The sequence below is a fragment of the Candidatus Hydrogenedens sp. genome (assembly GCA_035378955.1).
GTDB lineage: Bacteria > Hydrogenedentota > Hydrogenedentia > Hydrogenedentales > Hydrogenedentaceae > Hydrogenedens.
Genome location: DAOSUS010000018.1, coordinates 1 through 55,801, shown reverse-complemented (window position 1 = coordinate 55,801; position 55,801 = coordinate 1). Strand labels below are relative to the sequence as shown.

Annotated in this window: 45 protein-coding genes and 1 other RNA gene; 23 read left to right on the top strand and 23 right to left on the bottom strand. The window is 37.3% G+C overall.

The window, feature by feature from the left end:
* Window positions 1-205: 205 nt before the first annotated feature.
* The 4 genes from PLA12_05795 to PLA12_05780 form a co-directional block, all read right to left on the bottom strand.
* A complete protein-coding gene (locus tag PLA12_05795) occupies window positions 206-304 on the bottom strand; it encodes a 30S ribosomal protein THX (protein HOQ32008.1) in 99 nt (32 codons plus the stop codon).
* A gap of 104 nt (window positions 305-408) precedes the next feature.
* Window positions 409-2,097, bottom strand: a complete 1,689-nt coding sequence (locus PLA12_05790; protein ID HOQ32007.1) for a 50S ribosome-binding GTPase — start codon at window positions 2,095-2,097, stop codon at window positions 409-411.
* 18 nt (window positions 2,098-2,115) lie between these two features.
* Complete coding sequence (locus PLA12_05785) at window positions 2,116-3,948, bottom strand: dynamin family protein (GenBank protein ID HOQ32006.1); 1,833 nt, start codon at window positions 3,946-3,948, stop codon at window positions 2,116-2,118.
* A 60-nt stretch (window positions 3,949-4,008) separates the two neighbouring features.
* Entirely contained in the window at window positions 4,009-4,659 is a 651-nt protein-coding gene (locus PLA12_05780) for a PilZ domain-containing protein (protein ID HOQ32005.1), read from the bottom strand.
* Window positions 4,660-4,796: 137 nt separating this feature from the next.
* Here PLA12_05780 and PLA12_05775 point away from each other — a divergent pair, with 137 nt between their 5' ends.
* Window positions 4,797-7,397, top strand: coding sequence for a PEP/pyruvate-binding domain-containing protein (locus tag PLA12_05775; GenBank protein ID HOQ32004.1), 2,601 nt, complete (start codon window positions 4,797-4,799; stop codon window positions 7,395-7,397).
* Window positions 7,398-7,423: 26 nt separating this feature from the next.
* Here the strand turns inward: PLA12_05775 and PLA12_05770 are convergent, their stop codons facing one another.
* The 8 genes from PLA12_05770 to PLA12_05735 form a co-directional block, all read right to left on the bottom strand.
* A complete protein-coding gene (locus PLA12_05770) occupies window positions 7,424-8,173 on the bottom strand; it encodes a hypothetical protein (GenBank protein ID HOQ32003.1) in 750 nt (249 codons plus the stop codon).
* Window positions 8,148-10,130, bottom strand: a complete 1,983-nt coding sequence (locus tag PLA12_05765) for an ABC transporter ATP-binding protein (GenBank protein HOQ32002.1) — start codon at window positions 10,128-10,130, stop codon at window positions 8,148-8,150. The genes PLA12_05770 and PLA12_05765 overlap by 26 nt, the downstream gene beginning before the upstream one ends.
* Before the next feature lie 30 nt (window positions 10,131-10,160).
* A complete protein-coding gene (locus tag PLA12_05760) occupies window positions 10,161-11,147 on the bottom strand; it encodes a nitronate monooxygenase (protein ID HOQ32001.1) in 987 nt (328 codons plus the stop codon).
* 45 nt (window positions 11,148-11,192) lie between these two features.
* Window positions 11,193-13,046, bottom strand: coding sequence for a DNA polymerase III subunit gamma/tau (dnaX, locus tag PLA12_05755; protein ID HOQ32000.1), 1,854 nt, complete (start codon window positions 13,044-13,046; stop codon window positions 11,193-11,195).
* Window positions 13,047-13,080: 34 nt separating this feature from the next.
* Window positions 13,081-13,349, bottom strand: an RNA gene (gene ffs, locus PLA12_05750) — signal recognition particle sRNA large type.
* Between the two features lie 51 nt (window positions 13,350-13,400).
* Window positions 13,401-13,775 carry a hypothetical protein gene (locus PLA12_05745; protein ID HOQ31999.1) on the bottom strand — a complete coding sequence of 125 codons (375 nt, stop codon included), beginning with the start codon at window positions 13,773-13,775 and terminating at the stop codon, window positions 13,401-13,403.
* A gap of 54 nt (window positions 13,776-13,829) precedes the next feature.
* Window positions 13,830-14,390 carry a DUF1559 domain-containing protein gene (locus PLA12_05740; protein HOQ31998.1) on the bottom strand — a complete coding sequence of 187 codons (561 nt, stop codon included), beginning with the start codon at window positions 14,388-14,390 and terminating at the stop codon, window positions 13,830-13,832.
* Window positions 14,391-14,556: 166 nt separating this feature from the next.
* Window positions 14,557-16,116, bottom strand: coding sequence for a radical SAM protein (locus PLA12_05735; GenBank protein HOQ31997.1), 1,560 nt, complete (start codon window positions 16,114-16,116; stop codon window positions 14,557-14,559).
* Between the two features lie 183 nt (window positions 16,117-16,299).
* On the opposite strand from PLA12_05735, the gene PLA12_05730 reads away from it, so the two are divergent.
* Genes PLA12_05730 through ccsA form a run of 3 tightly spaced genes read left to right on the top strand, consistent with a single transcriptional unit; the run spans window position 16,300 to window position 20,185 of the window.
* Window positions 16,300-17,064 (top strand): hypothetical protein, encoded by a 765-nt coding sequence (locus tag PLA12_05730; protein ID HOQ31996.1) that lies wholly within the window; start codon window positions 16,300-16,302, stop codon window positions 17,062-17,064.
* Window positions 17,065-17,087: 23 nt separating this feature from the next.
* A complete protein-coding gene (locus tag PLA12_05725; protein HOQ31995.1) occupies window positions 17,088-18,230 on the top strand; it encodes a cytochrome c biogenesis protein ResB in 1,143 nt (380 codons plus the stop codon).
* Between the two features lie 8 nt (window positions 18,231-18,238).
* Window positions 18,239-20,185, top strand: coding sequence for a cytochrome c biogenesis protein CcsA (ccsA, locus tag PLA12_05720; GenBank protein HOQ31994.1), 1,947 nt, complete (start codon window positions 18,239-18,241; stop codon window positions 20,183-20,185).
* Window positions 20,186-20,471: 286 nt separating this feature from the next.
* Here ccsA and PLA12_05715 read toward each other — a convergent pair whose 3' ends face one another.
* From PLA12_05715 to PLA12_05705, 3 genes are read right to left on the bottom strand one after another with little or no spacing between them, the layout of a single operon-like run.
* Window positions 20,472-21,908, bottom strand: coding sequence for a transglutaminase-like domain-containing protein (locus tag PLA12_05715; GenBank protein HOQ31993.1), 1,437 nt, complete (start codon window positions 21,906-21,908; stop codon window positions 20,472-20,474).
* A gap of 27 nt (window positions 21,909-21,935) precedes the next feature.
* Window positions 21,936-23,408, bottom strand: coding sequence for an oligosaccharide flippase family protein (locus PLA12_05710; GenBank protein HOQ31992.1), 1,473 nt, complete (start codon window positions 23,406-23,408; stop codon window positions 21,936-21,938).
* 50 nt (window positions 23,409-23,458) lie between these two features.
* The gene (locus PLA12_05705) at window positions 23,459-24,655 is read right to left on the bottom strand and encodes a hypothetical protein (GenBank protein ID HOQ31991.1); all 1,197 of its coding nucleotides are present in this window, start codon (window positions 24,653-24,655) and stop codon (window positions 23,459-23,461) included.
* Window positions 24,656-25,026: 371 nt separating this feature from the next.
* Here PLA12_05705 and PLA12_05700 point away from each other — a divergent pair, with 371 nt between their 5' ends.
* The 5 genes from PLA12_05700 (at window position 25,027) to PLA12_05680 (ending at window position 30,110) form a co-directional block, all read left to right on the top strand.
* Window positions 25,027-25,206 (top strand): hypothetical protein, encoded by a 180-nt coding sequence (locus tag PLA12_05700; GenBank protein HOQ31990.1) that lies wholly within the window; start codon window positions 25,027-25,029, stop codon window positions 25,204-25,206.
* 217 nt (window positions 25,207-25,423) lie between these two features.
* Window positions 25,424-25,927, top strand: coding sequence for a hypothetical protein (locus tag PLA12_05695; GenBank protein ID HOQ31989.1), 504 nt, complete (start codon window positions 25,424-25,426; stop codon window positions 25,925-25,927).
* Window positions 25,928-26,040: 113 nt separating this feature from the next.
* Window positions 26,041-26,535 carry a hypothetical protein gene (locus PLA12_05690; protein HOQ31988.1) on the top strand — a complete coding sequence of 165 codons (495 nt, stop codon included), beginning with the start codon at window positions 26,041-26,043 and terminating at the stop codon, window positions 26,533-26,535.
* 184 nt (window positions 26,536-26,719) lie between these two features.
* Window positions 26,720-29,134, top strand: coding sequence for a type I DNA topoisomerase (topA, locus tag PLA12_05685; GenBank protein ID HOQ31987.1), 2,415 nt, complete (start codon window positions 26,720-26,722; stop codon window positions 29,132-29,134).
* Window positions 29,135-29,168: 34 nt separating this feature from the next.
* Entirely contained in the window at window positions 29,169-30,110 is a 942-nt protein-coding gene (locus PLA12_05680; GenBank protein ID HOQ31986.1) for a tyrosine recombinase XerC, read from the top strand.
* Between the two features lie 29 nt (window positions 30,111-30,139).
* Here PLA12_05680 and PLA12_05675 read toward each other — a convergent pair whose 3' ends face one another.
* Genes PLA12_05675 through PLA12_05665 form a run of 3 tightly spaced genes read right to left on the bottom strand, consistent with a single transcriptional unit; the run spans window position 30,140 to window position 33,051 of the window.
* Window positions 30,140-30,733 (bottom strand): TlpA disulfide reductase family protein, encoded by a 594-nt coding sequence (locus tag PLA12_05675; GenBank protein HOQ31985.1) that lies wholly within the window; start codon window positions 30,731-30,733, stop codon window positions 30,140-30,142.
* Window positions 30,726-32,075 (bottom strand): replication-associated recombination protein A, encoded by a 1,350-nt coding sequence (locus PLA12_05670; protein ID HOQ31984.1) that lies wholly within the window; start codon window positions 32,073-32,075, stop codon window positions 30,726-30,728. Before PLA12_05670 ends, PLA12_05675 begins: the two co-directional genes overlap by 8 nt.
* Window positions 32,076-32,097: 22 nt before the next feature.
* A complete protein-coding gene (locus tag PLA12_05665; GenBank protein ID HOQ31983.1) occupies window positions 32,098-33,051 on the bottom strand; it encodes an aldolase catalytic domain-containing protein in 954 nt (317 codons plus the stop codon).
* A gap of 159 nt (window positions 33,052-33,210) precedes the next feature.
* On the opposite strand from PLA12_05665, the gene PLA12_05660 reads away from it, so the two are divergent.
* Window positions 33,211-33,843, top strand: a complete 633-nt coding sequence (locus PLA12_05660; protein HOQ31982.1) for a hypothetical protein — start codon at window positions 33,211-33,213, stop codon at window positions 33,841-33,843.
* A gap of 49 nt (window positions 33,844-33,892) precedes the next feature.
* On the opposite strand, the gene PLA12_05655 is transcribed toward PLA12_05660, so the two are convergent.
* Genes PLA12_05655 through PLA12_05645 form a run of 3 tightly spaced genes read right to left on the bottom strand, consistent with a single transcriptional unit; the run spans window position 33,893 to window position 39,441 of the window.
* Window positions 33,893-34,681 carry a hypothetical protein gene (locus tag PLA12_05655; protein HOQ31981.1) on the bottom strand — a complete coding sequence of 263 codons (789 nt, stop codon included), beginning with the start codon at window positions 34,679-34,681 and terminating at the stop codon, window positions 33,893-33,895.
* 15 nt (window positions 34,682-34,696) lie between these two features.
* On the bottom strand, window positions 34,697-37,687 hold the full coding sequence (locus PLA12_05650) for a tetratricopeptide repeat protein (protein ID HOQ31980.1): 2,991 nt from the start codon (window positions 37,685-37,687) through the stop codon (window positions 34,697-34,699).
* The gene (locus PLA12_05645) at window positions 37,645-39,441 is read right to left on the bottom strand and encodes a heparinase II/III family protein (protein HOQ31979.1); all 1,797 of its coding nucleotides are present in this window, start codon (window positions 39,439-39,441) and stop codon (window positions 37,645-37,647) included. Before PLA12_05645 ends, PLA12_05650 begins: the two co-directional genes overlap by 43 nt.
* Window positions 39,442-39,738: 297 nt before the next feature.
* On the opposite strand from PLA12_05645, the gene wecB reads away from it, so the two are divergent.
* From wecB to argH, 3 genes are read left to right on the top strand one after another with little or no spacing between them, the layout of a single operon-like run.
* Complete coding sequence (wecB, locus tag PLA12_05640; GenBank protein HOQ31978.1) at window positions 39,739-40,851, top strand: UDP-N-acetylglucosamine 2-epimerase (non-hydrolyzing); 1,113 nt, start codon at window positions 39,739-39,741, stop codon at window positions 40,849-40,851.
* Between the two features lie 9 nt (window positions 40,852-40,860).
* A complete protein-coding gene (gene wecC / locus PLA12_05635) occupies window positions 40,861-42,123 on the top strand; it encodes a UDP-N-acetyl-D-mannosamine dehydrogenase (GenBank protein ID HOQ31977.1) in 1,263 nt (420 codons plus the stop codon).
* Between the two features lie 13 nt (window positions 42,124-42,136).
* On the top strand, window positions 42,137-43,510 hold the full coding sequence (gene argH / locus PLA12_05630) for an argininosuccinate lyase (protein ID HOQ31976.1): 1,374 nt from the start codon (window positions 42,137-42,139) through the stop codon (window positions 43,508-43,510).
* 22 nt (window positions 43,511-43,532) lie between these two features.
* Here the strand turns inward: argH and msrB are convergent, their stop codons facing one another.
* On the bottom strand, window positions 43,533-43,913 hold the full coding sequence (msrB, locus tag PLA12_05625) for a peptide-methionine (R)-S-oxide reductase MsrB (GenBank protein HOQ31975.1): 381 nt from the start codon (window positions 43,911-43,913) through the stop codon (window positions 43,533-43,535).
* A 397-nt stretch (window positions 43,914-44,310) separates the two neighbouring features.
* On the opposite strand from msrB, the gene PLA12_05620 reads away from it, so the two are divergent.
* The 10 genes from PLA12_05620 to PLA12_05575 all read left to right on the top strand — a co-directional run bounded on the left by PLA12_05620 (window position 44,311) and on the right by PLA12_05575 (window position 55,089).
* Window positions 44,311-44,592 (top strand): transposase, encoded by a 282-nt coding sequence (locus tag PLA12_05620; protein ID HOQ31974.1) that lies wholly within the window; start codon window positions 44,311-44,313, stop codon window positions 44,590-44,592.
* A gap of 26 nt (window positions 44,593-44,618) precedes the next feature.
* Window positions 44,619-45,422, top strand: coding sequence for a type II restriction endonuclease (locus PLA12_05615; GenBank protein HOQ31973.1), 804 nt, complete (start codon window positions 44,619-44,621; stop codon window positions 45,420-45,422).
* Between the two features lie 11 nt (window positions 45,423-45,433).
* A complete protein-coding gene (locus PLA12_05610) occupies window positions 45,434-46,501 on the top strand; it encodes a DNA adenine methylase (GenBank protein ID HOQ31972.1) in 1,068 nt (355 codons plus the stop codon).
* 328 nt (window positions 46,502-46,829) lie between these two features.
* Window positions 46,830-48,062, top strand: coding sequence for a cofactor-independent phosphoglycerate mutase (locus PLA12_05605; GenBank protein HOQ31971.1), 1,233 nt, complete (start codon window positions 46,830-46,832; stop codon window positions 48,060-48,062).
* Window positions 48,063-48,146: 84 nt separating this feature from the next.
* Window positions 48,147-49,772 carry a citramalate synthase gene (gene cimA / locus PLA12_05600; protein HOQ31970.1) on the top strand — a complete coding sequence of 542 codons (1,626 nt, stop codon included), beginning with the start codon at window positions 48,147-48,149 and terminating at the stop codon, window positions 49,770-49,772.
* A 23-nt stretch (window positions 49,773-49,795) separates the two neighbouring features.
* Complete coding sequence (locus PLA12_05595; GenBank protein ID HOQ31969.1) at window positions 49,796-50,383, top strand: hypothetical protein; 588 nt, start codon at window positions 49,796-49,798, stop codon at window positions 50,381-50,383.
* Window positions 50,384-50,385: 2 nt separating this feature from the next.
* Window positions 50,386-51,489, top strand: a complete 1,104-nt coding sequence (locus tag PLA12_05590) for a hypothetical protein (protein ID HOQ31968.1) — start codon at window positions 50,386-50,388, stop codon at window positions 51,487-51,489.
* A 265-nt stretch (window positions 51,490-51,754) separates the two neighbouring features.
* Complete coding sequence (locus tag PLA12_05585; GenBank protein ID HOQ31967.1) at window positions 51,755-53,566, top strand: AlwI family type II restriction endonuclease; 1,812 nt, start codon at window positions 51,755-51,757, stop codon at window positions 53,564-53,566.
* The gene (locus PLA12_05580) at window positions 53,556-54,356 is read left to right on the top strand and encodes a site-specific DNA-methyltransferase (GenBank protein ID HOQ31966.1); all 801 of its coding nucleotides are present in this window, start codon (window positions 53,556-53,558) and stop codon (window positions 54,354-54,356) included. Before PLA12_05585 ends, PLA12_05580 begins: the two co-directional genes overlap by 11 nt.
* Window positions 54,349-55,089 carry a DNA methyltransferase gene (locus tag PLA12_05575; GenBank protein HOQ31965.1) on the top strand — a complete coding sequence of 247 codons (741 nt, stop codon included), beginning with the start codon at window positions 54,349-54,351 and terminating at the stop codon, window positions 55,087-55,089. Before PLA12_05580 ends, PLA12_05575 begins: the two co-directional genes overlap by 8 nt.
* A gap of 352 nt (window positions 55,090-55,441) precedes the next feature.
* Here PLA12_05575 and PLA12_05570 read toward each other — a convergent pair.
* Window positions 55,442-55,801: IS1595 family transposase (locus tag PLA12_05570; protein HOQ31964.1), on the bottom strand; the 360-nt coding region annotated here is incomplete at its 5' end.

Genomic DNA, 55,801 nt, shown 5'->3' with positions numbered 1-55,801 from the left:
CTTGCGGACAGGCTTTCAATGCCGGGGCTTTTGTCCGATTGGGTCTCGGTTTACGAGCACCTTTTAATAATTGTCCTATCGTTGGCAAGGATAATCCTCCTGTTCACTAAAACAGAATTATTCATTTATTGTTTTATGGATAATTGATTTTTTTGTTGTGGGCAAAATAGTATATCAAAAACAAAAATACGATTTCAACTTCGTATTATTTGTCTGTCTTTTTACTCACTTTCTTTGGACGCGTCTTTCCATAAGAGCCACGCCAAATCTTACCGCGTTTCGTTCTACGGTCACCTTTACCCATAAATATCTATTTAATCCTTTATTATATCAGGTAAAAATTATTCTTCAGGGATAAAATCAAAAAGAGGTATTATTATATACAATATTCAACTCAATTGTCAAATATTATCTCAAAGATTCAAAATCATTTTTTAAATTTTTAATTTTGCGAATCTGCTCTCTCACCTCATCAATGAGTTTTTCATATTCTACAAAGGGATTCATAATATCGGGTAGATATACTACAAACTGCTTCATTATTTTCTTCCGCATATTTCTTGCACTGAGATACACGGCTTTATCATACAACCAAAAACCGACCCCTACACTGATTACAAGCACAAGGCAGGAATGAACAAGAAAATCCTTTCCTTGATAATAACCTAAGAAATAGCCCGGTATAATACGCCAGAAAAAATATACCAACACAATATACATAGGCACATAAAATAATTCCAACAGAAAATAATTTGACAGGCATTTAGCCTTCTGTGTGATATGAGCATCCATCTTCTCTTTCAAAAAGTCAACTCCATTATGAAAAAAATTCACCATAAAATTTTCGGATATTGATGGTGCCGCATCTTTGCGAATCTTTGCTTTATCAAGGGCAAAGGCAAGTTTATATTGGGTCTTTTCTAATTCGGGTTTGCATTTATTTGAAATCTGGGTTACTATCTCATTAACAATCTCATTAATTTTTTTCTCAAAATAAGTGGCCTCTTCTTTGTCCGATGTAACAATCGCCTTCATCATTTTCCATGGACGAATTACTTTAGAGAGAGTTGTTAAAATACCTGAAAACCGATGGCGTATCTGGGCAAGTAATAAAAAAATTCCATGCAACTCCGGTGCTATTTCATCCTTCAATAGATGGTAAAAAGTCCCCGACTCCTTTGCAAATTCTGTTTTAATAATTCGTTCATGTTGTGCCGCTAACTCTACTTTCTTTTTATCTAAAGTTTCCTTCATTTCATTGATAGCAGGCTCTGTTTCTTGCAAAAATTTATCTATTCGTTCCATCATTTTTTCTATCAAGCCATGAACATTTGCCGTTTTTATCTGGCGGATTTTTGCATCGGTAAGTTGTTGATAAAGGAAATTCTCTAACTTGGAAAAATCAATTTCATCTGTTTCTGTATCTTCTGATTTCGTTCCTAACTTTCTATTTAACGCCCGAAGTGCATTCACACGAAAATAAGTCAGAGGCTCTATTCCCTCCGATTTTAATCTTTTCAACCAGTCATCCATAATAGAAGGGCTTTGAGAAGTCATTTTAGTTTCTACCAGAACAAAACCCCGTTCCCTATTCACTTCACGGATAATGCTCCATGTCGCTTCTTCAAGGTATTTATCTCCATTACCGCAAAGTAATATAAGGTCGCATTTCTCAACTATCTTTTTTGTAAAATTGCGATGTTCCTTAACCACCGTATCTGTATCCGGCGTGTCAATAAGGACAATATTATCAAGGGCAGAGCGGGCATATAATTCACACTCTCCCTTTAATTCAGAATCAGGCTCCCATTCCGGAGGATAATAAATGATGGGTCTATTCGTGCAGGGTCTCATTTCTGAGGTCTTAGCGATTTTATCACCGGCGATAGCATTAATTAATGTTGACTTGCCAACCCCTGACCCTCCTACAATTGCAACAATTAATAAAGATTCAATCTTACTGCTTCTTTCCTCTATCTCTTTAATAGCACCCCTTAACTTTTCCGCTATAGGTATAAAACCTTCCCAATCTCCTTTATAATCGGCTATCTCTTTTAACTGATGTATTATTCTTTCCAAATTTGCTTTCGGTAACATCTTTCTCCCATCCTATAATTATTGTTTTTCCATAATGGCTTTATTTTGCGAGTTATCATTCGCTTCAATTTGTGCTTGCTCTGTGTTTTCTATTTGCAAAGGAAACTCTCCATTAAAAATATCCTGAACCTCTTTATCAAATTGTTCTGCAAAACTTAGATATTGATATATATCTTGTAAAACATATTGTAAAACTTCTTCCTTTAATATCTGAGAAAACTCTCTTTGTTTTTCTTCTATCCATTTTTTGTAAAGTGAATTTATGCTGTTTCGAAATCTCTTATATTCAATAGTTTCAATAAGAGCAGAACCTCCCAGCATTCCTCCTCCTGCTATTAATTCTGCCCAGGGACCAACATAAGGCATTCCCCAAACCATAGAAACGAAACCTGCGCCTAAAAGTAAGAACGATATTATCCTTTTGCCATAAAAACCCTTCAAATTGGGGGATTTTAAAAAATCATCTACAATTTCTTCGATTTCTACTTGTAGCCATTCCGGTTTTATAGAGAGAAGAGTCTCCATTCTTGTTATGATTTTCTTTTGTAGTGCATCTCGATTGTTATGTAATTCATGTAATCTTTTGTTGATATTTTTATCCATATAATCTATTTCAGAAATAAATTCAGATTTCAACAACCAATCTAAAAGTTCATTAAAACATTTTTCTATCATTTCATTATGTTGTTGCTTAATTTTTTTATTCACCCCTTCTGTATTCATTTCTAATTTTTTCATTTCACTTCGATACCCAGAAAAAATGGAAGTAGGGAATAAAAAAAAGTATTTAACATAACCAATCTGTTTCCTTAACTCGTATTTAATCTCTTCTACCATCCGAATCCAACGAAATGGAATAAATTCTTTACCTATAATGGTATCTCTAAGATAACCTTCACAAACTTTTATTTTGGATAGGGAATATTTAAATAGTTTTTCAAATTTGTTCTGGTACCATTTTATAAATTCTTCTTTAAATCTACTTATCGTCTTTTCTAATATCTTCGTTTTTGTTTCCTGCACAGGGAAAGAACGGATATATTCCCTTAACTCCATATTACTTCCTGTCAATGGCTTAATAGGTTCATCTAAAAAATTTTCATTATAGGGATATTTAGGAAAGTAAAAATGGGGCGAATTTTCATCCATTTCCACTTTTCTCATAAATTCTCTTATTTGTTTATCTGTAATCTGAAGAGATTCGGGGTTATCCCTATCTACTTTATTCATTACAGGAATTACTATTTTCCCTTCTTCACAAGCACGACGGAAAAATTTGATTACAGATTCATCCATATATTTAGAATCATTCGTAACTGCAATAATAATATCGCCTGCGGATACAATCTTATCCGCTATCTCCCAATGTTCTTTTGCAATGGAATCAATATCCGGGGTATCTAAATATAAATAGGTGTCGGGAAGGGACTTTTCTTCCTTAACCAAGAGGATATGATTGGGTAAAGATTCACTAATGGCCTCTTTTTTGTCCTCCATTTTCCTTGCCTCAAATTCAAGAAACAAATTGTTATCCAAACATTGTTTCGCCTTCTGTTCTGAGGCAATAATAACAGGCCTTTTGGTTGCCGCAGCGTAAGGGTCTGTTGCCGTTAATTCTTTTTTCATCAAAACATTTAAGATAGTGGATTTCCCGGTATTGGTTCCTCCTGCCACAGCAACAACGAGACAACCTTCGTTTTCCAAATGAGGGACAAGTTTCCCCATGAACAGATTTTCCCATGCGGACAAATCTTCCCCTTTCAGAATATTTAAATCTAATATTGAAACATTATCCTTAAATCTTTTCCATGCACTTTTTAATAGGTCTATCCAGTCCTCTTTCACTTGCATGTCCTCCTTTTTATTTATATACATACGAGTTTACAAATGATTTTATTTGCTTTCTTAAAATCATACCTTCAATTTCGGGCAGGATTCTCTTAATGTTTTAATTACAAATTCGTTGATTTGTTCTTCATCTTCGGGCTCCATCCCCACAAACTTAAGGCTCACTTGATTTACTTTGCCTATAAACGACACATGAGTTACAGAACCTAATAAACGAAACTTCCTTTCTTTCCCCGTAACCGAATGCTTTAGCGAAAAAAAGACTTCTACACTATCTCCTACATCCAGAGCTTCTTCAATGACGATTAACATTCCCCCAGCACTGATATTGCGAATAATTGCTTTAATCTTTCGCGGGTGGGCATGGGGTTTTATCTCCGCAGGCAGGTTAATGGGAATTCGCCAAAACTGGCGAAGAAATATATTCGATAAGTTTTCAGGAATAGCCAGAAGTATTCCTTCTTCCGCAGAATCAGAAACTTCCATAATTTCTGTTTGCAAAACAAGGCAACCCCGATTACTACACAATTCAAGTGCCACTTGCATTCCCGAAAAGAGTTCCTTAGAAAATTTTGTCTGGGATACCCGAATATATTCCTGAGTAACAGAAATAACTGTTATAGGACATAATTTTCCTTCAAAACTCAATATACCGACGGTTCCTGTTTTTAATGTTTCCTGTAAAATCTGTTCTATCTCTTTTATCCTGTCCATTCTTCATTAACCTTATTTACAACCCATGGGTAATTGCTTTCCTCGAATAAAAATCCACTACAATAAGTTATGTCATAATATAATTAAAAATCATTTTAATCGAAAATAGCTGACAATAACAAAAAAGGAATGCTTTTATGTCTATATCCATGCTTAGCACAGGAATATCGGAATTTGACCGAATATTAAGAGGACTCATTGCAGGGGATAATGTTGTATTTCGTGGAAGTTCCATCGTTGATTACCATAAGTTTGTAATACCTTTTGCACAACATGGACATGAAACAGCCCGTCCTGTTGTATATTTTAGATACGGGAAACATCAACCTTTACTAAAAGAAACAGAAGTTTCTACTTATGCGATTATTAATCCCGATGAAGGGTTTGAACCTTTCATCAGTCAGTTACATCAGGTTATAAAAAATACAGAACGCCGTGCTTTCTATGTCTTTGATAGATTGTCAGACCTGTCCCTCACATGGTTTAGCGATACAATGTTGTGTAATTTCTTCATGTTAACCTGTCCCTATTTATTTGACCGCGGTGATTTAGCCTACTTTTTCCTTGACCGTTCCCAGCATACACCCGAGTCCGTTACCCCTATACAACAGACCGCACAAATCGTCATCGAACTGTATAACCATAATGAAAACTTGTTTATTCGCCCTGTAAAGGTTCAACAGAGACATTCTTCCTCCATGCACATGCTCCATCTATGGAAAGATGGAAAAATGACCCCTATCACAGAAAGCCATATTATGGCAAAGGTATTATCATCTACCCTTAGCACAACACTCAGCCCGGGAGAAGGGCCTGTTGATATATGGAACCGTATTTTGGGAGAAGCCAAATATGTTCTCCGATTGGGAGATGAAAAAATAAAACGGGAATTGATGGAAATTCTTATCAAGATGATGATAACACGAGAAAAACGAATGACAGAATTATTCCTGCAATATTTTTCTTTAGAAGACCTCGTAGAAATAGGTCGGCGTGTTATCGGGACAGGGATGATAGGCGGAAAATCTGTGGGTATGCTTCTGGCACAAACCATATTACGAAAAAGCAATCCCAAATGGACACAAAAGTTAGAAACCCATGATAGTTTTTATGTAGGTTCGGATGTTTATTACACATTTCTTGTTCGTAATGGCTGTTGGTGGGCTCGGGAACAACAAAAGGAATTAGAAAGTTTTCTTCCCGGAGCAGAACGAATTCGCAGGCGTATTATCACAGGGGAATTCCCTGAAGATATAGAAACGAAATTTGAACAGGTTCTGGAATACTTCGGTTCCTCTCCTATTATTGTTCGTTCCAGCAGTTTATTGGAGGATAATTTTGGAAATTCTTTTGCTGGAAAATATGAAAGTGTATTCTGTGCCAATCAAGGTTCGACAAGGCAAAGATTAGAAGATTTCAAAGCGGCCGTTCGCACGGTGTATGCCAGCACAGTAAGTGAAGAGGCTTTATATTATCGAAAAAGACGAGGACTTTTAGACAAAGATGAACAAATGGCTCTATTAGTTCAACGGGTATCCGGAGCCCAACATGCACGACTATATTTCCCGAATATCGCCGGCGTAGGCTTCTCTTATAATCCTTATGTATGGTCTCCAGAAATTAATCCTAAGGCAGGTATGTTACGGTTGGTATTCGGATTGGGAACACGCGCCGTTGACCGTTCGGATGATGATTACACAAGAATTGTTGCACTCAACGAACCTATGTTACGCCCTGAAGGTTCTACCAAAGAGCAAAAAAAATACTCACAACAAAAAGTAGATGTTATTGACCTGGATGGTAATCGCCTCATTTCCATGCCTGTGCAAGAAATTGTCCCCCAATGTGAGGGTATTCCATTAGACCTATTTGTGGTTCAAGATTTCGAAGCCGAACGGTTTTATAAAGAACGCGGACAAAAAATGCCTCCTCAATGGAAAATCCGTTTCGATACACTCCTTACTGAAACTGCATTCGTTACAGATATGCATGAAATTCTTACTACATTAGATAGTGCCTACCAAAATCCTGTAGATGTAGAATTTACTGCAAACTTTAAAAACGATAAGGACTTCTATATAGATATTGTTCAATGCAGATCTTTACAGGTCAGCGACCGTTCTGAACTTCTTTCCGAACCTGTTATTGAAAATAATTCCAACCTTATTATTCAAACGGATGGACCTATTATCGGGAGAAGTCGCTCCAATCAAGTGCATAGAATTATTTATGTAGTTCCTCATCTCTATGGGGAATTACCGATATCCGAACGGTATGCTATTGCTCGTGCCATCGGCACTTTAAATCAAATACCCCCACTTATTACAGGAGACCCTATTGTAGTCCTAATCGGACCCGGAAGATGGGGAACCAGCACGCCCTCATTAGGAGTGCCTGTCACTTTTTCCGAAATTAGTTCTGTCTCTTTTCTGTGTGAAATCGTAGCCATGAGAGAAGACTTAACACCGGATGTATCTTTAGGGACACATTTTTTTAGTGAATTGGTAGAATCCGATTTATTGTATTTCGTTCATTTTCCCGGTAGAGAAACTCATTGGCTCAATGAAAAATTATTAACCCAATTACCCAACAAATTAAAAGAAATATCCCCCGGACTGGAAAAATATGAAGATATTATTAAGGTATATGACTTTGCATCGGATACCGAAAAAACATGCCACATTTACGCAAACACTTTCGAACAGAAATTAGTTTTATATCTCAAAAATGAAAAATAACAAAAATTTTTATGGGTTTTTATATGTTAGCTGGGTTTGATTTTACCTAAGTTAATCGTGGAGGCGGGGGGGATTTTTATCTCTTTGATTTCTAATATCATTCCGCGTTCGGTTTTTAGACGAAGGTTATACATTCCTGCGGGAATAGGCTTGAATTGAATATTTCCTGATTCATCGGTATGCCCATCGCAGGGCCACCAGGGACCTAATTTGGGATGAAACATCATTAAGCCCACATTTTCATTGACCACAGGTTGTTCGTCTTTATCGAATAATTGTAATTCAATGACACTGGCTTCTAACATCAGGACTTGCATATCTTCAAGGGAATCGGCATCGGTAGGTGGAATCTCAAAATAGTTGTTAGGAAAATAATGAAGGATAGGGTCCCAGGCACGAATGAACACTCTCTTATTTTTAGGAATTTGAATTGTGCTAATCCCATCCGAACCGCTTAAATTCCCGCGTGCAATAGGTTCATCAAATGCATTCGGTTTTTCGGTTGCAATGCCTGCCATATTTTCCAGAGGCATACCGGCACTATTTAGAATCGTGATTTTACCGACTACCCAGGGATGGGTTATCTCTGTGCTTGTAACCTGTGTTGGCTGTTTTTCTGTTTTTGTCGGGGGAGGATTTTCTACCGATACTTTTTCAGGTGCTGATACTGTCGGCGGGGTTTCGGTTTTTTTGGGGCTACACGAATGGAATATTAGAGATAATAAAACGAACGAGACATAAATTATATATTTAATTTTCTGTTGTTTCATAGGCATTACGAAATTGATGCTGATAAAGTTGATAATAAACTCCCTGTTGCTTTAACAATTGCTCGTGGGAACCTTGCTCTATAATCCTTCCACAGTCCAACACCAAAATACGGTCGGCATTCATAACCGTTGAGAGACGATGGGCAATGATAATACTGGTTCGTCCTTTTAAAAAGTTTGTCAATGCTTCCTGTATATATTTTTCGCTTTCAGAATCCAAATTGGAAGTTGCTTCATCAAGAAGTAAGACTTCGGGATTTTTAAGAATGGCACGGGCTAAAGCCAGGCGTTGTCTTTGTCCTCCGGAGAGCAATTGTCCAAATTCACCTAAATTGCTATCCAATCCCTTAGGCATTTGAGCGACAAACTCCTTCGCATGTGCCATCGTAAGAGCCTGCTCAATTTGTTCATCGGTTATATGGGTATTTCCTCCCGTCAGATTATCACGGACAGAACCAGAAAAAAGGATGGTATCCTGGGTAACAATTGCAATTTGCTTTCGTAGGCTTTCCAATGTGGCTTTGCGAATATCCGTATTATCGAAATAAATAGTACCTTCTTTTACATCATAAAAACGGGGAATAAGTTTAACAAGGGTTGTTTTTCCTGAACCACTGGGACCGACCAGGGCAACCCTTTCTCCTCGTTGGATAGAAAAGTTTAAGTTATCAAGGACAATTTTTTTACCATCATAAGAAAAGGAAACACTCTCAAATCTAATTTCTCGCTTTAAAGGTTCTAATAAAACAGCATGAGGGGCATCCTGAATATCGGGCTTGAGGTCTAAATATTCAAAAACGCGTTCCGCACTGGCAACACTTGTCTGTATCATATTATTTACCGTGGACAACTTACGAACAGGGTCTAAAATCATCGCCAATGCAAGATATACCTGCAATAAATCACCCATATCCAACCGATAAGTAATCACACGATATCCACTAAACAGAATAAAACCGGAGAAACCGACAACAAGAATAAATTCTGTAATCGGTTCCGTAGCGGAATCTGCTTTCACCATTTTTCGTAAAAATCTGCGTAATCGGCTTGCTTCAATATCATACCGTTGTTTCAAAAATTCCTCCATTTGAAAACCTTTGATAATAAGAATACCCCGGGTTGTTTCATTTATAAGCGAAGCAAGGTCAGCAACTTTCATAAGCGAACGGCGAACACTTTTACGGACATACAGACCTAATTGAATTAAAGCATAGCCCAAGGGAGGCAAAACACATATCCCTACAAGGGTTAGCCAGGGGTCTACACTAATAGCAACGATAAGAAATGTTAATGCTTTGAAAGGTTCACGAAGCACCTTGATAAAGGCATTCGATAGACCCCGATTGACCATGAATATATCATTACTGAAACGGGCTACAACATCACCCGACGAGTGGGATTCAAAAAAACCTAATGATTGCGTCATTATATTCTGATACATCTTTTGGGACAAATCAACAGAAACAAAGGCTCCCACAGAACCTGCAAAATATTCCTGAAAAAAACGGGCACAACCACTAATAAAGGTGAGTAGAATAACAATAACAATGGCAATAAACAAAGCAAATAATTTATGAGCTCTCATCTTATCCACAAATCGAAGGAATACCTTATCCCATTCTGATGGCGGGGTATTGAACCATTGGTGAATGCTCGTATCCCATTTTCGAATTTCATGTGCATATTTAATAGCCGGGTCTTCTTCCGCTTGAAAAATAGTTCTATTATGTGTTTCGGAAGGTTGATATAAGGTTAATTTTACTGCGGTGCCTAAACTTACTATCATTGTCCCAAAAGAAAAAGCAATAACCAAAGAAAGAGCAATGGCTATAACTAATCGTGCTTTATACACCAAAGCATATCGGATAAGGCGGGCATAGACTTTCCAGCCAGAACTTCTCTTCTGACCTTCTGACTGTAGAAAATCCGATACAGGTTCTGTATTTACAGGTATAGGTTCCATAAAATATTAACAAATAGACAAAATATGTCGTTAATCGTTTCTGATGGCTATTTTATTTAGTTTTTCGAGGATTTGCTCCGCCTGTGTCATTATATCGTTAATAATCTCTGCAATACTCTTTATCTCATAAATTCTACCAACAACCTGGCCGCAAGCAATACATCCACGGTTTACATCTCCACTGAGATAGGCTTCTCTTCCCACCTTGCCAGAGATAACCGGCAACAGGTCTTGCAGAGTTGCTCCTTCTTTTTCCATATTTGCAACCGTTAGTGCTGCTTCATTCTTTATTATACGCGCCGGATTTCGAATAGAGCGTTCTACAACAATGGTATCTGTTTCTTGGGCCTGCACAAGCCACCGTTTAAAATTTTCATGCATAGGGCATTCCTTAGAAGCCATAAATCTTGTCCCCATAAGAATAGCATCCGCACCTAAGCATAACGCAGAAATCAGACCTTTACCATCACAAAATCCACCTGCCGCAACAACAGGGATGGAGACAGTCTCCGCGGTTTTCGGTAATGCAATTAGTGTCGGGACTTCATCCATTCCTGGGTGTCCACCACACTCAAAACCTACAATGGTAACCGCATCTACACCTACTCGCTCTGCTTTCTGGGCAAAACGCACAGCTGGAACTTTGTGAATGACCTTCACTCCTGCAGATTTAAGTTTTGGCAGGTAGGGCTCGGGATTTCTCCCGGCAGTCTCCACTACAGGAATTCCCTCCTCACACACAATATCCACATAAGTTTCAGTCATATCATTAGGCATAATCACAGGAAGCATGGAAATATTTACACCGAAAGGTTTATCGGTCATATCCCGGGTCTTCTTGATTTCTGCCCGTAACTCTTCTCCACTCGGAAAAGAAACCGCCGTGATAAAGCCCATTCCACCTGCATTGGAAACAGCCGATACCATTTCCGCTTTAGCCAACCATTGGAGCCCTCCCATCAAAATGGGGTATTTAATGCCTAACATTTTTGTAATTCGTGTTTCAAAAGTAAACATATTTCTTCCTTTTTGTTTTTGATAATATAAATGTATAAATACCCATTAATCAATATCCAGTCCATCTTCATTTAATTCTTCTTCAACAATTTCCTTGTCTACAAGAGGGGCTTCTTCTGTATCTTTTTTAACAGATACCTTAACAATTCTCCCCTTAAAACGATTTAGAATTATTTGGACCTTTGGGTCTTGCTTTATTTCTTGAGCAAGTTCCAGTGGCACAAGGTCATTTAGTAATCCTTTGCGTGAGGATTTTATAGCAAATTCATTCTGTCTCATTTCTTGTTGAACAATTTGTATCTGCTTACTCGGGAAGCCCAATTCATTTACAGTTTCGAGGATATACCGTTTTGTATCTCCTTCGGCAAGGCATGAAAGAGCATTGGTATCAGATGATTTAACCTGTATAACTATTGTTTCCGTTGTTGCATCATGACTTATCTTTACATCTCTTAAAGACAATGTTAGTGTCGCTTTTTTATAAGTAAGTTCACGAAGCACCCTTTTTGTAAAATCCTTATCTACCTCACCCCGATTTCCTGATACAGTTCTGGATAGTGAAGATACTGTTGTTGGTGCTGGTGCTCCTAAATTCGAGGTTGAAGATGTAGTTTTTACAGGTTCTTTTAGCTCTGTTTTTTCAGAAGAGGGTGTTTTTATCGTTTTTTTTTCCGTAGTATTCTCTTGCTGTGGATATGTGGAACGGTTTTCCTGAACAAATGCTTTTTTTGAAAATTGTATAGAATCTTCCAGCTGTATTAACTTTTCCAAAATAGATTCAATGGATAATTCGGTACCCACTTTACAATTTTTAATAAAGAACGCCTCTAATGCAGTCCGATGGGAAAGTTGTGAGGTAAAATTTTGGTTTAGTTCTGCTAATTGTTCAACAAACTTCATAAGTTGAATTATGGTGAAATTTTCAGCCTGTTCTTTTAACCGTTTAATATCTTCTTCCGGAAGAAAAAAGAAATTCTCCTGCTGGGTTGTTTTAAGAATAAGCAAATTTCGGATGTGTCGAATAAATTCCTCAACGAATTGATTTAAGTCTTTCCCTGAGGTTGAGACTTCATCAATTATCGAAAGAACCTTAGATATATCTTTACGCTGTAGAGCATATACCAATTGGTCAATTTTATCCGTCTCAATAAGCCCCAGAACATCCTGAACATCTTTATAGGTAATTTCACCCTCACAATAAGTCATAAGCTGGTCAAGAATACTTTCTGCATCGCGAACACCTCCATCCGCAGAGCGTGCAATTGCAAACAACGCCTCTTTTGTGGCTTTTCTCTTTTCCGCCTTTACAATTTGTTCCAGGAGTTGAACAATATCCGGCACAGCAACTCTTCGGAAATCATATCTCTGACAACGGGAAATAATTGTTGCAGGGATTTTGTGTGCTTCTGTGGTAGCGAGGATAAAAACAGCATGGGATGGAGGTTCTTCCAAAGTTTTTAACAGAGCATTGAAAGCCGCAGAAGATAACTGATGGACTTCGTCAATGATATATACTTTGTATCGTGCATGGGCAGGAGCCAAACGAACTGCTTCACGAATCTCACGGATATTATCTACACTGTTATTAGAAGCCCCGTCAATTTCCTGCACATCCAGATGCGTCCCTTTACTTATTTCGATACAGTTATTGCATTTATCGCAGGGTTCTGGAATAGGCTTATCCGAACTCTGGCAATTCAAGGCTTTGGCAAGGATACGAGCTGTGGTCGTTTTTCCAATTCCACGGGAACCAATAAATAATAGAGCATGATGAATCCGCCCCGAAGATACCGCATTTTTTAGAGTGCGTGTAATATGTTCCTGCCCCACAACTTCATCAAATTGTTGCGGTCTCCATTTTCGGGCTAGAACATGATATGTATCATTCGGTTTCGGCATAAAATATATTCCCTGCCATTTATGTAAAAAGTGCTCGCGCACCCACCTTCGAACGACATACCCAGAACGGCCACGGAGCAGTTAGCTCGGGCCCGGCAACCCTGCAGCACACAGACAGTATCAACTACGGCTGCTTCCTTCCGGACCTGACCGGGTTCGTTGCCTATCTGTTGAGCAGGACCAAGCCGTCAACACCACTTACTCCGCACCAGCTAAAGGGCATACCGCCCTCGGGAGGGAATTCAGCCTCGCTAAAGCGGATTTGCGAGTTCAGGAACGCCGCTTCGTTCCCACCTAGCGCGAGCAACTAATATTATAACGGATTAAACCACAGAAGGCAACATGGGAAATTTTTTATTCCAGATTACCTGCAAGTGCTGAAACCAAATTCGCCGTAGCAGAAGTTACAGGGGCATCACCCGGAACATTAAGGTCATAGGGGTTCGGGTCCGGAATATACCTGATAAACTCTACATGGCCATCCATATAAAGGACATTACAACCACCCGGAACATGATTGAATAAAGGCTCTTTGGATTGTGGTGTTGAAATCGTATCAAGCATTATCCATACGGAACTTTGAGCATTATTACTACTCGCAGGGTTATTGATATCTGTTATTAAAAATCTTTCGATTCCTTCTCTTAAACGATACACAATATTTCCTCCACCATTACCATATCCTGACCATGGAGAACCTGAATATGCAAGATTTGCATCGGAATCCATTACTTTAAGAAGAGCCCGAGGGTTACTGTTGTTAATATAGGCGACAACATCGCTTTAGTGCGCAAAGTAAAGTGCATCAAATGCTGCCCCAAATTGAATAGGTGCCGGTAACGAGGTATCGAATCCCGAAGGACTTATGGTAAGCAACAATCCGATTAAAAGAAATTGACTTAATTGAATAGCAGGTTTAAAATCATCAAAAACCCATCCCAAATAAATATAACTACAATCAATCTCATCACTCACTTGAACAAGGTTACCATTGACATCTTCAATCCTTTTCCTGGAATGAGATGCATTGGGGTCTGATGGACAAATTGCAATATAAGGGTCTGTTAAATATTCAGGATAAATCAAGTCTACTTGAGGACCCACTGCAATTGCTCGTTCTAATGTCGCCGGATTATAAGTTTGCATAGGAGGAAATCGTTCCCCTTTGCTCTCATTTGAATACATTTTCAGGACAAGCGCCCATTGCTTCAAATTATTCTGGCAACTTGACCTTCGTGCTGCTTCTCGTGCACGGGCTAATGCAGGCAATAATATTGCAGCAAGAATACCGATAATCGCGATAACAACTAATAATTCAATTAATGTAAATCCTTTTTTTATCATATAACTCTCCTTTCAATAACATTAAATTAAATGTCTCTAATTAATAATTATGAACAAAATATTGTCAAAAGTCAAGAAAAATACCCATTTTTAAAGAAAATATTTTAAATAAATATTGACTAATTAAATACAAATTAATAATATCAATGTTTTCAGAATTAATAATTTATCTCTGAAAAGGTAAATATTTTTTAAAATTCTGAATTGAAGGTAAATGGTTTGCATTTAAAAACATAGGGAAGGTTTTTATTGTACCCCTTATGGAACGGCGTTGGGAACGGTAAATCATGCGTAACGCAGTAATAGGCATAAGTATCGTTTTTGTAATAATATCCAACCCAATTACAACCGCTTTCCAAATCAGACTTTGTGGGCTTTTCTTAATTTTTTTTACAAGGGCTGTAATTATTTTAGGTGAAACAAAACAAGCAGAGCGAATAAGACGATTATCTTCTGTCATTTTCCATAAAAAATAATCTTCATATAATACCGGGTTGTCTTTTAAGATTCCTTCTTCAATGGCTCTTTTCCGTATTTCCGTTCCAGGATAAAATCGTAAAGAGAAAAATAAAGGCATGAATGGTCGTGGAGTTTTCGCTAATGTAATTGCAGTATTCAATCGGTCTTCTTGTGTTTCAAACGGATTGTCTAAAATAATATCGTAATAAATACCCACAGGATATTCAGAAATGATTTTTGCTGCATTTAGGAATGTTTCGGACTTTGTAGGACGTTTATATATCTCTAAGCAAGTTCGGTCACTACCACTTTGTAAGCCCATATTTGTCCAGGTCATACCCGCATCTACCAATATAGACATTCGCTCATGGGAAACTTCACGGGCTGTTGTTCTGGCAATAAATGGTAATCCGATACGCTCTTTGTATTTTGTGCAAAACTCTTTGATATATTCCATATCGGATGCAAAAAAACAGTCATCAATAATATCTACATAAAAAATAGGGGGACCTTCTTTCATGGCCAATTCTAATTCCTGTATAACATGCTGAACGCTCCGATGTCGTACAGGCCAGGTTCCGTATAATTTACGCAAAAAACGATTACAACAATAAGCACAGCCATAAGGACAACCCCGTGAAGTCATTATCTTATATACCTGCCCCCGATACCTTTTGTATCGCATAAGATGTTCAACCCGAACAGGCTCTATTTTTGTCCCCGTATCTACATAACTACGCTCCGGTATCTGCCTCAAAGGTGGAAGTATATCCAGATTTGTAATAAGAGGAGACAGAGGGTTGGTTTGTAATACTCCTTCTTCATCTATATAAGCAAGATTATTAATTTTTTTCAAAGCATTTTTATCCGCACCGTTTCTTACAGATACAAGAAATGCTTTCAGCGACAGTTCCCCTTCACCGACACAAACAAAGTCTGCTATTTGAGCACAACGGTCAGGCTCGGTAGTCGCTTCAATTCCTCCCCAGATAACATAGGTTTCAGGTAATACTTCACGCACTATTTGGGTTATATCCGATGCAACCTGAAAATCCTCTGCCGTTAAACTGATACCAACTACTTTGGGTTTTTCCTCCAATAAAAAATTTTTTACATGCTCATGTTGATTTCGTCCCGAATATTTTTTAAAAACAGGAAAATATAAAAGGACAGAATCGAACCTTTCCTGCCGAAGGAATAAATGCAATCCCTTTAACCCTAAAATGTCGAGGTTAGGTTGAGCAGAAACTAAACATATATCTGACATTCCCAGAAATTTCCTTAATAATGAAAACAATCATTTAAAATCTTCATATTCTATTCGTAGAAACATTCAAAAGAATGTTAAAATTTCGTATTACTTCATTATATAAAATTATTAAGGAATGTTTATAATAATGCTTTCGTTATTATATTTGTATTTTATATATACAACAGAAGAGAGGTATATATGAATTTTCGAAATCACATAAATTTTTTAAGCGTCTTTTTAATTTTACTTGTTTTTTTGTATGGCTGTTCCAATGAAGGAAAAGAGGAAATTATTCAGAAAAGAGAGATTTCTTCCACAGAGAAGGAAATACCTGTAATTCCATTACCGGCGTCCCAGAGATTACGATTACTACCCTCAGATACGGAAAACACGGGGCAACCAGATACAGGCTCTTTATCAGGTGCCCCACCTGAGCAGATTACAACTAAAAAAGAAGGACAGGAGATTGAAAATTCGGGAAATAAAATGGATATGGGCACTTCATCTCTCCCCGCAGGTGGTTTTGGAAAATTAGAATTGGAATGGAAAACACCGGAAGGTTGGCAGGAAGATACTACGAAGCCAATGCGTATTGTTTCTTTTAATGCAGGTGAAAATTCAGCATGGGAATGTTATATTAGCGTATTAATGTCGCAAGCAGGGGGAGTAGAAGCGAACCTGAAACGTTGGGCAAATCAGATGGGGAAAAGGGATATAGATGCTCAGGCTATTGAACAATTATCGGACATTACCCTTTTAGGAAAACAATGTAAACTTTTGGATATTACAGGTAATTACGAAGATATGCAAGGGATTACTCATGAGAATTATCGTCTTTTAGGGACTGTTTGCCCCTTGGAAAATCAAACTTTGTTTGTTAAAATGACAGGACCGGAAAAGGAAGTCACTCTCCAGCGGGATAACTTTATTAAACTATGTAATTCGCTTACATTAAAAAATTAAAAAGTGATTATGGAAGTAATAAGATGAAAAAAATTCTCCATTTTTTAGGGTCATATAAATTATCGGTTGTAATACTATTCTTTCTGATGGCAATTGTATTTTTTGGAACTCTGGCTCAAACAGAACATGGAATTTATGAGATACAAAAGAAGTATTTTGAATCTATTTTCGTATGGCACTGGTTAGGAAATTATATACCTCTTCCTCTCCCAGGAGGAGGGTTACTTATGGTTCTTTTATTACTAAATTTATTTATCGGAGGAGTTTTATTAGCCCCGAAAAGTATTAAAAAGCCAGGGATGCTCATCGCACATGGTGGTGTTATTTTGCTTATACTGGGTGGATTTTGGGGTGAGTTTTGGGGAAGTTATGGTCAAATCTCGTTATTTGAAGGTGAAACAAAAAGAACTTTCGAAGATACAAGAAAATGGGAAATTTATATCTGGAAATTGGATAAAGAAAAAAGGATACCCATTACAGAATGGATTATCCCACAAGAACAGTTTTCCAAATTACATGGAGCCTTACGAAAAAGTTTCTTTTCAAAAGAATTTCCCTTCGAAATAACATTGATGCGTTTTATGAAGAATGCTAAACCCCGATTTACCATTCCCGGTGTAGAACAGGGTATTCAGGGAGTACTGTTAGAACCGGCACCCTCGGAACGGGAAGAAGAATTAAATCTCGCAGGTATCTATGTAGAGGTTTCTGCCAAGGAACAACATCACTTAGGAATGCTCTGGGGTGGAGAAAAACAGCCCTGGGTTTTCGAAATACAGGATAATTTATACTCAATGGGAATAAGACACCAAAGAATGGAATTACCTTTCTCTATCAAATTAGAAAAATTTGTTAAGGAGTTTTACCCCCGAACCAACAAACCACGCTTCTTTGCAAGTGAAGTGGTATATTCTACAGAAAACTGGGAACAGAAAACCGTGATACGAATGAATGAGCCCCTTCGCTTTCAAGGTTTTACACTGTATCAAGCTTCCTGGGGGACAGAAAATGACAACTCTTCTGCACCTGTCTTTTCTGTTCTTGCGGTAACAAAAAACCCTGCAGAACAGATTCCCTTATATTCATGCATAATCATTTCCATAGGTCTGTTATTACATTTTTCCCAAAAATTAATAAGATTTTTGAAAAGTTCAAAAGGAGCATAAGTAGTTTAATGACTTTCTTTCTAATATCATCCATTATTATTTGCGGATTGGGTGCTTTAAACACTACAGAATTACCATCAGAAGTTCCTCAAACCGCAAAATTAATCATGCCCCAATGGGATAAGGAAATAATAACACAAGCAGAGAAATTACCTATTCAATCCGATGGACGCATAAAACCCTTGAGTACTCATGCCCGATTTTTACTTCTACGACTGAGCGGAAAAACATCTATAAAAAACCCAGAAGAAAAAAGTTTATCCCCAACAGAATGGTTCTTAAATTGCCTTTTTTACCCTGAAATAGCCAAACAATACCCAGTTTTTATTGTTCATGACCTATCCGTATTGGAAAATTTAGGATTACAAGGACATGAAAAGAAACGAGACCGATATACTTATAACGAATTGTTTCCTGCCCGCGAAGAATTAATGAATCAAGCACAGCAATACTCCCAGATACCTCCTACTCAACGAACGCGTATCCAGGAGCAGGTCTTAAATTTAGCCGATAATCTTCTCGCTTTTGAAGAAATCATAGGTTATCTGGATTTCACACGGTATAAGTATCCTATTTCACCCAATTCCTTATTAGATCAATTCTTCCCTGACAGAAAAGAGGTCTTTTTAGCAGAAATCGTTGAAACATTCCCACAAATAAAGAAAAAACTTAAAGAACTGTCCCAAACTATGAAGGAGGAAGAAACAAAAGAAGCCTTATTAGTAATTCGAAATCTATTAGGAGAAATAAGCCAACTTGTTCAAAAAGCAGAGCATTTTACCGTTATACCTCCCGACGACCCATCAAAGAAAGAATGGCTTTCTCCTTTAGATACCGCCATTCAAATTTTCGACCCTTCCATTGAAAATATACCGGATATTCATCTTTTCCTGCTTTTTACAAAATTAGAACAAGAAAAAGGAAATGCAGAACAATTCAAAAAGTTATGGACACAATTGGTAGAAAATATTACACAAATGGCAGGGAAAAGAGGAGAAGGAACCAGAATAAATCTGGAGGTTCTATATTACAAAGGAAAATTTTTATTCTATAGCCAATGGATATTCTTTTTGGCTTTGATTATAACTGCAATATGGTGGCTTTCTATAGAAAACAAATTTTTAAAATTTAGTGTATTTTCTGTCAATACACTTGCTTTACTTTTGCTTATTACTGCTATTACCTTGCGTTGTATTATTCGTGGAAGACCCCCTGTAACAACTCTTTATGAAACGATTTTGTTTTCTACAGCCACATCTGTTTTATTGGCATTCATTATTGAGCGTTTCACAAAAGATAATATTTCATTAAGTCTTGCCAGTTTTTTGGGTTTACTGGGTCTATTTATAGCCAATCGCTATGAAATGAAAGAAGGCACAGATACTATGCCCAGTCTTGTAGCGGTTTTAGATACCAATTTTTGGCTAACAATTCATGTAACAACCATTGTTATTGGATACGGGGCAGGCTTATTAGCCAGTGCTTTTGGACATGTCTGGATTTTAGGAAAGTTATTAAAAATTAAAAAAGATGATACAAATTTTTACAAACGGCTCTCACGAGGGATATATGGAACGATTTGCTTTTGTTTCTTTTTCTCTTTCATAGGCACCGTTTTAGGTGGCATCTGGGCATTACAGAGTTGGGGGCGTTTCTGGGGTTGGGACCCCAAAGAGAATGGGGCTTTACTGATTGTCCTCTGGTGTTTGATTGTAATCCATGCTCATTTAGGGAAAATTATTAACAGCCTGGGTGAAGCAGCAGGTTCTATTATTTTAGGTGTTGTTGTTTCTTTCTCATGGTGGGGGGTTAATCTATTAGGTGTGGGCTTACATAGTTATGGCTTTACACGCGGAGCCTGGAATTCTCTTCTTATCTTCTGGATTATCGAAACTCTACTTATCCTATCTGCCGCCTATATAAGTTTTACAGAAAAAACAACAGACATAAAGTAAGGGCGATTGACCAATCACCCCTACACATTAAAAATCATAACCCTTAATGTAGCACAAACATTTTGTCTGTGTTTTCCTTCTGTCCTTACCCCTACAAAAATAGTTATAAAAACCTTAAATATATTCCCTTACCGTAGCTGAAGCGTTCCCTACTTCGTAAATTTAAGTTCCTACCCTACAGAAAAACTCATCCTACAAAAATATAAATCTGTTATTATGTCCTATAGGTGATTATGTATTCCATTTGCTCTATTTTCCTGGGATAGCCAGCCAAAAAGATTGTTCTTTATTCTTCCGTAACTGTTATTTGTATTCTACCAACAAGAGGTATTAATTTTATTTGTTCGATAATATCCCCTTCTCCGATTTTAATGTGGGTTACATCTACCAATGGTTGATTGAATGTTGGGTCAACATCAATCCACTTGCCTATCCATACCTTTGCCCATTGATGAAAATAAAAACCGGGCTTTGGTGAATCTACATAAATTAAACCTGCTACTTCTCGTGCAGGTATCCCTAAGGCACGGGTCAGACCCACAAAAAGCAAACTATGTTCCGTGCAATCCCCCTCACGATGTTTTAATACATCCAGAGCATTGGTCAATTGTGCGGAATAAGAGGTCTTCATATTTTCTTTTACCCAGACACAAATTTTTTGAACGGCTTCCCACGCATCTGTTGTATCTCCGACAATTTCCTTCGCGGTTTTTATCATTTCCGGATGGTCACTTTGCACAAAACTACTGGGCTCTGCCCAGCGTTTTACCTCTTCGTCCTGCACAGGAAATGTAAGTTTTGGTATGGATTCCGCATTTAATTTTGTAGCGGTAAAGATGAATTTATCTCCTTCCGCGGTTATTTGCTGACGCTCATCACAAAAGAGATGGTTTTCTTTTAGGGGTCCGTTCAATATTAATTTCAGGTGTTCGCGTTCGCGGGGATTTTTGATAGGTTTATCTACAATTGCAGCGTTGGAGACGAGCACATCATTACTATAATTAATATCCTGGGCTATTTCTTTAGGTTCCAATCGCATAGTAAAAATTTCACCTGCAATATCTTCCAATACCAGACCTTCTTCTGTAACATACGAAGTTTGTTCCAGATTGAGAATATTCACTTTCGTCTGGATTTTGTATAACTTTGTTGTTACACCATTAAACAGCCGTTCTTCTGTTCCAACAATCGTTGAAATGCAGGTAAGTTCCTGTTCATAAAGCGGTTCAAAAAGGAAGGAAACCAACTCATCACCTACTTTCGGCTTTTGGGACATCCATAACTGAAACTTCAAGGTATCCTTTAACTTCTCCTGAGGTAGGGGCAAATATCGCTCTACGCTTTGTCCTGCCAACTTTTTTATTAATTTCAATTGATTGTCTTGCACCTGAGCATGGAATTCGGTCGTTGATAATAAATCCGTCAATGTATAATCAATAGAAATAAGTTCGCCTGTATGTGCGTATATTCGCATGGAACTTACTTTCATCTCCTGTTTTACTCCGCTCATATTCATACGGAATGTTCCCTCTTCTGTAAAGTAAACGCGTCCTCCTTCTCCTAAAGACAAGACCTGTTGCATAAATCCTACCTTACCTTTGTTCAAATACAGTCCGAACCATCTTTCCCCTGCAAATCGTGAAGGATCTATATTCTCTTGAGCCATAGCACCAGCACATAATAAAATGAGTGCCGTCTGTAATATTGATAACCTCGTATCCATAGATTTCCTTTTCTTATTTTTGATTTTCTATTTCTTTATCTCAGCAATTTTTATTAATCGAACCAACAAATACTCAAAGGGAACAAGTTTAAAATAATAGGATATTATAAGTAAAACGAGAATAAACACGAAATTGATAGCAAGGGAACCCGGGTAAAAGACATAAAGGAATAGATAACACAAAAAAATACCCTGAGGAAGTAACACTTTCCCCCAATCAAATAAAATACAGGTTTTCCTCACCCAGACAGTTTGTATTAAATACGAAAAAAAGAAACTTATTAATGAAGCCCATCCCGCCCCTACCATACCTATATATGGTATCAACAAAAAATTTAGTCCTAAATTGATACCTACCGTGCCTATATTTGTGATAGTAACCACATAAGGGCGGTTTGTTGCGATAAGCGTTTGCCCAGATATACCTGACAATACGGCAAATACAATCCCTGCTAATAAAGGGACCAATATAGTAGTAATTTCCATATATTCTTTAGAAAATAATAACAAAATAATGTATTTTTGAATAAAAGGTAAGAAAAAGATACCCAGAAAACTCAATATAGCAATAACATTTTGCGATTGAATAAAAAACCATTCCGCATCTCTTTCTTGTTTTGTGGCAAACAATTCTGAAATACGGGGAAGGTAGGGCAAGAGTAGCGAATTTAGCATACGCGAAGCGATATGACATAGCCTTTTTGCCATTTCATAAACGGCAACCTGAACAGGACTACCTGTTAAAAATAATAGGACTACCGTATCAAACCGCTGAACCAGATAATTAAGAATTGTATTTATCCACAACACCCAGCTAAATTTTATCGCGGCTGTAATTTGTGCTACATCCAATCGCAACGAATGCCCCGTTGGCAACGACCACCACAAAAGAACAACCGTCAAAAGGTAACTTATAATATAGGCAAAGGATAATGAAACAATTTTACCCTTCAAAACGACCAAAACAATAACAGAGAAAAGAACTTGTAATACGGACGCAATTGCAACACCTATAGCCCTTTTCCCAAAAACCTGAAAACCAGAGAGGTTCGCCAGTAAAATATCCCTTAACAAACCAACAATAAAGAGAAACGGGACAATCCATAAGTAAGAAAGCATAAGAGAGGAGTTCGAAAAACCATTCTGGACAGAGGTAATTCCATAGAACACACACCAGATAATAAGTGTAATCAAGGATATTACAATAGAATTCAACAGGGAAAAGGTAAGTAAGGAGGAGGACAAATCTCCCTTTAATTCATCGGAAGCACCACCGATAAGTTTTGGAATAGATACCTGCAACCCATAACCAAAAAACAGAACAAATCCGTCTGCCCAGACCAGTATCAAGGAGAAAACCGCCACTTCCTCCTTATTCAGAGAAATAGCAAACAGCTTGCCTACAATCAGCAGGGCTACAAGATTAATAACCGTGCTTAACCACGACCAAAATGCCCCCTCCAAAACGCCCGATTTCTTTGTTTGCAAGGTATTATTCATGAACCCTATTTCATTGGTTAGTTTTCATCTACTCCGTTTTTAGTTCGGTTTCAGGAAGGTAGTGTAAGTTCCTTTTCAAACTTATTAAGATAGTAATTCGCTACAAGAAGTCCAATATATATTGTCGGAACGGCAATGGCAGTTAGAACCATAACCGATAGGATATAAAGCATTCGCGGGGGACCGGCTTTCTGACGCGGAGTTAATGCTTTGGACGCTATGCGTAATTCACTTTGAGATTTTTCAAGATTTGCTAAAGCATTTTGATAGGTTATGTTTAAGTTTTCAACAATCTGTTTCAATTGTATTTCTTCGTCCTCTAATTTCTGTTTCTCTGTCTTTTTCTCGGCATAAACTTGCCTAAGATGGGCTATTTCCTGTTCTAAATCTGCAATCTGTTTCTGCAAGGCTTCTTTTTGAGCCGTTTTTAAGATTTGTTCTTTTTTATACTCCTCTACATCTGGAGAAGTATTTTCTGTTCCTGGCACAGGGGTCCTATCTGTTTGACCTTTTTCGTTTAATTCTATCTCTTTGGCTAATTGCTCGATTTCTAAATTCAAGTTTGTTTGCTGTATTTTAAATGATGTAATTTGATTTTCCAGTTCCTGAATTCGCATTTCCATACTGGGCAAATGATAGCCTGCCTCTATTTGCTCTAACGCCTTTCTACTATTTTCAAGCTCCGTTTTTTTCTCGCCAAGTGCTTTTTCAAGATAGGCAATACCATCTTTTAAAGGGTCCTGGCGGAGAGCCTCAATCTTTGTCATTCCCAAATCTGCCCAATAGTTACATACATCCGCCGACAATTGTGGATTTTTAGAGGTAAACTGCAATTGGATTATTCGTTGATATTGAATATGGTTTGTCCCCTGAAAAAAGATTTTCGATTTTATTGACATTGATTTACGCAATTTGGTTCTACTTAACTTTATATCTTTAAATTCCTCTTTTTGCGAAAGATAAAGAAGAACTTGTTCGACAATTTCATCTGAGTTATATATCTGTTCATAATCTGGCATAGGGAAAGTAGGAATGTCATTTAAGGTAAGGAAACTCACACGGTAAGGAGTATCTTCCCTCCCATCTAAAATGCTGGGAATATAATCCCGAGCATTTAACGGAACCGGTGTCATTACCAACAATGTAGTCGCTGTATAATAATCGTCCATTAAGAAAGAGACTCCCGCTGTGATAACACCAACAATCAATGTAGCACCGATGGTAATAAAAATAATTTTCCGTATCATGGTTTTTCCCTTAAAAAATTGTGGTTCAAAAAAATACAGGTAGAATTATAAGTCAAATTGTATAGATTTACAAAATAAAAAACATTGGATAAAATTTGATGTTTATCTCTTTTGCTAAGTCTTAAAATAGAATGATAACCGATAAAACATAGATAACAGATTTATACTTTCTTCACAATCGTAAGGGCACGGCATACCTCTCATAGGACTATAAGAGCAAGAAACTTGTAGCTGAAGCCTCCCGGCTTCGGGTTCTTTCCTCTTTGTATACTTTGTGTAAGTTCTCTGTGTTTTCTATGGTAAAAAGAATTAACCACCGAGGACACAAAGAAAATATTACACAAAGGACACAGAGAAAGTGAGGGCAAAACATGTTTTGCTCCTACATCGTGAAATCTGTTAAAAGTCTTTGTGTTCTTTATAGTGGAAAGATTTATTCCCTTAAAAATACCCGAAGCGGGGATGCTTCAGCCACATTGAATAAAATAACGCATGATGGACATTTTCCATTCGTTTTTATCCGTGTTTATTCATGCCGTTCGTGGTTATAATTTAACTCATTTAATTCTCTCTATAAAGAGGAAAAGTAGCATATACCAAGTTAAGATATTTCTTTTTCTCTCCTATTTTTGGTTTTCTTTATAGATAGTTTACTCTGTGTTATATATATACTAATGTTTTATAATAACCCTACTTTTTTAATATAATATCTCATAGATATATCTTCTAAAAAGTTTTTATTAATCGAACGAATTAGAGGCAGGATATATGACATTTACAGAATTCTATAATCTTATTTATGGGCATTTTGAGGATAATTGGAAAATCTACGCTATAGTCCTTGCATTTATGATACCTATTATTATTGTTACACGAAAATGGTCTCTTCCTGTAATTTTCTATACCCTTGAGACAACCATTTACCTCGTTCTTATGCATATTATCGTCCATGTATTCGTAATAGTAGTTGTTTGGTTCAAGGTAAATACCAGCATGCGGGCTCTCCGAGAAGATGGCACCCCTGCAGAAGTCCCCGATTGGGCAACTCCCCTTTATGATTTCTGGAATTTAGAGGCATACATACCCAAATGGATTGCCTATGTAGAAATTGCCTTCGTAATAACCATTATCCTACTTGTCATCTGGTTCCGTCCCCCTGTTCTGGGTCCTGTCAAGTCAAAAAGGGCAAAAAGAAGATCGAAAGAACAATCCGCTGTCCGCGAAGAGATGGAAAAGAAGAAAGCGCGTTATATGGATGACATCATGCCATAACACAACAAGGCAATCATTATAGCATTATTCACATATCAACCTATCCCCCTGTTATTGATTTTTAACGATAGATAAATTTATAATTTAAACATCACTAAAAAACGATTATAACTTTGAAGGTTTTTTTAAATTTAAGTATGAATTCAGAAATTAAGAAAATTGAAGATAAAATATGGTCTTTAATAAAAGAAAGCCGTTCGGAAAAGGTATCCAAAACGGTTATCCGACGGAAATTAAGCCGTCAGGGATATAAACTTTCAGATATTGAAAGTGCAATAAATCAGGTTTGGGAAAAACGAAAGGGGACAAAAAAGGAAACTTCAAGGAATTTACCCAAATTCGTCCCTACAACCTTTTACCTTACCGAAAATGACCGGGTAAAACTAACCGATGATGCTTATTGTGCCCTACAACGGCTACATTATTACCAGATGCTTTCACCCATTGATAGAATTCTACTCCTTGAACAAATAGAGAATGCCCCATCAAGGATACATTTTGCAAAATTGATAGATATATTAGACACAATACTTGAGGGACGCTATGGTTTTGATAATATAAGAGTAATAATGTCTGTGGCTTTTGGAGACAAATCTCTTTTTATGTAATTTTTTAGTTACTCTTAGTATTTTCCGCTGGCTGTGTGCAGAACAATTCCTGCAAAATAGGGGTTAATTGGTCTATCCAATGAAATCCTTGCTCGTATATGAATGTATGAATTTGATAACAGAGAGAAAGATTTAAAAAAATATACCGTTTATAAGTTATGGAAAAGAATAATGGAGTATTAACATGAGTAAATATTTAGTTGTTGTAGAATCTCCTGCGAAAGCACGAACGATTAATAAATATTTAGGGAAGAATTACCATGTAATATCCAGTTATGGACATATTCGTGACTTACCTCAAGAGCGATTGGGAGTTGACCTTAAAAATGATTTTAAACCGGAATATACCATACTTCCGAAATCACGAAAAGTCGTCACACAGATAAAGAAAGAAGCAGAGAAAACGGATAAAGTTATTATAGCCTCCGACCCGGACCGTGAAGGGGAAGCCATTGGTTGGCATATTGCAGAGATACTACGACCCACCCAGAAACCTGTGGAACGGATTACTTTTAACGCTATTACAGAAAAAGCCATTCGTGAATCTATAAAAAATCCCCGCAGTATTGATATGAACCTTGTAAATGCCCAACAAGCCCGACGGATATTAGACCGTCTTGTGGGCTATAAACTCAGTCCATTAGTGCAATGGTCTGTCCGTAAAGGATTAAGTGCTGGACGAGTGCAGTCTGTTGCTGTGCGTTTGGTCTGTGAACGCGAAGAGGAAATTCGTAATTTTATTACACAAGAATACTGGACAATACAGGGAACTTTTGAAAAACAGAATGGCGAATCCTTTTCTGCCAAACTTGTGAAAATAGAGGGTAAGGAACCTCAGTTAGCCAATGAAACAGAAACGCAAGCGATTATTTCTCAGCTGAAGGATATAAAGAATTACCGCGTTGATAGTATCGAAGAGAAGGATGTTCGCCGAAATCCTCTTCCTCCCTTTATCACCAGCACCCTTCAGCAAGAAGCCTCTCGCAAACTTCGTTTCGCTCCCGAATATACCATGCGGTTGGCACAGGACCTCTATGAAGGTGTTGAATTGGGCGAAGAAGGTGCCGTCGGTTTAATTACCTATATGCGAACGGATTCTCTTCGTATTGAACCGGATGCCATTTCAGAGGTGCGTGATTTCATCCTGCAAAAATATGGTGATAAATACCTGCCAGAGAAACCTAATTATTACCGTTCCAAAAAAAGGGCTCAAGACGCTCACGAAGCCATACGACCTACCTCTGCCACACGAACCCCGGAAGAAGTTAGAAAGTATTTATCCGAAGACCAGTGCAAACTTTATACACTTATCTGGCAACGATTTCTCGCATCACAAATGACACCTGCCATTTTTAAGCAACTTATCGTAGAGGTTGAAGGTGCCCAGAAAAAATTTGTCTTTCGTGCCACAGATACTACACCCGTGTTCGATGGATTTACAACTATCTATGAAGAGACACAGGAAGATACCAACGGTGATGAAGAAAATGGAAAACAAAGATTACCCGCACTTCAGGTAAACGAAGATGTGCAGGGTACAGATTTTTTAGGGGAACAGCATTTTACAAAACCACCCGCCCGATATACTGAAGCCAGCCTTATTCGTGCTTTAGAAGAGAAAGGTATCGGCAGACCCAGCACATACGCTCCGACAATGAAAACAATTCGTGACCGTGGCTATGTTGTGCGTGAAAAAGGGAGACTAAAACCAACACCTTTAGGAGAGGAAGTAAATCGTCTGTTAGTCCAATTATTCCCGGATATTTTAGATTACAGTTTCACAGCAAAGATGGAAGAAGAACTGGATGAGATTGAAGATGGAAAACTAACATGGCAGAACTTACTGAAAAATTTCTATGACGCATTTCAAAATGACCTAACCGAAGCACAAAGAAATATAGTCCGTGAAATCTTCGGCAAGGATGTTGTTTGTGAAAAATGTGGAACCGTGCTTGAAGTGCGTGAAGGCAGGTTCGGATTTTTCCTTGCCTGTCCCAACTATCCCGATTGTAAGTCTATTAAATCCTTACCCAAAGTATTAAACCGCAAGACGGATAAAAAATGCCTTAACTGTGGGAAACCGTTAAACCTTCGCTATACCAAATCCGGACCCATACTCCTATGCACAGGCTACCCGGAGTGCAAATCTATATATGCCTTTGATGAAAATGGTGAATTATCACAAATTGTATCGCAAGAACCTCAAAAAACAGATGAGAAATGTCCCAAATGCGGTGCAAACCTTGTTATTCGCAAATCGAAGAATAACGAGGAATTTTACGGCTGTGAGAAATATCCTAAATGTCGGTTCACCAAACCGATGGATTTGAACATAGAGTGTCCCAGAAAAGGATGTGGGGGAAAACTTCAATATCGTATGAGCAGGCGCGGTCGCTTTTTAGGTTGTTCAAACTATCCGGATTGTCAGGTAATCTTGAACGGTGAAATACAAAAAAATACACCCTGTCCGAAATGTGGCTATTCCTGGACACTTCTACAAAAGAAACGCGGTGGCAAAAAACTTTTAGTCTGCCCCAATCCGGATTGTAAACATCAGGTTGCCATTGAAGAAACGGAAGACGATTCCCGAGAAATTTGAGGTTATAATCAATCATTGTTAAAATAAACAAATTATGATTGATTCATCGCTGGAATATTTTTTTGAACATTTACGGGTTGAAAGGGGACTTTCTGCACATACAATTCGGGCGTATGAGTGTGATTTAGAGCATTTCTGTGATTATATTCAGAATAAAGCACAAGCCTTTTCAACGGATGCCGAAGAAACACGCAAGCAACGCGTTATTGCAGACCTTGAAACATTAAAGAAAGCAACACGAAACGACATCCGTTCTTTTCTTGCGCATGTCCAAAGTTCGGGCGGGTCTGTGAAAACAGCATCCAGAAAACTTTCCGCATTAAAAACCCTATATCGTTTTCTTGTTAGGCAGGGATTGCTGGAAACAAACCCCGTCATGACAACACGCACTCCTAAACAGCGTCGTTACTTACCCGCCGTATTATCCATAGATGAGGTATTAAAGTTGCTTAATGCGGTAGATGGTGAAGACCCCATTTCTTTGAGGGACCGCGCTTTGTTAGAGGTTCTCTATTCCACCGGTATGCGTGCCAATGAGTGTGCAACACTTACCATTGCTTCGGTAGATTTGAGTTCTGGGCTTGTCCGTGTGTTTGGAAAACGCCGAAAGGAACGGCTTGTCCCTTTGGGTTCCTATGCGAAACAATATCTAATGAAATATTTGCTGGTTCGGTCGGAATTAGGGAAGCCTACACATAATATTGTTTTTGTTAATGCACGGGGCGGACCGCTTACGACGCGAAGTATTCAGCGTATTGTCGAAAGATATGCAAGAGAGGTATTGCCTTATCGTGATGATGTTTCTCCTCATACGCTGCGACATAGTTTCGCAACGCACATGTTAGACGGTGGAGCAGATTTGCGTGTTGTGCAGGAAATTTTGGGACATGAGCAATTATCCACGACACAGATTTATACACATATTAGTATTGAACATCTCCGCGAGGTCTATTTAAGAACCCATCCCCACGCATGAACAGTTGAACGAGTTAGACGCGTCCCAATTCAATTCTCCGCCAGATTTATAAAATACTGAATAATTTCCGTATCACCCCAGTTAGCACTTCCTATATGAGAATAAACAATCCCTCCCTGCGAATTAATAATCAAACCGCAGGGAACATTATCGCCACATAAAGACCTCAAAAATTCTTTTTTGACCATCAGAATAGGAATTGAAATATTTAACTCTTTCTGCACCTTTTCAATATCTTGTTTTTTACCTTCTGTCAGTGCCAATACGGACATGTTCATATCTTTAATCTCATCATAGAGTTTCTGAACCGTCATCAAGGTTGAAAGACAATGAACACATTCGGGATGCCATACGAATATGAACAAAGGCTTGTTCCTGAAATCATTGAAAGAAATCTCCTTTCCTTCCATACTTATTGCCGTTGCTGAATAATCCAGATTTTGATGAGATTGTATCTTCGGCGTTTTTAATGAGACCATTTCTTTTTTGGCTATCCAGAACTTTAATGTCTTTGCTCCAATAACAATTCCGAAAACGGCAAGGAAGATCGTAAGAAAAATTCCTAATAAAAAGCCAAACAAAAAAGGTTTCCATGCTGTTTTTTTGGGATTGCCATCACTCATTATGTTCTTTCTGTTCTTTTTCTAACTGTTGGTCTATTTCAAACCAATGTTTTAATCGTTCCAAAAATGTTTTTTCCATACCGCGTGGTAAGGGCTGATAGAAAATGCCTCGTTGCAAACCGTAATCCTGAGGGATGTAACCTTCTTCCGCATCATGTGGATATTGATAACCAACACCATGACCTAACATTTCAGCACCGCGATAATGCGTGTCTCGAAGTGCTTGAGGAACCGGTACCGTAGTTTGCGATTTCACCATTTCCATTGCCTTTTCAATGGCTAAATATGATGCATTGCTTTTAGGGGCACATGCAAGATAAGTTACCGCCTGTGCTAATATAATCCGCGCCTCGGGCATACCAATAAATTCGGTAGCCTGCCATGCAGAGACAGCAACAATCAGAGCCATAGGGTCTGCATTACCTATGTCTTCCGCTGCAGCAATACATAATCGCCGTGCAAGAAATCGGGGTGGCTCCCCTGCCTCTAACATGCGAGCCATCCAGTATAAAGCAGCATCGGGATGGCTTCCCCGAATACTTTTTATAAAGGCAGACGCAATGTCATAATGTTCATCGCCTGTTTTATCATAGTGCAGAAGTTTTTCAGAAACGCAATCCTGAACAAGTGCCGTATCAATATGGATTTTCTTGTTATTTTCCTTTGCTGTAAGTATGGCAAGTTCCAAAGCATTTAAGGCTCGTCTTGCATCTCCTTCACCGTATCGAGCAAGAAACCGCAGTGCCTCATCATCAAAGGTAATTTCACAATCCTGAAAACCATTCTGGGGATGTTGAAGTGCCTTCTGTAAAATCTGAAAGATACTTTCTTCGTTGAGCGATTCAAAACGGAAAATCTGGGAGCGGGAAAGTAATGGAGAAACGATACTGAAGTAGGGGTTTTCGGTCGTAACACCAATCAATATTACATGTCCCATTTCTACATCGGGAAGCAAAGCGTCCTGTTGTGAACGATTAAACCGATGTATCTCATCGATAAATAAAATCGTGCGTCGTTTTTCTCGTTGCAAACGCATTCGTGCCTTTTCTAATACCGTTCGCAATTCACGGACATTTGAAGTAACCGCATTAATAGGTTCGAAGAAAGATTGTGTATGTCGGGCAATAATTCGTGCCAGGGCTGTCTTTCCCGTGCCTGGAGGTCCCCATAAGATTAAAGAGGTAAGACAATCGGTTTCGATAGCTCGCCGTAATGCCTTTCCCGGACCTAATATAGCATCCTGCCCGATTAGTTCATCTATGGTGCGAGGACTAACTCGGCGCGCCAAAGGCATATAGGCAAGGGATTTGGGTTGTTCGGATTTTTCAAATAAGTTATCCATTGTTGGTTTCTGTAATCTATCATTATTTCGATTTTATCTGACGAATATGGGTTTCATAAAAATCCCGCAAACTGCGTTTCGAGCCCTGTCCTTGCTCTTTAATATACGCCAGGGCTGTTCTTGGGTGTTGATTTAAAACCCCTGTAACAAGATAGGGCAATTCATAACCCCATTTCAGGTCCTCCTTCAGTCGGACAAAATACCGTTCTATCAAATCCAGAACAGGTCTTAAATCATATTTCGGGTTATCCATAAAACTTAGTATAAGTTCTGTTGTGCAATTGCCTGCGGCTCTACCCATGCCATATAAACTACAATCTACAAATTGGGCCCCTGCCAGAAGTGCCTCTACGGAATTGGAAAAAGCCAATTGCCGATTATTGTGGGTATGTATCCCTATCGCTTTGCCCGGAAGAGCATGGATATATTTCTCTGTTAAATATCGAATATGCTCCGAATAATAATAGCCAAAACTATCCACGATATAAACCAAATCCACGCGGGATTGGGCTATTTTCCTCAAAGCCTCATTTATAAGACCCTCCTCTACTGTGGATACTGCCATTAGATTTAAACTCACCTCATATCCAAGGTCTTTCATATATTGAGCGATTTTTAATCCTTCATCTACTTCAGGAACATAACATGCCACACGCACCATAGAAATAATGCTTTCCGATTTTGGCACAAAATCATCTAAATTCGTCCTGCCTACATCACACATTACTGCTATCTTTGTATCACATTCATAAGCCACATCACGCAGGTCTTCTTCATTGCAAAAACGCCATGGACCAAATTCATCTGTGGAAAAGACGCGCTTATCTGCACGATATCCCAACTCCACATAATCCACTCCCGCTTCTGCCAAACCATAAAATACCTCTTTCACCATACTCTTCGGAAAATCCCAATTATTCATTAAACCACCATCTCGAATGGTTACATCTAAAATCTTTACTTCGGGGCGATACATAAGAAAACTCCAATAGTATAATTTTTTGAATATTTATTACTTGTCAAAATATTGTAAAGTATTTTAAAATAAATTGATATTATGTTAAAATAATGTTTATTATACTATAATGAGAATAAATTTTCTTATAAAATGATTTGGAATTAGGAGAACCTGAAAATGACACGGTTTGTTTTATTAATGCTCGTTGTAGGTTTGGTATTTGCAATATCTGCATCTGCTATTGAACCTGCGTATGTAGGTCCCTTAGGGAACCCTGAAGAACCTGCTTTACGTCCTTATAAATGGATATGGAGAGGAATTGCTGCCTTGGGTCATCAGACAAAAGAGAAATTTGTTGAGGGGAACATGAATACACCCATTTTGGGCACAGTTGAAACGGCACGGGGAATACGAAATGGTTCCACAGAGTTTTTGTATAGTTTTTGGAAAGGTATATTATTTACATGTCCACCCCAACAACCCAAATATTATCAGGAAAAGACGGAATTGACAAAACGAGTTGAAGCAGATGCCGTGTGGAGAAATGTAACAGAGTTTATGTGCAGTGGTCCTGCATTTCCGATGCTTGTTGCTTTAGACCATGTCCAGGTTGAAAGTGATGCCAAGGTTCAGGAACGGCTTGTTAAAGCACGGGAAATACAGGCCGCACGCCGTCAGGCACAACAATCACGACAGATAAAAGGCAATCCTGTGGAACAGGCACAGGAAAAATATCTGGGCGACCGTATTACCATTAAAAAAGACAAGAGTAAAAAATACCCCAAAAACCTACTAAAATTAGCCAAATAAAAACCTGCACGAATACCGTCCCAATCTTAATTAATATTACCAACAGATTTTATTTAGCCGAGCCACCACATTGGGATATAAGTTTTTTAATAGCGGATTCGCGTGTGGGTAAGAGCCCCGCTTTTAATACTGATTCCGCATAATAAACTGCTTTTTTACAATCCCCCTGTTTCTTATATAGAAAAGCAAGTTCAAAAGACGATTTGCCACCTGGTAAAATTTTGTGCCCTTTTATCCATGTTTCCTCTGCTTTAGATAAATCATTTGAAAGTTGATAAATTCGTCCTAAATAATAATGGGCATTTTCCAGTTCTTCTCGTTTTTGTACTTTTTGAAGCCATTGTTCTGTATACGGAAGTGCTTCTTCGTGTTTTCCAATACGCAACAGAGAATCTACTAATAATTCATATGCATTTTTTTGGGGATATTCCTGTGATTGCACGGCTTGCTTCAAGTATTCAGCCGACTTTTCAAACTCCTGGTCTGCCCAGCAAAGATAACCTAAACGATAAAAGACATAGGTTCGATTAAATTCGCCCGTGAACCGCGAGCGTGTGGCCAACTCATATATCCTTTTTGCATCTTCTGTGTTTTTATTTTGTTCCAATGCTTGAGCAAGTTTCATGAGATTTTCACCAACATTATCTTCCAGCCGTTGCAGGATAGGAGGCCCGAATATCTGATAAGCGAGAGTTACAATAAGAATTGCCACCAGTACAATAGCCGACAAAATCAGGGTCGGTTTGAGTAAGAAAAATAAAGAAGATTGCTGGCTTGAATTACTTGAATTAATATCATTTATTTGTTTTGCTGTATTGGTTTCGTATTTTATATCCATAAATTTATCCCTGTCTTATTGGTTTTTTAAATATGGAGCCAGGATTTGTTCTAAATTTTTCAACACATTTGAATTGGCAGGTAACGACTGCTTTAAAGACTGATATTCAAATTTTGCTTCCGATATTTTTTTGAGCTGAACCAGAGTTTGCACAAGCAAAGCTCGGGTTTGTGTATTATTCGGGTCAATCTGTAAAGCTTGCTGTAACTTTTCTTCTGCCTCTTTATATTTCTTTTTCTTATAAAGAATTTCAGCCCATGTATACATTACTTTTAATTGCGTGCTTTTGCTTGTAACTTTACTGGCAAACGGGAAACAGGATAAAGCACGGTCCTCAAAACGAAGCTTTTGATAAATAGTAGCAAGGTTCGCAAAAATCTCACCCTTGTTTTCACCCTCCAATGCTACATTTTCATCAAATACAACCTCTGCTATCCATACATATCTCAAAACAATAGTTTTGTATGGAACTTTATTTTTTTCATCCTGTTCGATACTTGCAATGACCTCACGCGTTATCCCCAACCAATCAATTTGCTCTTTGGGCTGATTTATTTTTTGTATGAAATCAGGAATATTAGGCGTATTCTTGAAATAAGACATTAACTTATTACGGACATTTTCCAACCGTTGTTCCTTGGGAACGGTTTGAACAACGGTTCCCCATGTGGTTAAATCCTCCGGATTTAGTTTTAAGGTTTCCAGAATAATTTCGGACGCCTTACGGGGGTCATTTGTTTTTCTTAATATTTCCTGATGTATCATCAATGCTAACTGAGACAATGTCGGAGCCATTGTTTTGGCATCTTTTTTGAACTTTGCATAATTTTTTTCAAGGAAGGACAAATACTCATCCGGATAGCCCTTTTGTTTCATAACTTGAGCATATCTTGACCAGAGTTCGATATTTCCCGGCTCAATAGAAAGGGCGCGTTGAACAACCTTTGCACAACCGTCATAATCTTTAATTGCCAAATGCGCCTGTATAAGAATTTGTAGCAAGGACTGACTATTTTGCAAACCTGTTTCGAGGGCTTTTTCGCCATACTGGATAATTTCTTTCATAAGTTCCTGTTTCTTATCTTCTGGTAATTTTAAGTAAGCCGTTTTGAAAAACAAAGTGCGGGACATACCCTCATAAGCATCCGGGTATAAATCACAGTATTTGATAGCATTGTTCAATGATTTTTCTGCCTCGTCTAATATCGTTTCAAGGGGTTGTGTCAAGGGTTTTCTTTCTATTTGTGAGCGATATACCCAATTCAAACAGCACTGGGCACGGCTGGTCCATAATTCGGGATTATACGAGTCGTAGTAAATCGCTTTATCAAAATATTCGAGTGCCTTCTCAAAATTATTCTGCGTCATATAAATTCGAGCGGTAATTTCCGAGAAACGGGGATCAAAATATTTAATACGGGTTCCCATCTCTGCGCTTTCTAAGGCTCTTTCAAGTGTCATCTCACGAGAGTTCAATTTCTGTTGATTTGCAAATATCTGAGCCCAATACATCCCGCCACGGGCTCTTTGTAACTGAACATCCGCATAGTAATAGCGAGCCTGTAATATGACAAGCAAAATAGAAATACAAAAAGCAACGACATACAACCACTTTATCTTTTTAACTTTCAGCGTTACATCGCTAATATTTACCTGAGATAGACCTAAATATAAAAAGAAAAAGGCACTGGAAACAGGCACATGCATATTAAAACCAAAACAGGCATCTATCGCAAATGCAAGAAAAACAGAAGCAATACTAATTCTTAAAACCTGTTCCTGGAAAGGCTTGTCCCTTTTCACAAGAGTTAAACCGCCAATAAAACCTAAAAAAATAAGTCCGAAATAGAAAAGCCCGCCAGGTATCCCGGAATCCGTCATCGCCTCCAGAGGGTCGCAATGTACATGAAAGTTTCTCTTTTTTGCTATGTTAAACCATAATTTTTCATATCTCGTCCAATAAGGAATATTTTCAAATCGATAATTCCCGGGACCATACCCTAAAATAGGTCTGTTTCGTATCATTTGCGAGGCACCAAAATAACTATTAACCCGCAGGTTTAAGGAATTATCCAGAGGTAAAGAACCTTCAGGGTAGCCCTTTGCTAATAAGGCAAATATCACAATAATGCCTATAACCGCAAGAGTAATAAAAACACCTCCTAATACGACAATAGATTTTACACCCCATTTTTTGCCTATCCATAAATAAAAGATAAAAAATGGAATTGCAACAATGAGAGCAATACGGACACTTCGCATTCTTGTCAGATAAAGATGTGTAAAGGTAAGAAGGAAGCATATAACAAACAGAGATACTTTGAGAAGAATTAAGATAAAAGTTTTTTGAGTTCCTTCTTCACGATATTTTTTTATTTCGTCCCACAGAATAAGAAGAAACCCTACTCCTGTAATCACAGCAAAAAGTAAAGCATGCCCCGCAAAATTAGGATTAGCATACGAAGAGGGAAGTCCCCGATATTCTTCTACATTTCTTGTTGACCATGGAAACGGGTCAATACCCCAAAGTTGGAAAAAGCCATAGACACTGGAAAGAGCCGTGGCTATCATAACCCAACTCAATACCCAACGCATTTCTTTCTCATCGGTAACAAGGATATGGACAAAAAAAGCTATTCCGCAGAGCATTAGCCATATAGCAAGTTCACTAATAGCAAAACCTTTATTCCTCGCAAATAATGTGGCGAGTAACATAAACAATAGAAAACCACTAAGCATAAAAACAAGGGATTTTTTCAATTGCGGCTGAAAATTTCCGAACCATACCATTCCCAGTGTAATAGCGGAAAGAAGCATGACAAAGACACTGATGATTAGATATTTTATAGGTGCGGCCGGGTCTCCCGTAAAAGGACTTAATGTCAAGACTACGGCTAATAACCAGAATGGGATAATGACATACACAGCCGTTTTACGCAAAAAAGAAGAAACTGTATCGTTTACTATGGTCTGGTGAGTATTTCTTTCCCGATTTCTTCTACCCATTGTTCAATTGTTCCTTTCGGATATTTAGTTTCATTATCATAAAAAGAAATCCAATAACCACTTTGCGTTAAAGCATTTGCTGAAGAAGTCTTTTTAAGAACAATCACAGGATTTGGGTCTGCAGTCCCAAAAAATTCCGAATACCATCCTTGTTGAGGAGACTGACTTCCTGCAATAATTTCTATCATTTCATTTTGAATAGGATAAAGCAGAACTTTTATTTTATCACACTGCAAGAAAACAAAGGAATTATTAATTTTTACTTCTGCAGAAGGATAAAGATGTAACAAATTATGAAGTGTTTTTTGTTGATGTGTCTTTACCCAATCCCAGCATAAGAACCCTTCCTGAGGAAGTATAAATAAAGCACGATAGTGTATCGTCCCATTGAAATACTGGTATTTTCCCCCAAACAATTGTCCTCTGTTATACGGTTTCCATAATGCCCATAGTAGTTTTCCCCTCCGTGCCACACGAAAGGTGCTCCAATATTCTAACTGCTCTTCTCCTTCTATATATACAGTATTATGTGCCCGTGTGCTGCGTTGAAAGGAACGGAAAGGACTACCTCCATAGCCATGCATTCCCGAATCTACAATGACCCGCTGGTTATTCATAAGAAATTCATAACTGAGTTGGTCACAATGAGCATGGGCTAATTGAAAAGAAGGACCGGCTGCTCCTGCCCTTATCACTATTTCAAATCGTGGATTAGAATTATTTTTATAGATATAGTACCCGGACGAAGGAAACGACAAAGCTCCGCTATGTAGCGTTTTCTGTTTTTTTGTAGGGATATATTTTTCGGCTACACGGAGAACTTTTTCGGAAGAGGGTAAATGACCATGAACAGTATCACCAAAAAGTGGGGTATCCCCATCGGATAGCGTCACCTTCTCTAAAAAATCAACCATTTTAGAAAGTGCTTCTTTCAAAAATTCAGGAGGCTCTCTTAATATCGCCAGCACCATGAGTAAATCTAAAAATACATGGATGTGATACATTGGAGAACGCTCATAATGTCCTCCATCATCAAGAATTTGCTCCTGCAATTCTATTTCTAATTGTCGTAGCAAATCGGGCAATTCAGATGGATACAGGGTTGCAGAACTAACAATCAAGCCGCAGAGGTTCTGTATAAGGTGGTTGGCTTTTAAATGATATTCCAGCGATTTGGAAAGGTATTTTGTTTGAACAGCCAGAGAATTGAGGATTTCTTTATCGTTCCACTGCCAGAGGTGTAACGCTAATATCCAATAACGAATACGATAAGATATCGGATAGGGGTCCCATGCTATCGCTGCACCCGGAGGATATTTTTTTATCCATTGCTGAACACATTCCTTTGCAAAAACAGAATAGCGATTATCCGGATATTGAATATGGGCTAAAGAAAGTATCCAAAGAAATTCAAAACTATGCAATCCATACATTGCCAGCGGAGATAAATTTTTGCTCTTCTCCTCGGATAAAATGTCTAACGGGATTTTTTCCCCGGCATATTCCCATGTCCCTGTTACTATACCCCTTGCTTTTGAAGTAAGATTTCCTTCAATAGAAGCCCAATTCTGGGCATACTTTGCATACTTTGTAAGTTGTTTCTTATCTATTTGCAGGTCAGGCAAATGTCTTTTTTGAAACCATAGACATACAGGTAAAATCTTTCGTGTCCGATAAAAAGCAAAACCGTATAATTGTTTCGCTTGGAGATATCGGATTGTGTGTATAATTTTTATCAATGATGAAATATTCACAATTATAAAAATTACCTGCTTATTCCAAACAATATTTTTTATATTATAGTGTTTTTTTATATCTAAAACGATTTCTGAATTTTAAAAGTTATTATTGATATTAAAAAAGTTTGTAATTATCTTTGGTATTATAGGTGCTTCATACAGATTATATCTCCAAAAAACTTCGCATCTGATTTCCCATATCGTATTTCATTTGTTTATTTTCATATGTAAAGAATATTCATTTATAATACATTTGTTTTTATGGTATTCATTTAACTTTATTTAATTGATATTAAGGAAAGTTTTGTTCTGATGAATATTTGGGTTATTATGGGAACTCGTCCCGAAGCGATAAAGATGGCGCCAGTGGTTCGTGCCTTACAAGAAGTATCAAAGGATGTTCAAGTTACCGTTTGTTTAACAGCCCAACATCGAGAGTTGCTCGACCAGGTAATTCGTTCCTTCAATCTGCCTGTAGATTACGATTTAAATATAATGACACCAGGGCAAACACTTGTTAAGATTACCTCGCGTGTTCTGGAACGCTTATCGGAGTTATTTGCGGAAAAGAAACCTGATGCCATTTTAGTGCATGGAGATACCACTACAACATTATCCGCAGGGCTTGCCGGTTATTATCAACAAATACCCATAGGACATGTAGAAGCAGGTTTGAGAACCTATGATAAATACCACCCGTTCCCGGAGGAAATGAACCGTCGCCTTGTAGATGCCATGAGCGATTTTCTCTACGCTCCGACAAAACAAGCCAAACAAAATCTTCTTTCAGAGCATATTGAAGAACATAAAATTGTAGTTACAGGCAACACGGGAATAGATGCCCTGCTATATATTGCGGAGAAGCCTTACCGGTTTCAGGACGATTTGTTAGAGCAATTGGGAAAGGAACGGCGCCTTATTGTTTTAACGGCTCATCGCAGGGAAAGTTTTGGGCAACCTATGGATGAAATATTCCATGCTGTTTCGGATTTGATAGATAGAAACGATGATATAGAAGTATTGTTCCCTGTCCATCCCAATCCCAATGTTATGGCGTCAGTGAGAAAATACCTACAGAGAAAAAAACGGATTCATCTTATTTCCCCGCTGGAATATGTTCCTTTTGTGCATGTACTTAAAAAATGTTATTTAATTCTGACAGATTCAGGGGGCATTCAGGAAGAAGCCCCTTCATTAGGAAAGCCTGTATTGGTTTTGCGAGATGTTACAGAACGACCGGAAGCCGTGCAAGCAGGAACGGCATTACTTGTGGGTCCTCATTACGAACGGATTCTGGAAACTGCCCAGAAATTGCTGGATAATAAAGAAATGTATCAAAATATGGCCAACAAGATAAATCCGTATGGTGACGGAAAAGCAGGTAAGCGAATTGCAGAACATTTAACCAAAAGTTTATCCGTATAAGGAGTAATTATGAAAACAGTTTGTATTCTCGGTTTGGGTTATATTGGGCTACCTACTGCCAGTATGCTTGCAACCTGCGGCTATCAGGTAGTAGGTGTAGATATTTCGGAACGGGTTGTAAAAACCATAAATAAAGGCGAAATTCATATTGAAGAACCCGGTCTTCAAACTATGGTACAGGCAGGAATTGCTTCCGGTCGACTTCGGGCTCAAATGGAACCTGCACACGCAGATGTGTTTATTATTGCTGTGCCAACTCCGATTACAGAACAAAAAAAAGCAGGCATGGAATTTGTAAAATCTGCCGCAGTGAGTATCGTCCCTTACCTCAAAAAAGGGAATTTGGTTATTTTAGAATCTACATCACCCCCGGGAACATGCCGAGATTTGTTAACACCTATCCTTGAAGAATCCGGTTTGAAAGTAGGCACAGATATACATTTAGCCCATTGTCCAGAACGCGTTCTGCCCGGGAAAATTTTACATGAGTTAATCCATAATGACCGTATCATTGGAGGAATTACCCCCCGATGTGCAGAGGTAGCAAAGGAAATATACAGTTCCTTTGTAGAAGGGAATATTTTTCTGACGGACGCAACTACCGCAGAAATGGTTAAACTAATCGAAAACACCTACCGCGATGTAAATATAGCGTTAGCCAATGAAACGGCAATTTTATGCGAACAATTGGGCATCAATTTCTGGGAGGTTGCTCAATTAGCCAACCGACATCCCCGTGTGCATCTGCATAGTGCCGGTCCGGGTGTAGGGGGACATTGTATATCGGTAGACCCCTGGTTCCTTGTGGAAAAATTCCCTGAGGACGCAAAGATAATCCGTATGGCTCGTGAACGCAACGATTCTATGCCCGCATTTGTCGTTCAGAAAATTGAAAACCTTGTAAAAGGCATTGATAAACCTAAAATTGCCCTGTTGGGTCTTGCATATAAAGGAAATGTAGATGATATACGCGAAAGCCCTTCTTTGCATGTATACAGCTTGCTTCAATTGAAAAACTATAATATCTCTCTTCACGACCCGCATGTAAAACTTTCCCCTGTTCCCTTGTTATCTCAAGAGGAAGCCTTACAAGATGCCGATTGCCTCGTTATCCTTACTGCTCATGACGAATTTAAGAACATCGAGCCTGAAAAAATTAAAAATTTAATGCGAAACAAAATCGTTCTGGATACACATAACATCCTATCCTATGAATTATGGTCAAGCAAAGGATTTTCAATCATCACATTAGGAAAAGGGAAAAAAACTTAATGGAGACAATATCATGAGTAAACAATGGGGTGGTAGATTTGAAGAAAAAACCGACCCGATAGTAGAAACATTTTCCGCCTCGGTTCATTATGATTCGCGTTTGGCAATATTTGACATTCAGGCAAGTATTGCCCATGCCCAAATGTTAGGAAAACAAAATATTATTCCTCCAAAAGATGCTCAGAAAATTGTTCAGGGATTAGAAAGTATTCTCAAAGAGATAGAGCAGGGGAAATTTGTATGGAACCCATCGCTGGAAGATGTGCATACAAATATCGAACATGCTCTGATACAGAAAATTGGCGATTGTGGTAAAAAATTACATACGGCACGCAGTCGAAACGACCAGGTTGTTACAGATGTCCGTCTTTGGACACGGGCACAAATTGATACCATCATTCATTTGATAATTCAACTTCAAAGTGCCTTGATTGAGTTTGCAGAATTTCATTCCAATGTTATTATTCCCGGTTTTACACATTTACAACCAGCACAACCTATTCTCTTATCTCACCACATTTTAGCCTATTTTGAAATGTTTCAACGGGACAAGCAACGCTTTCGGGAACTTCGTCCTCGTGTTAATACATTGCCTTTAGGAGCGGCCGCTCTTGCGGGAACACCTCATCCGATAGACCCTCAATTCGTAGCAAAAAAACTTGGTTTTGAACAACTATGTGCCAATAGCATGGACGCCGTTTCTGACCGTGATTTCTTAATAGAGTTTTGCAGTTATTCTGCTTTACTGATGATGCATCTTTCCCGTTGGTGCGAAGAGCTAATTATCTGGTCCTCACCTCTATTCGGCTTTATCGAAATTGGCGATGCCTTCACAACAGGTTCCAGTATTATGCCTCAGAAGAAAAATCCAGATGTGGCTGAGTTGGTACGCGGAAAATCCGGCCGAGTTTACGGTCATTTATTTGCCTTGTTGACATTAATGAAAAGTTTACCGCTTACCTACAACCGTGATATGCAGGAAGACAAAGAAGCGGTTTTTGATACCGCCGACACAGTAGAGAATTCTTTAATCGTATGCACAAAGATGGTCAAATCTATTAAGGTAAACATAGAAAATATTCAAAAAGCCCTTGACTTAGGTTATATGGAAGCCACAGACCTTGCTGATTATCTGGTGGAAAGGGGCATTAGTTTCCGTGATGCACATTCTATTATTGGTAAAATTGTTCTCTACGCCATTAAAAATAAAAAGCCCCTCCGTGAATTAACTATGGATGAATACAAATCTTTCTCATCCTTGTTCGAACAGGATGTTTATACAATCCTGCAACCTACAACTATTGTAAAACGACGCAATTCTCCCGGGGGAACCAGTCCTGCATGCGTCAGAAAAGCCCTCCAAAAAGCAAGGAAACAACTGAAATAAGTCAGACCTGTTAAGACAACCATCATTCAGGAATAAACTCCAAACTTGCCGAATTGATACAATAACGAAGTCGTGTTGGTGGAGGTCCATCAGGAAAAACATGCCCCAAATGCCCTTTACAATTCGAACAGTGGACCTCTGTTCGTATCATTCCATGACTTGTATCTATACTCTCTTCAATAACCCCTCCCATTATTGGAGACCAATAACTTGGCCAGCCCGTTCCCGAATCAAATTTATGCTCAGAGGAGAAAAGTTTTTGTCCACATCCAGCACAAACATAAACCCCTTTTTCCTTATGATTCCAGTACTTTCCACTAAACGCTGGCTCTGTCCCATGACACCGCAACACATAATAAGCCTCTCTACTCAGTTCCCTATCTTCTTTCTGATTATTCTCCATAACAAATTCCTTTCATAATAATAAAACAAAGTGATTGTGAAAATATTCCACTTGATATAGAATTAAATCAAGAGGAGTATTAAAATGAAGTTAAGAAAACCTATGAAAATTATTTCTTCGGAAGTGAAACTCGAAGAATTAATACGAATAAAAGTGTTTTAAGACCTTTTCAATCTTGTCCTTATTCTGAAAGGAATTCCATAGGAAGGGTTAAAAAAACTTTCTGAAGTGCTACAAATTTAAAAAAAATCGAGTATAAGAAAAGATAGTATTCTGGAGAAGATAAATATTTCCTTCCGTTACTTGGTATAATCAAGCGAAAGGGGAGTGTGAAGTTGGAAGTAGTGACAAATGTTAAAGCAGATACCCTGTTAAAGGAAACAGAAAAAAGGTAAGGATGGGTGGTATTATTTATACAAATCAGTATAAAGCGTATAATGCACTGGTAATGCTTCGGGACTATTTTAAGCATTTACAGATAGATAAAAGTCAGCGATTTGCGAATGGTCGAGTGTATATTAAAGGTATCGGAGGTTTTTGGAGTTATGCGAAGGAGCGGATAATAAAGATTCATGGAGTAGGTTTTCGCTATTTTGAATATTACCTGAAAAAGTTAGAATTTCGATATAATCAACATAATGAAGATTTATATACACTAATTTTAACCTCCATCCTCTAATAAAAGACAGAATAGAAGGAAAAGTGGTGAACTCAGAAGAAAAACAAAAACTAAAAGAGAAATTTAGAACTCAGCTTTTGGAATATGTTGATCAATTTAATTCTGCCGTTTCAACAAAAGATGGTAATTGGGTTGTAAAAGGATTTATAGATATTACAAAAAATATCTATACAATTTCAGTTGACACGAAAGTGGTATCGAAAATTATGGAACTACTTTTATTTCCTAAAATATGTCAATTTGCGGCGAAAAATAAGTATAAAATGGTATTATGTAAAGAACAAAATTTTTATCCTGATATAACATTCATTGATAAAATGGATAACAAATTTGCCGTAGATTTGAAAAGCACATATAGAAAAAATATAAAAGAAGTAAATGGAATGACTTTAGGTGCATTCACAGGATATTTTAGAGATAGAAAAAGCAAGAAAAATATAACATTCCCGTATGATGAATATATAGGTCATTTTGTATTAGGTATTATCTATTCGAGAGCTGATAAACACTTTGATGAAAGAAAAGTATATCGCCTTAAAGATCTTCAAATTATTACATCTGTAGTAAAAGATTTTGTCTTTTTTGTTCAAGAAAAATATAAAATTGCCACCGATAGGGCAGGAAGTGGGAATACAAAAAATATCGGTTCTGTAGTAAAGATAGATGAACTAATAAATGGGAACGGTCCGTTTGCTAAACTTGGAGAAGATATTTTTGATGACTATTGGATGTTTTATCTTACTAAAGATATGGCAAAAGCGGCAGAACTTAAAGATGCACCTTATAGAAATCTGAAACAATATATGCAATACAAAAAAATCAAAAAATGAGGATGAAATAAATGTCACAATTTGTTAAAAAACAATTGACTTTATTTGAAAATCCTCCAGCATTTCCTTCAACACGATTTCAAGGGAGTAAACTCAAAATAGTAGATTGGATATGGGAAGAAATAAGAGAGTTGAAATTTCACACTGCTCTTGACGCTTTTGGAGGGACTGGAAGTGTTGCTTATATGTTGAAGGAGAAAGGTAAGAAAGTAACATATAACGACATACTAAAATTTAACTACTATATAGGGCTTGCTTTGATAGAAAACAAAGAAGTAACACTGACAGATGAAGATGTTAGTTTTCTTCTTACAAGACATAATGGGATTTCCTATCCCACTTTTATTGCTGACACATTTAAAGATATCTATTACACTGATGATGAAAATAGATGGATTGATATAATAGTAACGAACATTAAATTACTGAATGATAAATATAAACAAGCAATGGCTTTTTTTGCACTATTTCAAGCATCTCTTATCAAACGACCCTTCAACCTATTCCATAGAAAGAACCTATATTTAAGATTTGCCGATGTAAAAAGAGATTTTGGGAATAAAGTAACTTGGGATACTTCTTTTGATAAACATTTTAGAAAATTTGTTGATGAAGCTAATAACGCAGTTTTCTGCAATGGTCAAGAGAATAAAGCGTTAAATCTTGATGTTTTTGATATTGAGGAAGAATTTGATCTTGTTTACATAGATACACCTTATATTTCAAAAAAAGGAACTGGAGTAGATTATCTTAACTATTATCATTTCCTTGAGGGGCTTGTTAATTATGACAAGTGGGCTAATCTAATCGATTACAGAACTAAAAATCGGAAGTTGAAAGCAAAACCATCTGTATGGATTGACAAAAATAAAATATACTCTGCTTTTGACAGGCTATTTAAAAAATTTCAAGGTAGTATTCTTGTTGTTTCATATCGTTCGGATGGTATTCCTTCTATAGATGAACTTGTAAATATACTTAAAAAATACAAAAAGACCATCCATCAAATAAAAAGGAAAGACTACAAATACGCATTAAGCATAAATGAGTTAGAGGAAGTAATTTTAGTAGGAGAATAACATTAGCCACTGATCTACAATTTTAAGGAAGGGATAATCTCTATGCAGGCAAGTTCATAGACAGTGTATTTTTCTATCTGTATGTATTCAGCCACTTGTTTAAAAGTCATTATTTCCTTTTTTTTTCATACAGGCAATCCTTTTCTTAAAATACAATTTTTCATAAAGTTAGATTAAATTATGGTATATGAACATATTTATCATTGCTGGAAATAATTTATTACATTGAAACATTTATATAATAAGAGTTAAAATATTACACAAAATATTTTGATTTTTTGTAATTTTATATTCTTTATTGAATTCATGTTTTAAAAAGGAAGTGTATTTGAAATATCTCATTCTTGTAGGAGATGGAATGGCGGATTTTCCTATTCCGGAACTGGACGGAAAGACGCCATTAGAGGTTGCTAAAACCCCAGCAATGGATGAAGTTGCTCAACGGGGTATCGTTGGGCTTTTTTGTCCCATTCCAGAAGGAATGCCTCCGGGTAGCGATATAGGAAATCTTTCACTTTTCGGATTTAATCCTCGAACCTGCTTTACAGGTCGTGCACCGCTGGAAGCCGCACGACAGGGAATTCGACTTACATCCTCGCAGGTCGCCTTCCGTTGCAATATCGTCTCTTTACAGGACGGGAAAATGCATGACTTCACCTCAGGGCATATCCCAACAGAGGATGCTTCTTTATTAATAAAGGATATTGGTAAAGAATTAGAGAAAGAGTATCCTGTTCGTTTCTATCCGGGCGTTAGTTATCGTCATCTGGCAGTGATAAATGCAAACAGCACTTATTCGGTGGAAGATTTAGAACAAACAAACTGCACCCCTCCTCATGATATTACAGGTCAAGCATGGGAAAATTACATGCCTTGCGGTGCCGCAGAAAAGTTAATCCGCTCTATAATGTTGTCCTCACAAAAACTGCTTCCCCAACATACCGTTGCTAAGGAACGAGTTAAACAAGGAAAACCTGAACCCAATTCGTTCTGGCTATGGGGGCAGGGAAGAACACCTCAAATACAATCCTATCAGGAAAAATTTAATCTTAATGGTGTGGTTATCTCTGCAGTTGACCTTGTAAAAGGGATTGGCATTTCCGCAGGATTGGAGTCTATTGATGTGCCGGGAGCAACAGGCTGGATTGATACAAATTATCAAGGGAAAATCGAAACAGCTTTATCTGCCCTGACTCGTGTAGATTTCGCTCTTGTGCATGTAGAAGCACCGGATGAATCGGCTCATCAAGGCGATTTAAAATTGAAAATCAAAGCCATTGAAGATTTCGATGAGAAAATTGTTCGTCCTGCTTTAGAGTTTATTAAACAGTCTAACGAAAGTATCCGTTTATTTGTTGCCCCGGACCATGTTACCGCTCTTTCCACACGAACCCATGCTCAGGGTGCAGTCCCGTTTGCGATGTGTGGTGCCGATATTGAAGTTTCTGGTATTACGGAATACCATGAATCATCTGCAAAAAAAACGGGTATCTATTATCCGGAGGCTCATGAACTCATTCGCCATTTTCTTATGGGGGAACCCTTCTACATAGGAAGCTAATTTATTTTACTCCCCGGAACAAAGAATCCTTACCTTATCTATTTCATATATAATATATAAACTTTAATTTATTGGAGATGAAACATGAACAGTCCCACACAAAAAGAAAAAGTTGAAATCTATGATACAACTTTACGGGATGGTGCTCAGGGACCCGGTATAAAATTTTCTACGGATGACCAGATTCGTGTCATCCTCGCATTAGATGATTTAGGCGTGCATTACATTGAGGCAGGTCAACCGGCTTCCAATCCGAAAGCGGAACAGATTTTTAATAAAGCAAAAAGTTTAAATTTAAAACATACAAAAATAGTGGCTTTCGGAAGTACCCGACATCCTAAATCGCATATTTCAGAAGACCCCAACATCAACGCATTGCTTCGGGCAGAAACAGAAATTACAACTATCTTTACTAAAACCTCTGCCCTTCATGCGACAGAAGTTTTAGGCGTTTCTTTAGAAGAAAATCTAAAACTTATCGAGGAATCTGTTTCTTATCTTAAAAAGCACGGTAGAAAAGTCTTTCTTGATGCGGAACATTTCTTTGATGGATACGATTTAAATCCTGAATATGCAATACAAACATTGCAGGTGGCTATAGATAATGGCGCCGATTTATTAGTTCTATGCGATACCAACGGTGGACATCTACCCCAACAGGTAGAAATAATTACCCGAAAGGTCGTGGAAAAATTTCCCGATACACCTATAGGAATTCATACCCACAATGATACCGGCTGTGCTGTTGCCAATAGTCTTGCAGCGGTCTATGCAGGAGCAAGACATGTTCAGGGGACCATTAATGGTTATGGAGAAAGAACAGGGAACGCTAATCTTTGCACATTAATCCCTAATCTGCAATTTAAGATGGGATTTGATGTGATTAACGAAGAGCAGATGAAAAAATTGACCTATACCTCACATTTCATAGCCGAACTTGCCAATGTTACACCTAAAGATTCAGACCCTTATGTCGGTAGAGATGCCTTTACCCATAAAGCGGGAATGCATGCAGACGCTGTTCGAAAAACGAAATCCAGTTATGAACATATTAATCCTGAATGGATAGGGAATCTGACCCATATTGCCGTGAGCGAACTTTCCGGTCGGGCAAACCTTATTCAAAAAGCCCAGGAATTGGGAATTCATCTTGATAAGGATAGCCCTCAGCTTCGTAAATTGCTACAACGCATTAAGGCATTAGAAACAGAAGGATACGAATTTGAAGGGGCTGATGCTTCCTTTGAATTGGAATTATTAAAGGCGATGGGATTGTATCAGCCTTCCTTTGAGGTGTTAAGCTTTCATACACGGGTGAATCAATGGGCCATGGACCGACATGCTGAGTCAGAAGCCACAGTAAAAATCCAACTCCCGGATAATTCCGTGGCACATACAGTTGCTAATGGAGATGGTCCTGTAGATGCCTTAAACAATGCTATTCGTAAAGCATTAGAACCTTACTTCCCTGAACTTAAAAATGTGCATCTCGAAGATTACAAGGTGCGCATACTCAACGGTCAAAAGGCTACAAAATCAAAAACCCGTGTGTTAATCGAATCCAGTGATGAAAAACAACAATGGGGCACTGTCGGTGTTTCGGAAAATATCATCACGGCATCTTTCACCGCCCTGATTGATAGTATATACTATAAACTATATAAATCTAACAAGGAAAACAACGGCCGCAAAACAACAAATCATCAATAAGATGAATTGGATAAGGATGGACCATGGATGAAGATGTCTATATAAATTATTTTTCAGTCCTAGGACTGGATGAAGAATGTAAAACGGGAGATGTGCGTAAAAACTACAAAAAGATGATGAAGGATTTAATTTTAGAAATTCATAGCACGGAGGTTACTCCCGACCGATTAGACCAGTATTTACTAACTATGGCAAAATTAAATGCGGCTTTCTATATTCTCCGAGATGAAGAACGACGAAATGCGTATGTAGAACATCGGAAGAAGGTAATTCAACTTGAAAAGCAATGGAGTGAGAAAGGAGAAAAAGACCCTTCCTCACCAGAGGCAGACCAACTCCGCCGTGAATATGACCGCATTCTACGCGATTTCCTGACAAAATACATGGAGGAATTAGTTCTGGAGGCAGGTCGCGATAAAGAATGCGTTGAAACCAGCAATTGGGATGCCCACCATGAGCGACATGCCAGCAGAGTCCTACGACATTATCGTCAAAAACTTTATTCACAAATTCATGAACGACTCCCTTATTATGATGTGACCAAACCCAATATTGATTGGTCCGAACGAACACAAACCGCAGAAAAAATCTTACAAGGAGGTAAAATATAGTTATGGCTTCTAAAAACCTCCCCTCAGAAAAAGTTGTTGAACAAGAAATTATTGATTTAGCCTTAGCTAAAGCAATCACCGATGGAGATATTGTAAATTTCCGTTTCTTATTCCTGCCTTATTCACCACTTCGCGAAGATTCTACAGAAGATATAGAATCCATTAAATACTCCTATCTATTACCCACAGAAGAGGAAGAACAAAACCCATTATTTAAAAAGGCTCTGGAATTAGTCTCTCGTAAAGATATTCGCGAGCATGTTCAAAAAGAACTGCATAAAAAAGGACCCGCACAATTACCCTCAGATTTGTTATTAGAATTAGCGGATAACGCGGTCTGTCATGAAAAATTTACTTCTGCATCACAAGCCTACGAACTATTGCGAATTCGACATCGCATGCAGGATTTATTTTTCGAACAGGGCGAAAAAGAACTGGCAAAGAAAAATATCCCACTGGCAGTCCGTTCCTATCGTATTGCTTCCGCTCTGGAATACGATTACAGTGCCTTTCCCGAACCCTTGCCGGCTGTCCCTCGGTATCACGACCAGGCACTCATACTACATGCCGAATACAAAAACAAATGGAATGAATGCATCGGGAATTTGCCTCTGGAAAGTTTCCTGAAAATAGGATTTAATTACTTATTCCTGCTACCGGAACATGCAGGCAAAATTACAGTAAAACCACTGGAAATACAAATCCCTTTCCTTGTGGAACTCATTCGCCAAACAGACCCAGAATGGGAAAAGTTTATCCAACGCATAAAACAAGTAATACCTCTCATGGAAGAATTATACCACGAGATAAAAACACGCATAGAACATATAGCCGATGGACAAATATGGGAAGATGAATGGGATGAAGGATTGAATACAGAAAAATACCTTGCGATTTCAGAGCAACTTTTAGGGCGAAAACTCAATCAGAAAGACTGGTGGGCTTACCTTCGTGAATTAAGTTACAAACATCCACCCTCCGCCTTATTTATAGCCCGACAAATGATTGGCAAAGAACAAGAAATCATCATCCCCCGCTACAACCCAGAAAACCCCATTATCCAAAAACTTTCTTTACCTATATTACCACATATAAACATCGGCTAATAAACATTTTATAAGTTGCCAAAAGAGAATTGCTGTGCATCTTTGATCTGCCAGATAAAATTGAATTAAGAAACTGTCGTTTAACAGTTTGCTTATATTTATTATAAGATAAAGATACTCAATTCTAATCCTAACATCGTAAAATGGGTATTTATCTATCTTATATCTTGGGATTCTATGAAGGAAGAAGGATAATTTTCCAATCTATACTCGGTTGAAGATATAATCTTTTAAATGCTTCTAATTATGTTATAGGAGAAATAGTATGAAAAAACCTTGGTCAATCTCGACAACAGTAAGAAACCCTGAAAGATTACGGGATTTTTTAAGAGTGTTAAAAAATATAGAAGGACAATATTTTAATAAAGATAACCAAGTAAAATATCAAGTTTTATTAATACAAAATCGATTATACAAGCCTCTTTATGTTCCCCAAAAATTTAGAAAGTATTACGAAGAAGCAGAGACAAAAATTTCATATAAAGAAGCGGAAGAAATTTTTTATTCTCAAAAATACGAAGATCCACCTATGAGGGGAAGACAATCTGTAAATCCATTAAATAAACTTGGCTTTTCAATAGCAAGAGAAGGTTTTGGTCCAATAATAATTACTGAATTGGGAAATAAGTTCTTAGAAGGAAATTATGATATAGGTTATATATTCTTCAAGAGTTTACTTAAACTACAATTCCCAAACCCCTGGAGTGAAGATTTTTCAGAAAAAGAAGGTTTTAACATAATGCCATTTGTTTCAGTGATACATCTGATTGACAAACTCAATAGAAGATCTACAAAGGGAGGCTTAAATAAAACTGAGTTTAGTATTTTTGTCCCAACTCTAATAAATTTCGAACAAGTAGATGAATATGTCGAAAAAATTTTGGAATACAGAGAAAAGAAAAATAAAAAAGATAAAGATAGATATATTCTAAATTTCGCAAAGAAATTTTATGAAACAAAAAAGATGCCAGACAAAAAGATAAATAATCTGTTTGATTATGGGGATAACATAATGAGATATTTTAGACTTACAAGATATTTTAAGGTTTCGATGGATCCTTTAGGATATTATTGGAATATCGATATAGAACCTTCAAGAAAAGTTGAAATAGAACAACTTTTAGAGATGTATAATGGAGAAGCTTTTAAATTCAAATCTTTAGCGGATTACTTGAGTCATCTATCTGATATTACAAAGCCGACCTTGCCATGGGAAAAGAAAAAGAATTTAGAAAAAATAGCTAAGTCACTTACAGATATGATTATGGGAATGATAAAGAAAGAAAATTTACAGATTACTCAAAACGAACGAAAAGTTTTGCTTACAGATGTTCAAATATTAAATAAAAATCAACTGGAAAATCATATTTCTTGTTTAAGGGCTTTTAATCTGGAGTTAAAGGAACGATTAAGGAAGATAAAATTATTGGGCGACGTAAACAGAATTAAAGAAATAATAGTAACCTTGAGAGATTCTAAAAAGTTAAAGAAGTATGAACCCGAACAATTTGAGAAATTAATAACAGAGACATTAAAAATAATCAACGACGAGATTGCAATTAAGCCAAACTACCCAGTAGATGACGATGGAGAACCTGTTTCCCACTCTCCTGGAAACAAACCAGACATAGAATGTTACTATACAACATTCCAAGCAATTTGTAAAGTAACATTAAATACATCAAAATTACAATGGGTGCAAGAAGGGCAACCAATAATGAGACATTTAAGAGATTTCGAAGTTCAACATCAAAGTAATGATATATTTTGTATTTTTATTACACCACAAATTCATACTGATACATATTCTCAATTCTGGATCGCTGTAAAATATGAATATAATGGATTACCACAAAAAATAGTACCAATGACAACAGAGCAATTTGCAGTTCTCTTAGAAACATTGTTAAATCTTGTAAAACAAGATAAAAGATTTTCACATAAAGATTTATACAAGTTATATTCTATGATAATTAACGAAACAAAAAATTTGTCTAGTTTTTCTAATTGGGCTAATTTTATAAATGAAGGTATAATACGATGGCAGAATGAGGTGATAAAATTATATGAAAGTTAACCATATATATTTAGGTGACTGTATACAAATAATGGAGAATATAATTCCCAAAGATAGTATAAATTTAGTATATGCGGATCCTCCTTATAATTTATCAGGACAGAGATTAACTTTAGTCAATAACAAAACAGGCGGTCCATTTTATAAAATGAATGAAGATTGGGATACATGGAACTATGAAGATTATCTTGTTTTTACTGAGAATTGGATTAGCAAAGTTTATAATATTTTAAAATCTACTGGTAGTTTATATGTTTCTTGTAATTATCATAACATAGCAGAAGTAATATTTATAGCAAAAAAAATTGGGTTCAAATTAAACAACATAATAACCTGGTATAAGTCAAATGCTATGCCCAATATAACAAAAAGAACATTTACTCATTCTACTGAATATGTTTGTTGGTTTGTTAAAGCTAGTAATTGGAAATTCAATTATGAGAAAGTTAAAGAGTTTAATCCTTATAAAACAAAAGATGGAAAATCAAAACAGTTAAGAGATTTTGTAGATTTTATTGAATTACCCATTGTTCAAGGAAAAGAAAGAATAAAAGGAACAAATAATAGGGCAATACATCCTACTCAAAAACCTGAAAAGTTGCTTGAATTAATTATATTAGCTTCATCAGATGAAGGTGATATAGTTCTTGATCCATTTTTTGGGACTGGAACAACAGGATATGTTGCCTCTAAATTTAAAAGAAAGTGGATTGGTATAGAAATAAATGAAAAATATTATAAAATTGCTTACGATAGAATATATGGAAAAGAGGTGATTAAAAATGTCTGATATTAGTTTATTAAAGGGAGATGCATTTGAAATACTCAAGCAACTGGAAGCAAAGAGTGTAAATTTAATCTTTGCAGATCCTCCTTATAATCTATCAGGAGAAAATCATCTGACTTGCAAGAGCGGGAGAATAGCTAAATGCGATAAAGGTACATGGGATAAAATAGAAGATATCCATAAATTTAATAGAAAATGGATTAAAGAATGTATAAGAGTTTTAAAAGATGATGGAACAATATGGATTTCGGGGACTTTGCACAACCATCCATCTATTGGTGTAGTTTTGAAGCAATTAAATCTTTGGATAATAAATGATATTATCTGGTTTAAACCTAATGCACCACCGTTAATGCAAAAAAACCGTTTTGTACCATCTACTGAATTGATATGGGTTGCTAGCAAATCAAAGAGATACTATTTTAATTATGAAATGGCAGTAAAATTTAGTAATGGAAAACAAATGCGAAACTTGTGGGAAATACCTGCAGAAAGACATAAAACACCTCACCCTACTGAGAAATCAGAAAAATTATTAGAAAGAATAATCTTAATTGGAAGTAAAGAAGGAGATACTATTCTTGATCCATTTATGGGTTCTGGTACAACGGGTGTTATTGCTAAACGCTTTAATAGAAATTTTATAGGAATTGAAATTGATGAAAATTACTTTAACATTGCTCAAAAAAGGATTGATTCCGAATGTAGTTTATTTAGTTTCGTGGAAAAAGATTAATAACCCCTATTTTTCCGACATCTACTTAAATAAAAATTGTAGGCAAAACTTATTTTATTGATCCTGAAATCCCAAAAGGAATGAAGGGAAGTAGATCTCTCTATTGAAAATAATGAAAAGAAAAAGTTGGATTATATTTCCGAATTGGAGGGATTGGAGGGAAATAAATAAGATCTCTATGGTGAAATAGAGATTAACCAATCTTACGAAACTGAGCCAAAATCTAATGAAACTTATTAATTATTAAACTGAGATCTTAGAATAGGGGGAATTTTATTTTGTAATAGGGTAGAGAATTTTATACCTTTTTTGGGTGGATAGAAAAGTATGAAAAAGAGAAAATCTTTGGTGATTATCTATTTGAATCCACTAATAGGATGGAGGTTAAAATTAATGTATATAAATCTTCACTCCGATGATTATACCGAAATTCTAACTCTTTCAGGTAATACTCAAAATATCGAACACTTACCCCATGAAACTTCATCAAGCGCTCCTTCGCATAACTCCAAAAACCTTCTATTCCATTTATATACACCCGACCATTGGAAAACCGCTGTCCCTTATCTATCCGTAAGTGCTTAAAATAGTCCCGATGCATTACTAAAGTATCATACGCTTTATATGGATCCGTATAAATAATACTCCCTCTCCTTACCTTCTTCTCTATCTCCTTCAATAAAGTCTCCGCCTTAACATCCGGCACTACCTC

Bases quoted from the DNA above. Each gene is read 5' to 3' on its own strand.
- PLA12_05680 (HOQ31986.1), top strand. From the start codon at position 29,169: ATGATTGATTCATCGCTGGAATATTTTTTTGAACATTTACGGGTTGAA.
- PLA12_05730 (HOQ31996.1), top strand. From the start codon at position 16,300: ATGAATTTTCGAAATCACATAAATTTTTTAAGCGTCTTTTTAATTTTA.
- dnaX (HOQ32000.1), bottom strand. From the start codon at position 13,046: ATGCCGAAACCGAATGATACATATCATGTTCTAGCCCGAAAATGGAGA.
- PLA12_05660 (HOQ31982.1), top strand. From the start codon at position 33,211: ATGACACGGTTTGTTTTATTAATGCTCGTTGTAGGTTTGGTATTTGCA.
- PLA12_05780 (HOQ32005.1), bottom strand. From the start codon at position 4,659: ATGGACAGGATAAAAGAGATAGAACAGATTTTACAGGAAACATTAAAA.
- PLA12_05745 (HOQ31999.1), bottom strand. From the start codon at position 13,775: ATGGATTCCGATGCAAATCTTGCATATTCAGGTTCTCCATGGTCAGGA.
- PLA12_05795 (HOQ32008.1), bottom strand. From the start codon at position 304: ATGGGTAAAGGTGACCGTAGAACGAAACGCGGTAAGATTTGGCGTGGC.
- wecB (HOQ31978.1), top strand. From the start codon at position 39,739: ATGAATATTTGGGTTATTATGGGAACTCGTCCCGAAGCGATAAAGATG.
- msrB (HOQ31975.1), bottom strand. From the start codon at position 43,913: ATGGAGAATAATCAGAAAGAAGATAGGGAACTGAGTAGAGAGGCTTAT.
- PLA12_05790 (HOQ32007.1), bottom strand. From the start codon at position 2,097: ATGTTACCGAAAGCAAATTTGGAAAGAATAATACATCAGTTAAAAGAG.
- PLA12_05775 (HOQ32004.1), top strand. From the start codon at position 4,797: ATGTCTATATCCATGCTTAGCACAGGAATATCGGAATTTGACCGAATA.
- PLA12_05655 (HOQ31981.1), bottom strand. From the start codon at position 34,681: ATGGATATAAAATACGAAACCAATACAGCAAAACAAATAAATGATATT.
- PLA12_05670 (HOQ31984.1), bottom strand. From the start codon at position 32,075: ATGGATAACTTATTTGAAAAATCCGAACAACCCAAATCCCTTGCCTAT.
- PLA12_05770 (HOQ32003.1), bottom strand. From the start codon at position 8,173: ATGCCTATGAAACAACAGAAAATTAAATATATAATTTATGTCTCGTTC.
- PLA12_05760 (HOQ32001.1), bottom strand. From the start codon at position 11,147: ATGTTTACTTTTGAAACACGAATTACAAAAATGTTAGGCATTAAATAC.
- PLA12_05610 (HOQ31972.1), top strand. From the start codon at position 45,434: ATGTCACAATTTGTTAAAAAACAATTGACTTTATTTGAAAATCCTCCA.
- PLA12_05765 (HOQ32002.1), bottom strand. From the start codon at position 10,130: ATGGAACCTATACCTGTAAATACAGAACCTGTATCGGATTTTCTACAG.
- topA (HOQ31987.1), top strand. From the start codon at position 26,720: ATGAGTAAATATTTAGTTGTTGTAGAATCTCCTGCGAAAGCACGAACG.
- PLA12_05695 (HOQ31989.1), top strand. From the start codon at position 25,424: ATGACATTTACAGAATTCTATAATCTTATTTATGGGCATTTTGAGGAT.
- PLA12_05575 (HOQ31965.1), top strand. From the start codon at position 54,349: ATGTCTGATATTAGTTTATTAAAGGGAGATGCATTTGAAATACTCAAG.
- PLA12_05580 (HOQ31966.1), top strand. From the start codon at position 53,556: ATGAAAGTTAACCATATATATTTAGGTGACTGTATACAAATAATGGAG.
- PLA12_05620 (HOQ31974.1), top strand. From the start codon at position 44,311: ATGGGTGGTATTATTTATACAAATCAGTATAAAGCGTATAATGCACTG.
- PLA12_05700 (HOQ31990.1), top strand. From the start codon at position 25,027: ATGTTTTGCTCCTACATCGTGAAATCTGTTAAAAGTCTTTGTGTTCTT.
- PLA12_05735 (HOQ31997.1), bottom strand. From the start codon at position 16,116: ATGTCAGATATATGTTTAGTTTCTGCTCAACCTAACCTCGACATTTTA.
- PLA12_05710 (HOQ31992.1), bottom strand. From the start codon at position 23,408: ATGAATAATACCTTGCAAACAAAGAAATCGGGCGTTTTGGAGGGGGCA.
- PLA12_05590 (HOQ31968.1), top strand. From the start codon at position 50,386: ATGGCTTCTAAAAACCTCCCCTCAGAAAAAGTTGTTGAACAAGAAATT.
- PLA12_05725 (HOQ31995.1), top strand. From the start codon at position 17,088: ATGAAAAAAATTCTCCATTTTTTAGGGTCATATAAATTATCGGTTGTA.
- PLA12_05785 (HOQ32006.1), bottom strand. From the start codon at position 3,948: ATGCAAGTGAAAGAGGACTGGATAGACCTATTAAAAAGTGCATGGAAA.
- PLA12_05705 (HOQ31991.1), bottom strand. From the start codon at position 24,655: ATGATACGGAAAATTATTTTTATTACCATCGGTGCTACATTGATTGTT.
- argH (HOQ31976.1), top strand. From the start codon at position 42,137: ATGAGTAAACAATGGGGTGGTAGATTTGAAGAAAAAACCGACCCGATA.
- wecC (HOQ31977.1), top strand. From the start codon at position 40,861: ATGAAAACAGTTTGTATTCTCGGTTTGGGTTATATTGGGCTACCTACT.
- PLA12_05650 (HOQ31980.1), bottom strand. From the start codon at position 37,687: ATGGGTAGAAGAAATCGGGAAAGAAATACTCACCAGACCATAGTAAAC.
- PLA12_05675 (HOQ31985.1), bottom strand. From the start codon at position 30,733: ATGAGTGATGGCAATCCCAAAAAAACAGCATGGAAACCTTTTTTGTTT.
- PLA12_05740 (HOQ31998.1), bottom strand. From the start codon at position 14,390: ATGATAAAAAAAGGATTTACATTAATTGAATTATTAGTTGTTATCGCG.
- PLA12_05715 (HOQ31993.1), bottom strand. From the start codon at position 21,908: ATGGATACGAGGTTATCAATATTACAGACGGCACTCATTTTATTATGT.
- ccsA (HOQ31994.1), top strand. From the start codon at position 18,239: ATGACTTTCTTTCTAATATCATCCATTATTATTTGCGGATTGGGTGCT.
- cimA (HOQ31970.1), top strand. From the start codon at position 48,147: ATGAACAGTCCCACACAAAAAGAAAAAGTTGAAATCTATGATACAACT.
- PLA12_05585 (HOQ31967.1), top strand. From the start codon at position 51,755: ATGAAAAAACCTTGGTCAATCTCGACAACAGTAAGAAACCCTGAAAGA.
- PLA12_05665 (HOQ31983.1), bottom strand. From the start codon at position 33,051: ATGTATCGCCCCGAAGTAAAGATTTTAGATGTAACCATTCGAGATGGT.
- PLA12_05595 (HOQ31969.1), top strand. From the start codon at position 49,796: ATGGATGAAGATGTCTATATAAATTATTTTTCAGTCCTAGGACTGGAT.